Source organism: Streptomyces sp. NPDC026062 (assembly GCF_055568375.1).
Window position 1 is genome coordinate 84,598 of record NZ_JBVHOQ010000028.1, and the last position, 40,982, is coordinate 125,579.

Annotated in this window: 30 protein-coding genes; 14 read left to right on the forward strand and 16 right to left on the reverse strand. The window is 71.9% G+C overall.

Annotation, left to right across the window (positions count from 1 at the left end; all coding sequences use genetic code 11):
* Positions 1 to 147: 147 nt before the first annotated feature.
* The 4 genes from ACZ4LX_RS24550 to yczE all read right to left on the reverse strand — a co-directional run bounded on the left by ACZ4LX_RS24550 (position 148) and on the right by yczE (position 3,643).
* A complete protein-coding gene (locus tag ACZ4LX_RS24550) occupies positions 148 to 522 on the reverse strand; it encodes an RNA polymerase-binding protein RbpA (RefSeq protein ID WP_003959706.1) in 375 nt (124 codons plus the stop codon).
* Positions 523 to 796: 274 nt separating this feature from the next.
* Positions 797 to 2,173, reverse strand: coding sequence for an MFS transporter (locus ACZ4LX_RS24555; RefSeq protein ID WP_467643743.1), 1,377 nt, complete (start codon positions 2,171 to 2,173; stop codon positions 797 to 799).
* Between the two features lie 46 nt (positions 2,174 to 2,219).
* A complete protein-coding gene (locus ACZ4LX_RS24560; protein WP_467643745.1) occupies positions 2,220 to 2,984 on the reverse strand; it encodes a glycerophosphodiester phosphodiesterase in 765 nt (254 codons plus the stop codon).
* Positions 2,981 to 3,643 carry a membrane protein YczE gene (gene yczE, locus ACZ4LX_RS24565; protein ID WP_467643746.1) on the reverse strand — a complete coding sequence of 221 codons (663 nt, stop codon included), beginning with the start codon at positions 3,641 to 3,643 and terminating at the stop codon, positions 2,981 to 2,983. The genes ACZ4LX_RS24560 and yczE overlap by 4 nt, the downstream gene beginning before the upstream one ends.
* Before the next feature lie 101 nt (positions 3,644 to 3,744).
* On the opposite strand from yczE, the gene ACZ4LX_RS24570 reads away from it, so the two are divergent.
* On the forward strand, positions 3,745 to 5,247 hold the full coding sequence (locus ACZ4LX_RS24570; protein ID WP_467643748.1) for an SCO1417 family PLP biosynthesis transcription factor: 1,503 nt from the start codon (positions 3,745 to 3,747) through the stop codon (positions 5,245 to 5,247).
* A gap of 66 nt (positions 5,248 to 5,313) precedes the next feature.
* Here ACZ4LX_RS24570 and ACZ4LX_RS24575 read toward each other — a convergent pair whose 3' ends face one another.
* Both ACZ4LX_RS24575 and ACZ4LX_RS24580 read right to left on the reverse strand, forming a co-directional pair.
* The gene (locus tag ACZ4LX_RS24575) at positions 5,314 to 6,906 is read right to left on the reverse strand and encodes a P-loop NTPase family protein (RefSeq protein ID WP_467643750.1); all 1,593 of its coding nucleotides are present in this window, start codon (positions 6,904 to 6,906) and stop codon (positions 5,314 to 5,316) included.
* Positions 6,907 to 6,943: 37 nt separating this feature from the next.
* The gene (locus ACZ4LX_RS24580; protein WP_018103962.1) at positions 6,944 to 7,138 is read right to left on the reverse strand and encodes a hypothetical protein; all 195 of its coding nucleotides are present in this window, start codon (positions 7,136 to 7,138) and stop codon (positions 6,944 to 6,946) included.
* 312 nt (positions 7,139 to 7,450) lie between these two features.
* On the opposite strand from ACZ4LX_RS24580, the gene ACZ4LX_RS24585 reads away from it, so the two are divergent.
* From ACZ4LX_RS24585 to ACZ4LX_RS24610, 6 genes are all read left to right on the forward strand, one after another.
* Entirely contained in the window at positions 7,451 to 7,843 is a 393-nt protein-coding gene (locus tag ACZ4LX_RS24585; RefSeq protein ID WP_467643753.1) for an ankyrin repeat domain-containing protein, read from the forward strand.
* Between the two features lie 220 nt (positions 7,844 to 8,063).
* Positions 8,064 to 9,485 (forward strand): HEAT repeat domain-containing protein, encoded by a 1,422-nt coding sequence (locus ACZ4LX_RS24590; protein WP_467643755.1) that lies wholly within the window; start codon positions 8,064 to 8,066, stop codon positions 9,483 to 9,485.
* 216 nt (positions 9,486 to 9,701) lie between these two features.
* A complete protein-coding gene (locus ACZ4LX_RS24595; RefSeq protein WP_467643757.1) occupies positions 9,702 to 13,355 on the forward strand; it encodes a hydantoinase B/oxoprolinase family protein in 3,654 nt (1,217 codons plus the stop codon).
* A gap of 71 nt (positions 13,356 to 13,426) precedes the next feature.
* Positions 13,427 to 14,953 carry a hypothetical protein gene (locus tag ACZ4LX_RS24600; protein ID WP_467643759.1) on the forward strand — a complete coding sequence of 509 codons (1,527 nt, stop codon included), beginning with the start codon at positions 13,427 to 13,429 and terminating at the stop codon, positions 14,951 to 14,953.
* A 196-nt stretch (positions 14,954 to 15,149) separates the two neighbouring features.
* Entirely contained in the window at positions 15,150 to 16,103 is a 954-nt protein-coding gene (locus ACZ4LX_RS24605) for a hypothetical protein (RefSeq protein WP_467643760.1), read from the forward strand.
* A gap of 88 nt (positions 16,104 to 16,191) precedes the next feature.
* Positions 16,192 to 21,003 carry a hypothetical protein gene (locus tag ACZ4LX_RS24610; protein ID WP_467643763.1) on the forward strand — a complete coding sequence of 1,604 codons (4,812 nt, stop codon included), beginning with the start codon at positions 16,192 to 16,194 and terminating at the stop codon, positions 21,001 to 21,003.
* A 130-nt stretch (positions 21,004 to 21,133) separates the two neighbouring features.
* Here ACZ4LX_RS24610 and ACZ4LX_RS24615 read toward each other — a convergent pair whose 3' ends face one another.
* Positions 21,134 to 21,640 carry a hypothetical protein gene (locus ACZ4LX_RS24615; RefSeq protein WP_467643766.1) on the reverse strand — a complete coding sequence of 169 codons (507 nt, stop codon included), beginning with the start codon at positions 21,638 to 21,640 and terminating at the stop codon, positions 21,134 to 21,136.
* 402 nt (positions 21,641 to 22,042) lie between these two features.
* Here ACZ4LX_RS24615 and ACZ4LX_RS24620 point away from each other — a divergent pair, with 402 nt between their 5' ends.
* From ACZ4LX_RS24620 to ACZ4LX_RS24635, 4 genes are read left to right on the forward strand one after another with little or no spacing between them, the layout of a single operon-like run.
* Complete coding sequence (locus tag ACZ4LX_RS24620) at positions 22,043 to 24,955, forward strand: sensor histidine kinase (RefSeq protein WP_467643769.1); 2,913 nt, start codon at positions 22,043 to 22,045, stop codon at positions 24,953 to 24,955.
* Positions 24,952 to 25,395, forward strand: coding sequence for a roadblock/LC7 domain-containing protein (locus ACZ4LX_RS24625; protein WP_467643772.1), 444 nt, complete (start codon positions 24,952 to 24,954; stop codon positions 25,393 to 25,395). The genes ACZ4LX_RS24620 and ACZ4LX_RS24625 overlap by 4 nt, the downstream gene beginning before the upstream one ends.
* 9 nt (positions 25,396 to 25,404) lie before the next feature.
* Positions 25,405 to 25,827, forward strand: a complete 423-nt coding sequence (locus ACZ4LX_RS24630; protein ID WP_467643775.1) for a DUF742 domain-containing protein — start codon at positions 25,405 to 25,407, stop codon at positions 25,825 to 25,827.
* Positions 25,808 to 26,413: a GTP-binding protein gene (locus ACZ4LX_RS24635; RefSeq protein WP_467643777.1), complete on the forward strand. Its 606-nt coding sequence runs from the start codon at positions 25,808 to 25,810 to the stop codon at positions 26,411 to 26,413. The genes ACZ4LX_RS24630 and ACZ4LX_RS24635 overlap by 20 nt, the downstream gene beginning before the upstream one ends.
* 88 nt (positions 26,414 to 26,501) lie before the next feature.
* Here ACZ4LX_RS24635 and glpK read toward each other — a convergent pair whose 3' ends face one another.
* From glpK to ACZ4LX_RS24665, 6 genes are all read right to left on the reverse strand, one after another.
* Entirely contained in the window at positions 26,502 to 28,001 is a 1,500-nt protein-coding gene (glpK, locus tag ACZ4LX_RS24640) for a glycerol kinase GlpK (RefSeq protein WP_467643779.1), read from the reverse strand.
* A 37-nt stretch (positions 28,002 to 28,038) separates the two neighbouring features.
* Complete coding sequence (locus tag ACZ4LX_RS24645) at positions 28,039 to 28,800, reverse strand: MIP/aquaporin family protein (RefSeq protein ID WP_467643782.1); 762 nt, start codon at positions 28,798 to 28,800, stop codon at positions 28,039 to 28,041.
* Between the two features lie 235 nt (positions 28,801 to 29,035).
* A complete protein-coding gene (locus tag ACZ4LX_RS24650) occupies positions 29,036 to 30,226 on the reverse strand; it encodes a lipid-transfer protein (RefSeq protein WP_467643785.1) in 1,191 nt (396 codons plus the stop codon).
* Positions 30,223 to 30,699 (reverse strand): Zn-ribbon domain-containing OB-fold protein, encoded by a 477-nt coding sequence (locus ACZ4LX_RS24655; RefSeq protein WP_467643788.1) that lies wholly within the window; start codon positions 30,697 to 30,699, stop codon positions 30,223 to 30,225. Before ACZ4LX_RS24655 ends, ACZ4LX_RS24650 begins: the two co-directional genes overlap by 4 nt.
* A 48-nt stretch (positions 30,700 to 30,747) precedes the next feature.
* Positions 30,748 to 31,095 carry an Mpo1-like protein gene (locus ACZ4LX_RS24660; protein ID WP_467643791.1) on the reverse strand — a complete coding sequence of 116 codons (348 nt, stop codon included), beginning with the start codon at positions 31,093 to 31,095 and terminating at the stop codon, positions 30,748 to 30,750.
* A gap of 128 nt (positions 31,096 to 31,223) precedes the next feature.
* Positions 31,224 to 32,030 (reverse strand): M15 family metallopeptidase, encoded by an 807-nt coding sequence (locus ACZ4LX_RS24665; protein WP_467643794.1) that lies wholly within the window; start codon positions 32,028 to 32,030, stop codon positions 31,224 to 31,226.
* Between the two features lie 57 nt (positions 32,031 to 32,087).
* Between ACZ4LX_RS24665 and ACZ4LX_RS24670 the strand changes: the two genes are divergently transcribed.
* Positions 32,088 to 32,630, forward strand: coding sequence for an NUDIX domain-containing protein (locus ACZ4LX_RS24670; RefSeq protein ID WP_467643796.1), 543 nt, complete (start codon positions 32,088 to 32,090; stop codon positions 32,628 to 32,630).
* A gap of 21 nt (positions 32,631 to 32,651) precedes the next feature.
* Here ACZ4LX_RS24670 and ACZ4LX_RS24675 read toward each other — a convergent pair whose 3' ends face one another.
* A complete protein-coding gene (locus tag ACZ4LX_RS24675) occupies positions 32,652 to 35,003 on the reverse strand; it encodes a glycoside hydrolase family 31 protein (RefSeq protein WP_467643799.1) in 2,352 nt (783 codons plus the stop codon).
* Between the two features lie 239 nt (positions 35,004 to 35,242).
* Here ACZ4LX_RS24675 and ACZ4LX_RS24680 point away from each other — a divergent pair, with 239 nt between their 5' ends.
* Together ACZ4LX_RS24680 and ACZ4LX_RS24685 are read left to right on the forward strand one after the other, a co-directional pair.
* On the forward strand, positions 35,243 to 37,219 hold the full coding sequence (locus ACZ4LX_RS24680) for an acetoacetate--CoA ligase (RefSeq protein ID WP_467643803.1): 1,977 nt from the start codon (positions 35,243 to 35,245) through the stop codon (positions 37,217 to 37,219).
* A gap of 67 nt (positions 37,220 to 37,286) precedes the next feature.
* Entirely contained in the window at positions 37,287 to 38,204 is a 918-nt protein-coding gene (locus ACZ4LX_RS24685; RefSeq protein WP_467643805.1) for a hypothetical protein, read from the forward strand.
* Between the two features lie 94 nt (positions 38,205 to 38,298).
* On the opposite strand, the gene ptsP is transcribed toward ACZ4LX_RS24685, so the two are convergent.
* Both ptsP and ACZ4LX_RS24695 read right to left on the reverse strand, forming a co-directional pair.
* A complete protein-coding gene (gene ptsP, locus ACZ4LX_RS24690) occupies positions 38,299 to 39,969 on the reverse strand; it encodes a phosphoenolpyruvate--protein phosphotransferase (RefSeq protein ID WP_467643807.1) in 1,671 nt (556 codons plus the stop codon).
* A gap of 78 nt (positions 39,970 to 40,047) precedes the next feature.
* Entirely contained in the window at positions 40,048 to 40,497 is a 450-nt protein-coding gene (locus tag ACZ4LX_RS24695; protein ID WP_467643810.1) for a PTS sugar transporter subunit IIA, read from the reverse strand.
* Positions 40,498 to 40,982: the final 485 nt, after the last annotated feature.

Consider the following 40,982-nt stretch of genomic DNA (forward strand, 5'->3'; position numbering starts at 1 on the left):
CCCCCGCCTCCGCCCTGGAGAGCGGGAGCCGGGGGCCCCCCCCCCCCCCCCCCCCCCCCCCCCCCCCCCCCCCCCCCCCCCCGGGGGGGCCCCCCCCCCCCCCCCCCCCCCCCCCCCACGGCTCTGTCTCGATGCGGTGCTACCCGGTCAAGCAGACTTCCTGCTGTCCCGCGGATGCACGGCGATATTCATGGCGCCGGAGCGCAGAACCGCCAGCCTCTCGGCCAGCACCTCTTCCAGCTCCTCGCGTGTGCGCCGCTCCATGAGCATGTCCCAGTGCGTACGCGCAGGCTTGCCCTTCTTCTCCTCGGGGCCATCCCCGTCCACCAGGAGTGCCTGGGCGCCACACGCCTTGCACTCCCACTCCGGCGGAATTTCCGCCTCTACCGAGAACGGCATCTCAAATCGATGTCCGTTCTGGCATGCGTACTCCACCGCCTGGCGCGGGGCCAGATCGATGCCGCGGTCCGTCTCGTAGCTGGTAACCACGAGTCGCGTGCCGCGGAGAGCTCGCTCACTCATGAATCGTGCCTCCCGGGCTTGTCGCCCACAGGACAAATGTCGCTGTCGTCGTCATCCGGTCAACGTCCGGTCGGCGGCAAAGATTCCCGTTGCCGGTCATGCGTCGCCCGTCGTGCCGCTGCTTTTTCAGGTTTGCGAGTGTTCTCGTACCCGCCAATGCCCGGTTTGTCACATCTGGCGGAAGTTGTCACCCAACGGTTTGGGTTCTTCCACTCGCAGTAACGGTCCTCCGGGCAGGCCAAAGGCGTACACTACCGGCCTTTCACTTCAACGTCTAAATCCGTTCGGGAACAGGATTCCCGGCCGCCGCCACAGCCTGTCTGACCGGCACCCTCGCGAGCAGCACGGAACCGATCACGAAGAAGACCACCAACGAGATGATCGCATCCCGATAACTGCCGGTCAGCTGGTACGCGAGCCCGAACACCAGTGGCCCCAGCCAGCTCAGGCCGCGGTCGCTCATCTCGTACGCGGAGAAGTACTCGGCCTCCTTGCCGCGCGGCACCAGATGGGAGAAGAGGGACCGGGACAGCGCCTGGCTGCCGCCGAGGACGAGGCCGATCGCCGCGGCCAGCGCGTAGAAGAAGACCGGCGAGCCGGCGGGCAGGAAGTAGCCGGCGACGAGGATCAGCGTCCAGACGACGAGCGACCCGAGGACCGTGTGCTTCGCACCGTACGTCCGGGCCATCCGCCCCATGCCGAGCGCTCCGGCGACCGCCAGCACCTGGACCAGCAGCACCGCCGTGATCAGCGTCGTCTGGCTCAGGTCCAGTTCCTCGGAGCCGTACACGGATGCCTGCGAGATGACGGTCTGCACGCCGTCGTTGTAGACGAGGTACGCCAGCAGGAAGGCGAGGGTGAGGGGGTGGCGCCGCATGTCGCGCAGGGTCGCCCTCAGCTGCCGCCACCCGCTGCCGGCCACCGCCGTGCCGCCCGTCCCCGTGTTCCGGTCGCGCAGTCGCCGCAGGGGTATGACGGTGAAGGCGCCCCACCAGACGCCGGCCGAGGCGAGGCAGATCCGCACGGCGTCCGCCTCGGAGAGACCGAAGGAGTCGTGGCCGGTGTAGAGGATCAGATCGAGGACGAGGACCAGGGCTCCCGACGTGTAGCCGAAGGCCCAGCCCCGGGAGGAGACCGCGTCGCGTTCGTCGGGCTCCGCGATCTGCGGCAGATACGCGTTGTAGATCACCATCGACACGGAGATCGAGGCGTTCGCCACGATGAGCAGGAAGGCGCCGAGCAGATAGCGGTGGCCGTCCAGGAAGAACATCGCCGCGGTCGCGGTGGCGCCCGTGTAGGCCGCAGCCGCGAGCAGCGGCTTCTTGCGGCCTGTGCGGTCGGCCGCGGCGCCCGCCATCGGCATCAGGATCACCGCGAGCACGAGGGAGGCCGAGATCGTGTAGGCGAACAGCGATCCGGCGCGGACCGGGATGCCCAGCGGATGCACGTAGCCGTCGGCGTCGGCGGCGGCCTTGGCGACCGAGGTCAGATACGGGCCGAGGAACACCGTGACGACGCTCGTCGAGTAGACGGAGCAGGCGAAGTCGTAGAAGTACCAGCCGCGTTGCTCGCGGCGTCGTTCGCCGGGGTCTGCCGCCCCGCCGGTGGTGCCGTCCGCCGGTTCGGCGGTTTCCGCGGTCTCGGCGCTCATTGCGCACCCCTCGTCTCTCCCCGTGGAGACGTCACCGGGGCCGGCGTCAGGCCCAGGCCCCCCGCTCGCTCAGCACCGTTCGCAGCGTCTCGATGTGATCGGTCATGATGCCATCCACTCCGAGGTCCAGGAGCGCGGCCATCCGCTCCGGCTCGTTCACCGTCCAGACGTGCACCTGGAGCCCCCGCGCGTGCGCCTCGCGTACGAAGCGCCGGTCGACGACCCGGACGCCGCCCCGGCTCTCCGGCACCTGCGCGCAGACCGCGCCGGCACGCAGCGCCGCCGGAATGCCGTACGACCGGAGCCGCAGCCCCAGGACGCCCCGGACGCCGTAGGAGGTGGCGAGGCGGGGGCCAGCCAGCCGGTGCGCCCTGGCGACCCGCGCCTCGGAGAACGAGCCGACGCACACCCGGTCCCAGGAGTCCGTCCGGCGGATCAGCTCCACGAGGGGCGCGAGTGCCGGTGCGGCCTTGATGTCCACGTTCCAGCGCGCCTCGGGAAACGCCTCAAGCAGTTCCTCGAACAGCGGCAGCGGTTCGCGCCCCGCCACCCGGGCCCGGCGTATCTCGCTCCACGGCAGCTCCGCTATCCGGCCCCGGGCGTCCGTGACCCGGTCCAGAGTGGGGTCGTGGAAGGCGACCAGCCGGCCGTCCGCCGAGGCGTGCACATCGGTCTCGAAGTACCGGTACCCGGCGTCGGCGGCCCGCCGGAACGCGGCCGCGGTGTTCTCGATCCCGTCCGCCGCCCCGCCCCGGTGGGCGAACGCGAGCGGTGCGGGGTGGTCCAGATAGGGGTGGCGTACGGAAGTCACTGCGGCAGTATGGCCTGTCCGGGCGACGGAACGGTGGCCGTGGTGCCACCGCTTTCCGGCACCGTGAAGAAGCGCAGGAAGAGCTGGGCGAGCGGGCCGATGGCGAGGGCGTACAGGACCGTGCCCACGCCGAGGGAGCCGCCGAGCAGGAATCCGGTGGCCACGACCGCGATCTCGATGGCCGTACGGACGAGCCGGATCGACCGGCCCGTCCGCTGATGCAGCCCGGTCATCAGCCCGTCGCGCGGACCGGAGCCGAAGCGGGCGGCGATGTAGAGCCCCGTCGCCACGCCGTTGAGGACGACCCCCGCCACCATCACCCCGGCCCGCGCCGCGAGCCCGTGCGTCTCGGGGACGAGGGCGAGGGTGCCGTCCATCGCGAGGCCGACGGCGAAGACGTTGGAGACGGTGCCCAGGCCCGGCCGCTGCCGGAGCGGAATCCAGAGCAGCAGCACGATGGCGCCGATGATGATCGAGACGGTCCCGATGCTGATCCCCGTGCGCTCGGCGAGCCCCTGGTGCAGCACGCCCCAGGGCTCCAGCCCGAGTCCGGCGACGACCAGCAGCGCCGAACTCGCCCCGTACAGCGCCAGGCCCGCGTAGAGCTGGATCAGGCGTCGGGGGAGGTGCGACCCGCGCGGCACGGCGGTGATGGACAAGGGGTACCCCCTGGTGTGGTGGTTGTGGACTGCCGCATGTCACTCTGTGGCAGGGGATTGGCAGTCAACCATGGCCAATCAGAGGAAGGTGGACTGATTTTATGGCGCAGTGGACTTCAGCCGTCGGTGCGGCACAGCTCGCCCGGCAGCTCCACGCCCAGAAGCCCCGGCAGCCGGCGGGGCCCGGTGGCCGCAGGCCGCCCGCCTACCGGGCGCTGGCCGACGGCATCCGGCTCCTTGTGCTCGAAGGCCGTGTCCCGGTCGCCGCCCGGCTGCCTGCCGAGCGTGAGCTGGCCCTCGCTCTCTCCGTCAGCCGTACGACGGTGGCCGCGGCCTACGAGGCGATGCGGGCCGAGGGCTTCCTGGAGTCGCGGCGCGGGGCCGGCAGCTGGACGGCCGCCCCCGCGGGCAACCCGCTGCCCGCGCGCGGACTGGAACCGCTGCCGCCCGAGGCGCTCGGCTCGATGATCGACCTGGGCTGCGCGTCACTGCCCGCCCCCGAGCCGTGGCTGACCCAGGCCTTCCAGGGCGCCCTGGAGGAGCTGCCCCCGTACGCCCACACCCACGGCGACTACCCGGCCGGACTGCCCGCCCTGCGGCAGATGATCGCCGACCGGTACACCGCAGACGGCATCCCCACGATGCCCGAGCAGGTCATGGTCACCACCGGGGCGATGGGCGCCATCGACGCCATCTGCCATCTCTTCGCCGGCCGGGGCGAACGGATCGCGGTGGAGTCCCCGAGTTACGCCAACATCCTCCAGCTGATGCGGGAGGCCGGTGCCCGCCTTGTGCCGGTGGCCATGGAGGAGGGGCTCGGCGGCTGGGACATGAACCGGTGGCGTCAGGTGCTGCGGGACGCGGCGCCCCGGCTCGCGTACGTCGTCGCGGACTTCCACAACCCCACCGGCGCCCTCGCCGACGAGGACCGCCGCCGCGCGCTGGTGGACGCCGCGCGTTCGGCCGGCACGGTTCTGGTCGTCGACGAGACGATGCAGGAGCTGTGTCTGGACGACGAGGTGCGGATGCCCCGCCGTGTCTGCGCCTTCGACCCGGCCGGCAGCACCGTGCTCACTGTCGGATCGGCCAGCAAGGCCTTCTGGGCCGGCATGCGCATCGGCTGGGTACGGGCCGCACCGGAAGTGATCCGCAGCCTGGTGGCCGCCCGCGCCTACGCGGACATGGGGACCCCGGTCCTCGAACAGCTGGCTGTCAACTGGCTGATGCGCACCGGCGGCTGGGAGCGGGCCGTGCGGGTCCGCAGGGAGCAGGCGCGGGACAACAGGGACGCGCTTGTCGCGGCGGTGCGCCGGGAGCTGCCGGACTGGGAGTTCACCGTGCCGGGCGGCGGGCTGACGCTCTGGGTCCGCACCGGCGGGCTCTCCGGCTCGCGGCTCGCGGTGGCCGGGGAGCGGGTCGGGGTGCGGGTGCCGTCCGGCCCTCGGTTCGGGGTCGACGGGGCCTTCGAGGGCTATGTGCGGCTGCCGTTCACGGTCGGCGGTCCGGTGGCGGACGAGGCGGCCCTCCGGCTCGCGGCCGCCGCCCAGCTGGTCGGTTCGGGGGCGTGGGCGGGGGCCGAGGCGCCCCGCACGTTCGTGGCCTGAGCGCCTGTGATGCTGACGTGGGGCCCGTGGATCAACGGATCCGCGGGCCCCACGTCAGCACCCGGGTCAGTCGCTGAGGGCCAGGCCCTCGACGGCGACGGAAGCGGTCACGGTGTCCGCCGCCACCGGGTCGGGCACGCTCGCCTCGATCGCGGTGCGCCGCTCGGGAAGCAGATCGAGCACCGCTTTGCGCTGTGCCTCACTCGTCGCGTCGTCGTAGGGGTCGGGCGTGGCCGGCACCTGGATCCGGAGCACCTGGCCGGTGCCGAGCCGCGCGTACCCCCGGCCGGGCGGGACGTCAGGGGTGGGAGTGGTGTGCGGCTCCAGGCCGAGGACGGACTCGATCTGCCCGGGTGAGCAGCGGCCGAGCACGACCCGGGCCCTGGTGTGGGACCGGACGGTGTCGCTCAGGCCGTCCAGGCAGTCGAGCTGCTCGGTCATCACCACGGTGACGTTGGCGGCCCTGCCGTGCCGCAGGGGCACCTGGAGCAGTTCCTGCGGATCGGGTCCGCCGCCCGCCGAGGCGAGGTGGGCGAGTGCGCTCGGCCGGTCCAGCAGGATCCAGAGGGGGCGCCGGGTGTCCTCGGGGGCGGCCTGGCCGGACTGCCGGGCCCTGCTGGCGTCGATCAGCCGCCGCTCGGTCTCGTTGGCCGCCCATTCGAGGGTGGACAGTGACCCGGCCAGTCCGCACTCGACGGCCAGGACCCCTTCACGTCCGGTGAAGCACGCGTACTCGCCGGTGCCGCTGCCGTCGATGATCAGGATGTCGCCCTTCTGGAGCGCCTGCAGGGCGATGGAACGCAGCAGTGTGGTGGTGCCGCTGCCGGGCTGTCCGGCGATCAGCAGGTGCGGCTCGGTGGAGCGTGCGCCGGTCCGCCAGACGACTCCGGGCGCGTCCCGGGTCTCGTCACCGTCACTCACCGGGACGGTGCGCTGCACCGCGTCGTCGTCGGTGAACCCGAGGACGGTCTCGCCGGGGGCCGTGACGAAGTGCTGGGCGGCGAGAGAGGTGGGCAGGGGGGCGAGCACATCCATGACGAGCTGGTTGCCCTCCTCGTCCCAGCTGAACAGGTACTCCCTGCCGCGGCCGGACTTGGCGTGCAGGAGCTGTTCGATCCGGGCGCGGGAGGCGGCCTCGCTGTCGGTGAAGTAGGCGGGATATGTCACACGGAGACTGCTGACCCGGCCGTCGCCGTCGAACGTGTACCCGCTGAAGACCTTGCTCCACTCACCGCCGTGGGCGAACAGCGGACTGGGGTCGTCGGCCGTCGAGAAGTACGGCACGAGCGCCTCGTACAGAGCTTGCAGACGCCCGGTCTCCGCCTCGTCGGGGCCGGTCCTGACGGGGGTGCGTCGCCGTCCCTTCCACGCGGCGGCGCCCATCACCAGGACGAGGGCCAGCAGGGGACCGTGCGGGATGAGCGCGACCACGAGCACGCAGGCCGCGACGAGGAACAGCGTGGGACCACGTCTGTCCTTGGGCGTCGCGGCCCACTTCTGCCGTCCTGCACCGGCCAGCAGCCGCAGACCACGAGTGATCATGATCAGCGGATGGAGCACGTCGGTGGCGCTGTCGGCGGCCGTGCGCGCGAACTCGCGACTGCGAGTGATCGAAGCGCTGCCGCTGCTCAGAATGCGGGGGAGTGGTCGCCGGGCCACGTCGGTCTCCTGGAGGGGGTGGGAGCGGGAGCGGAGGTCAGAACTTGATCCCGCCCAAGAGGCCGGCGAGGCTCGCGCCGCCCGCGGTGATGCTCGGTGCGATGGCGGTGCCGGCCAGATAGAAGCCGAACAGGGCGGTGACGAGGGCGTGCGACGCCTTGAGGCCGTCCTTCCTGAAGAACAGGAAGACGATGATGCCGAGGATGACGACGCCTGACATGGAAAGGATCATGAGTGGTTCTCCTGGTTGTGGGGACAGTCACCATGAGTCCTTCCAACCTCACCGGAAGTATCTATAGGATAAAAGCTGCAATCGGGTGAAAAGTCTGGTTTTTCACTGGACTGGCGGACACGGGGGCGCGGTCAAGGAGCTTCCGGTGTCCGGCGCCCTCCCCTTCGTCACCCGACGTGACCGTTTGCCGCGGGCGGGCCGGGGCAGGGACGCGTTCGGGCAGTACCCTGTCGGTTCACTCGTACGGCCCACGCGGTGCACGCCCCGGCAGGCCGGCGCCGGCGGAAACGGCTAATGGAAGGTGGTCCCCCGATGAGCGAAACCCCCGATCCCGAGGTGGTCGAGCTGGCGACCAAGGTCTTCGACCTGGCGCGCTCAGGAGACACCGACGCGCTCGCGGCCTACGTCGACGCCGGCGTCCCGGTCAACCTCACCAACGACCGTGGCGACTCGCTGCTGATGCTCGCGGCCTACCACGGCCACGCCCCCGCGGTCGTCGCCCTGACCGGCCGCGGCGCCGACCCCGACCGCGCCAACGACCGAGGGCAGACACCCCTCGCCGGAGCCGTCTTCAAGGGCGAGGACGCGGTGATCGAGGCGCTGCTCGCCGCCGGAGCCGATCCGGCGGCCGGAACACCCTCCGCGCTGGACACGGCGCGCATGTTCGGCAAGGCCGACCTGCTGGAACTCTTCGGCACCCGCTGATGGGGCTTCGTCGTAAATGTGGTCGCGGTGGCGAAATGGCTGGGTCATCATGACGTCGCGGGCCCGATTCGGGCCACCGACGAGAGGCAGAGGAAGATGGTCTACACCAGGCAGAAGACGGCGGTCGGCCGATCATGTTGCTGCGCGGTCTAGTGCCCACCAGGCACGCGGAACTGCACAGTCCCCGGTTGCGTCGACAGCTTGATGTGAGGCTTTTCCCATGTTTGATCCGTTCATAGCGCCGAGCGGCACCCTGCTCGGCCTGTTGCAGAGGGGCCGCGGCGACGGCACGCTCCACGCACTCGCCGCACCACGCCCCGAGGCCCTGGCGGCTCTCAACCACTGCGTCCTGAGCGACCCGCGTCACGACTGGCAGGTCGAGAACCGCTCCCTCTACTACGCACGTCTGTATCTCGACCTCGACGGCGGGATCGAGGAGATCGAGCGGCACCTGTGCGATGCCGACGACCACCTCGACACGGACGACTCACGGACCGGCCTGGCTCTGGCCGTCCTCGGACACCTCGCCTCGTACGGCCGTGACGATGCCCTCGCCCTGTTGAGGCGCTATGCCGCGACCGGTGCCAACTGGGCCTGGGCCCTGGACGAGCTGGCGCTGCGTGACGACGACGCCGGGCTCCGTTCGCTCGCCGTGCCCGTGCTCGCCCGCTTCCCGGAGGATGCCGAGGGCCGCGCCCAACTGGCCGCAACCGTGCGCGACGCCTACGAGCCCCGCCCCTGGCGGCTCTGGGCCGACGATCCGCGTGAATCGGTCGGAGCCAGGGTGCGAGCCGCCTCCGAACAGGGCTCGTTCGACCGCTGGCAGCGGCAGATGCGGCCCGGCGGACCGCGCCCGGGATGGAGCGTCCAGGCGGTCTTCGACTGGGCCCAGGAAGGGCTCGACCGGGGCAGCCCCCTCCATGTTCCGGCCGCCCGCTGCCTCTCCGCGGTGGCGGGCCCCGAGGACCGGCCCGTGATCGTCGACGCCGCGCGCAGCGGTCCGGAGGGCGCCCGCTGCGCCGCGCTGCACTACCTCGCCGCCGAGGTCCGCGACCCGGCCGTGCTCGACCTGATCGAGGCCACGGCGGTCGGCGCCTCGCCCGCGGTCGCGGAAGCGGCCGTCGCCGCATTCGAGCGGATGTGCGGCGAACCTGCCGTGGAACGGGCCCGCCGCTGGGCTCGGCGGCCCGACGCGCTGGGTGCCTCGGCGGCCGGGGTGCTGGCCGGTCGTGGCGGCGCGCAGGACGCTCCGCTGGTCCTGGGCGCGCTGCGTGACGCCGTACGGGGCGAGGGGCCGGACGCGCCTCGCCTGTGGTCCCTGGTCGACGGCGCCGGCCGGCTCGGCATCGCCTGTGCCGCTCCCGTACTGCGCCATGTCTACCGCGAGACGTCCTCCTCGCATCTGCGGGGCAGGGCCGCCCGGGCCCTTGCCGCCACCGACCCCTCCTTCGCCACCGGCTTCGCCGTCGAATGCCTGTGGGACTGCGAGGAGACGACCCGGGAGGTCGCCGCACGCCACGCGGAGACCGGCGATGTCAGGGTGGCCGAGCGACTGCGGCGGCTGGCCGCCGATCCGGCCGAGGAGGCCGAGGTGCAGTCAGCCGTACGCAGCAGGATCGGGCCGGACACACCGGCGGTCTGACGAGGGCCGGACACCAAGCCGCGGGGACCGCACGCCGGGAACGCGCTTCGGACACCCCGTTCCGGGGACCGCACGGCCGGGGAACACGGGAACGCAGCGCGCCGGGGGCGCGCCGCGCCCCACCGGCTCCGCCACCCGGGGCCTGCGCCGTGCCCCGGACCGCATCCCCTTCGCGCCCTGCGCCCGTCCAGGAGGACCGCGCGCCACTATGGAGGGATGACCGGACGCTGGGAGTTCTGGATCGACCGAGGCGGCACGTTCACCGATGTGGTGGGCAAGGACCCCGAAGGGCGGCTGGTCACCCGCAAGCTCCTCTCGCACGACCCGGACCGCCACGGGGACGCCGCGGTCGCCGGTATCCGGCTGCTGCTGGGGCTCGCACCGGACGAACCTGTCCCCGCCGACCGGGTGGCGGTTGTCAAGATGGGCACCACCGTCGCCACCAACGCCCTGCTGGAGCGGCGCGGTGAACCCACCGTCCTCGTCATCACCGAAGGCTTCCGGGACGCCCTGCGCATCGCTTACCAGAACCGGCCACGGCTCTTCGACCGCCGCATCCTGCTCCCCGAGGCCGTGTACGAGCGGGTCATCGAGGTCCCCGAGCGCATCGATGCCCGGGGCCGGACCGTCAGGCCCCTGGACCGGGCGGCGGTGGCCGGGCGGCTGCGCGCCGCGCGCGCCGACGGCCTGAACAGCGCGGCCGTCGTCCTCATGCACGGCTACCGCCACCCGGACCACGAGAAGGCGGTCGCCGCCGAGGCCCGCGCGGCAGGGTTCGGCCAGATCAGCTGCTCCCACGAGGTCAGCCCCCTGATCAAACTGGTGCCGCGCGGCGACACCACCGTCGTCGACGCCTACCTCTCGCCGATCCTGCGCCGGTACGTCGACACGATCGCCGCCGAGCTCGAAGGCATCCGGCTGATGTTCATGCAGTCCAACGGCGGTCTGCGCGAGGCCGCTCACTTCCGCGGCAAGGACGCGGTGCTCTCCGGTCCGGCCGGCGGGGTCGTCGGCATGGCCCGTACCTCCGGGCAGGCCGGATACGACCGGGTGATCGGCTTCGACATGGGCGGCACGTCCACCGACGTGTCGCACTACGCGGGCGAGTTCGAACGGGAACTCGGCACCGAGGTGGCCGGGGTGAGGATGCGGGCCCCCATGATGAACATCCACACCGTCGCGGCCGGGGGCGGCTCGGTCCTGCACTTCGACGGCCGCCGCTACCGGGTCGGCCCCGACTCGGCCGGAGCGGTGCCGGGCCCGGCCTGCTACCGCAGAGGCGGTCCGCTGACCGTCACCGACGCCCAGGTGATGCTCGGACGGATCCAGCCCGCACACTTCCCCGCCGTCTTCGGGCCGGACGGCGACCTGCCCCTCGACGCCGGCATCGTGCGCGAACGCTTCGAGGAACTGGCCGACGAAGTCGCACGGGCCACCGGGACGAGGCGCACCGCCGCCGGGACCGCCGCCGGGTTCCTGGAGATCGCCGTGCTCAACATGGCGAACGCGGTCAAGAAGATCTCCGTGCAGCGCGGGCACGACATCACCCGCTACGCCCTCACCGGCTTCGGCGGCGCCGGCGGCCAGCACGTCTGCGCCGTCGCCGACGCCCTCGGCATCGACACGGTTCTCGTGCCCCCGCTGGCCGGCGTGCTGTCCGCCTACGGCATCGGGCTGGCCGACGCCACGGCCATGCGCGAACACTCCGTCGAGGCACCGCTCGACGCGTCCACCCGGGCCCGTCTGGGCGAACTCTGCGACGCGCTGGCCGCCCGTACCCGGGACGACCTGCGCGCCGACGGCGTCCCGGACCGTGCGATCCGTACCCGCGCGCGCGTACTCCTGCGGTACGAGGGAACCGACGCGAGTCTCTCCGCAGGCCTGGACACGGTGGCCGCCATGACCGAGGCGTTCACGGACGAGCACCGCGCGCGCTACGGCTTCACGATGGACCGGCCGCTCGTCGTCGAGGCGGTCTCCGTCGAGGCGACCGGGACGGCCGGGGAACATGCCGCGCCGCGGCCCCGCGGACCGGAGCGGGACGAGGCCACCGCGCCGCAACCCCACGAGACGGTGCGGATGTTCACCGGGGACCGCCGGCAGGACGCCGCCCTCCACCGCAGAGCGGACCTGCGGCCCACGGACACCGTGACCGGTCCGGCGGTCATCACCGAGGCCGACGCCACCACGGTCGTCGACCCCGGCTGGCAGGCCGTCCCCGGGGCCACCGGCCATCTGGTCCTGACCCGCGCCACCCCGCGCCCCGCCAGACAGGCCGTCGGTACACAGGTCGACCCGGTCATGCTGGAGGTCTTCAACAACCTCTTCATGTCCATCGCCGAACAGATGGGCGTGCGCCTGGAGAACACGGCCCACTCGGTCAACATCAAGGAGCGGCTCGACTTCTCCTGTGCCCTCTTCGACGCCGACGGCAGTCTGATCGCCAACGCACCGCACATCCCGGTACACCTCGGCTCCATGGGGGAGTCCATCAAGGAAGTGCTGCGCCGCAACGACGGCACGATGCGGCCCGGCGACGTCTACGCCATCAACGATCCGTACCACGGAGGTACGCATCTGCCCGACGTGACCGTCGTGACACCGGTCTTCGACGAGCCGGACGGCGCACCCGAACTGAGATTCCTGGTGGCCTCGCGGGGCCACCACGCCGAGATCGGCGGCATCACACCCGGCTCCATGCCCGCCTTCAGCCGTACCGTCGACGAGGAAGGCGTGCTCTTCGACAACTGGCTGCTGGTACGGGACGGCACCTTCCGCGAGCCCGAGACCCGCGAACTGCTCACCACCGCCCAACACCCCTCCCGCGACCCGGACACCAACCTCGCCGACCTGCGCGCACAGATCGCCGCCAACGAGAAGGGCATCGCCGAACTGCGCCGTATGACGGACCAGTTCGGCCCCGATGTCGTCGACGCCTACATGGGCCATGTGCAGGACAACGCCGAGGAGTCCGTACGCCGCATCGTCGCCGGACTGCACGACGGCCACTGCCGGTACGAGACCGACAACGGCGCCGTGATCGAGGTGAGGGTGACCGTGGACCGGGACGCCCGCGGCGCGCTCGTCGACTTCACCGGCACCTCACCGCAGCAGCCGGGCAACTTCAACGCCCCGAAGTCGGTGGTCACGGCCGCCGTGCTGTACGTGTTCCGGACCCTGGTGGCCGACGACATCCCGCTCAACAGCGGCTGCCTCACCCCCCTGGAGATCAGAATCCCGGAGGGCTCGATGCTGGCACCCATCCACCCCGCGGCCACGGTCGCCGGCAACGTCGAGACCTCGCAGGCCGTCACCGGAGCGCTGTACGCCGCCCTGGGCGTACAGGCCGAGGGGTCGGGCACCATGAACAACCTCACCTTCGGCAACGACCGGGCGCAGTACTACGAGACGGTGGCGAGCGGTTCGGGTGCGGGGGACGGCTTCGACGGCACCGACGCCGTGCAGACCCACATGACCAATTCGAGGCTCACCGATCCCGAGATCCTCGAATGGCGCTACCCGGTGCGACTGGAGAGTTTCCGGGTGCGCGAGGGAACCGGCGGGTCCGGGCACTGGCACGGCGGCTGCGGGGTGGAACGCCGGATCCGCTTCCTCGAACCCGTCACGGTCGCGCTCCTCTCCGGGCACCGCCGCGTCCCGCCGTACGGCATGGCGGGCGGCGGGACGGGCGCGCCGGGCAGCCAGCACATCGAACGCGCCGACGGCGGCCGGTCCCCGCTGAAGGGCTGTGACACCGCGGGCCTGGAGGCCGGCGACGTACTCGTCGTCCGCACCCCGGGCGGCGGAGGCTACGGAGCCCCGGACACCACGGGCGAACGGGCTTCTGGAGGCCCCCGTGACGGGGCATGACCGACTCGGGGCAACCGGCCGTATCTGCGCCGTTTCGACCGTTGTCAGTCCGAGGACCTAATCTGTGCAGCGTGACTTCGCCTGCCTACACGGAAAACGCTGCGCCCCAGCTCAGCGCGGGGCCGCGGCCCGCACCGGGCCCGGCCGCCGACGAGGGGCTCTCGCGACGGCTGCGGGCGCTCGCCTGCACGGCGCCGCTGCACGACCTCGACGTGCGCAAGGCGAACCTCGCGGGTGAGTACACCGTGTACGCGATGGCCGAGGTCGCCCTCGCCGCGATCGACCACGTCACCCTCAACATGGACTTCGACACCGGGGCCGACCACGACCAGATAGTGGCCAGACTGCTTCCGCGTGTCGCCGCGCAGGCCCCGCGCCGCCCCGTCGCCGAGCACGAACGGGTCGCCCGCTGGGTGCTGGAGAACCTGATCAACGTCGGCAGTGTGGACCGAGGCTTCCGGGCGGTCTACGGCACCTTCGGACCCGACGGCGTCTACGTCCGCCGGGACTACGACTTCAAGCTGATCGAGGAAGTCCCGGGATACGGCGGCAGCGTCTACCTACGCGCCACCGACGAAGCCGTCAACGTCCTGGTGGGCGCCCTCGACACGGACGTCACCAGCGCCCAGATCGCCGCCGAGGTGAAACTGGAGGTCCTGATCAGCCGGGGCCGCCTCGCCGACGCCCAGCTCGCCGCGGAACAGGCCCGCTACCGGACCGTCCAGTACGCGGAGACGCTCCGCAAGACGCTCGACGCGACCCGGCGCAACGTCCGCGCGGTCGACTGGCTCAACGCCGTGCCCGACATGATCGCCGAGGCGCTCGACCACGTCGCCGACCGCTACCGCCACGAGAACGCGATCCTCACCAACATCCGCAAGGCCCGCGACGAGGCGGAGGAGCCCGAGCACAAGAGGCGCGCCGCCGAGCTCGTCGACATCGTCAAGGACTGCATCCGCCGCCACACCCAGCTCCAGTCCCGCCTCCTGGAGGCCGGACCGCTGTTCCGCGCCGAGCAGGACCGCCAGGCCTTCGCGGCACCCGCCGTCCGCACCGGACTCGACCTGTACGGACAGCTCCTGGCCCCGCTGCTGCCGCTCCCCGTGGAGCAGGGCATCCGGGCCACCGACGCGTTCTTCGCCCACGGCACTGGGCTGCGCACCCCCACCTCGGTCCGGGTGGGCGACCTGGTCGACATGCTGCTCACACCCCCGCTGGAACGTGAGCACCTGGGCGCCGAGATGCCCGAGCCCGACCTGATCGCCACCCCGGACGACAGCCGGTTCAGTGAGGAACAGCTGGCATCCGCGATGGAGCTGCTCGACCTGGAACACGACGCACCGCGCCGCCTCTCCGGACTTCTGGCCGAGGCCCGGCGGAGCGACGCGGACCTGCCCTATCTGGTGGCCCTGCTCGCGGTGCACGCGGCCAGCCCGCCGGTCGGGACCGCGTACCGGCAGGGAGAGCGGCGCCTGCTGTTCTCCGTGGACGACGGCACCCCGCTCGACGACCCCGAGTTCGGCGGCGCGGACCTGATCGTGGGCACGGCCCTGCTGGATGCCGTCGGCATGGCGGCGGACCGCTCGGAGGCGACATGAGGACCTGCCCCGCCCCGGCCGCCCCCGGGAGAGCCCGCGCGGCCGCGATAGACCCCATGGCCCGCCACCCCGTACCGAGGACTCCGAGGACTTTTCGTGACGGCGTCGGCCACCTCGTGCCGAGGACTCCGAAGATTTTCCGAGACGGCCTCGGCCACCCCGTACCGAAGAATTTCCGCAGCAAGGAGCGACCGTCGTGAGCGACCACCGCGCAGAGCACGCCGACGCGTGGAGCGAGCCGGCCACCGCCCTCCCGGCTGAACGGGCGGCGCCCATGGGCGGTCACCCCGCCGACCGGCCTTCGTCCGGGCCGTCGCCCGCCCCCGTCGGGGTCACCCCGGCCGATGCTGCGGACGCCTCCCGGCTCGTCGCCTTCGGGCTCCAGCCCAAACTGCTGCCCGCCCGCGACGCCGAGTACGCCGAACTGCTCCGCCGTTACCGGGAGGAGCCGGCCTTCGCCCGGCTCGCCGACGCCGTGGCCACCGGCCTCGGTCTCGTCGTGCTGGAGGTGTCCACCCGGGCCGGCATGGCCGTCACGGCGGGCGAGGACTCGGTCTTCGCCGTCCGCATGGGCGACTACGCCCGGCGCGCCTCCTCCGACTCCGCCGACCGCTTCCTCCACGGGCTCGCCCACCTGGCCGTCGCCGCGATGGCGTTCCCCCGCCCCGAGGACCTCGCCGACGACGCGTACATCGGCCGGATCACGGTCAACGGAGTCGACGCCTTCGTCCGCCAGGCGTGCCACCGGCTGGAGGAGCGCGCGGAGGAACAGGGCGACAACACCGACCCGGCCAGTGACGGCCCCGGCCTGGAGGCGGGCTGGCGCGTCTACGCCCGGCGCAGCGCCACCGGAGCGACGAAGGACGCCCGGCGGCTGGCCGGATCCACCACCGGCATCGTCGGCAAGGCCGTGGCCTTCCTCACCGACTCCGGCTTCCTCCAGCGCACCGGGGACGACGCCGGAGGCGCCTTCCGCACCACCGCCCGCTACCAGCTCCAGGTCCGGGACATGGCAGGCGGTGCCGCCATGGCCGAACTCCTGGAACTGGGCGTGGTGCCGGTCACCGACGGATCGGCGACCCTGCTGCCACCGCCCGACCCCGATGACCTGGAGCTGGCGGCCGACGCCGGTCTGCCGTTCCACAGCTGACCCGCCCCCGCACGACCGGGGCCGGCCAAGGGCCGACCCCGCCACCGATGTCTCCTTCCCGCTGCCTGAACGACGAGAGTCCGCCGCCATGTACGAGCTGTCCCGGGTCCGCCTCTACTCCATCGGGCCCGCCGGCGCGCGCTACGCCGACACCGTGCTCGATCTGCGCGGCGTCGGCGAGCCAGTGCCCCACCCCGCACCGGCACAGGCGGAGTTCTTCGAGGACGAGCCGGTCGGCCCGCCGCGCCGGCCCGCCCCCGCCGGGGTGCTCTTTCTGGAGAACGGCGGCGGCAAGTCCGTCCTGCTGAAGCTGATCTTCTCGGTGATGCTGCCCGGCCACCGCAACACCCTCGGCGGCGCCAGCTCCGGTGTGCTGCGCAAGTTCCTGCTCGCGGAGGACTGCGGACATGTCGCGCTGGAGTGGCAGCACACGCTGACCGGCGAGTGCGTGGTCGTCGGCAAGGTCAGTGAGTGGCGCGGACGCCAGGTCTCCAACGATCCCAGGAAGTTCGCCGAGGCCTGGTACTCCTTCCGCCCCGGCCCCGGGCTCAGCCTCGACTCGCTGCCCGTCGCCGAAGCCACCTCGGTCGGCCGCCCCGCCGAAGGCGCCTCCGGCGCCCGGGGCAGGCGCCGCACCATGAAGGGTTTCCGTGACGCCCTCACCGAGGCGGGCAAGTTCTACCAGCACCTCGACGTGCACTGGGAAGAGATCCACGACCGCTGGAACGAACACCTCGGTGACCTGGGCCTGGACCCCGAACTCTTCCGCTACCAGCGCGAGATGAACGCGGACGAGGGCGAGGCGGCCGGACTCTTCGCGGTGAAGAAGGACTCCGACTTCACCGACCTGCTGCTGCGGGCCGTCACCGACACCCGTGACACCGACGGCCTTGCCGACCTCGTCAGCGGCTTCGGCAACAAGCTGGGCCGACGTGCCGAGCTCACCGCCGAACGCGACTTCACCGCAGGCTCAGTCGACCTGCTCGGCCGCATCGTGGAAGCCGCCGAGGGCCGCTCCAGGACCCGGGACATCCACGCCGGAGCCGAGCGGCGCACCCGCACCCTGGCCCGCAGGCTCTCCGTCCGCGCCGGACTGGAGCGCGGCCGGACCGCGGAGCTCGCCCAGCAGGTCACCGGAGCCGCCCACACCGTCACCGGCGCCGAGGAGACCCGGAGCCGCAGCGCCCTGATCGCCGCCGAACTCGCCTACCGGCACGCCTCCCTGGCCCTGACCGCGGCCGAGAAGAGCGCCGCCGCGCAACGCCGGGAGCTCGGCGACGCCCGTACCCTGCACTCCGCCTGGCAGGCCGCCGAGGCAGTGCTCCGCCACCGTGCCGCCGGCGACCGCTCCGCCCGCGTCGCCGTCGCCATCCGCGAGGCCGAGCGTGACGCCGCCCCGGCGCTGGCCGCCCGTGCCACAGCGGCCGGCGATCTCGTACGGGCCCTGCACTCCGCAGCCGAAGCGGGCGAGAGCGTCGCCAACGAGGAGGAGGCACGCTCCGACACCCTCCAGACCGCGGGCGAGGCCGCCCACCGGGACGCCACCACCGCCGCCACCGAGGCCCAGCGGGCCCGCAGCGAGGCCGGCCATCTGCGCCAGCGCCTGGCCGAGGTGGAGCAGGAGACCGCCGAAGCAGTCCGGGCGGGCTGGCTCGACGACACCGCGCCGGGCGCGGACCCGGCCCGCGCGGCGCTTGCCGCGAACGACGCCGAGCAGTCGGCGGTAGCCGCCTGGGACACCGCCCGCGAGGCCGCCGGCGCCGCCGCGGACCGGTCCAGGCAGGCCGCCGCCGCCGAAAGCCGCGCCGAACTCGCCGCGGCGCGGGCCGCCGACGGCGCACGCGCCGCGGAGCAGGCGTACGAGGCCGAGGTCAGGGCCGCCGAGTCCATCGCCGCCGACCACCGCCTGGCCGACCTCCTGGGCCTGCCCACCGCCGGAGGCGTTCCCCGGCCCCGGCGGGGCACCCAGGACGGTGCCGAGGACCAGCAGCCGTACGACGACGGCACCGGTACGGAGTCCGGATCCGCCGCCCCGGACGGGACCGAACCGGCCGCACACGGCGCCCACACCGCCACCGCCGCGCAGCCCAGGCCCGCCGGACAGCCCCTCACCGCAGACGAGTTCGACCGCAGCGCGGAGGAGTTGCGGGGCCTCCTCGACCAGGGCGTCGCCTCCGCCGAACGACGGCTCTTCGAGCTGCGCACCGCGGCGGCGGACGACTCCCGCATCCTGGGAGCGCTCGGTGACGGGGGGCTGCTGCCGCCTGGTCCCGACGTCCTGGCCACCGTCGAATACCTCGGCGAGCACGGCATCCCGGCGCTGCCGGGGTGGCGCTACCTCGCCCAGGCCGTCGACCCCGCCGACCACGCCGCCGTGCTCGCGGCCCGCCCCGAACTCGTGGACGGCGTCGTCATCACGGACCCGGACGCGCACGCCCGCGCCCGTGAGGTCCTCGGCGCCGCAGCGCTGCTGCCGCGCTCCGCCGTGGCCGTGGGCACCGCTGCCGCGCTGCTCGCGCCTGTACCGGACCCCGTCGCCGGATCCGCCACCGGCGCCGACGGGGTGTTCCTCGTCCCGCCGAACCCGGCGATGCACGACGAGCACGCGGCCGACGAGGAACGGCAGGCACTCAGGAGCCGTACCGCGGCGCGCGACGAGGACATCCGTACGCTTGCGGCCCGCCTCGCCGGGGACCGTTCGCTCGCCGCCCGTATCGGCTCCTGGCGTGCGGACTGCCCGCCCGGGATGCTCACCGAACTCGCGGAAGCCGCCCACACCGCCCGTACGGCAGCCGAGACGGCACAGGCCGTACTCGCCGAGGCCCGCACCGTGCGGGCCGAGGCCGACGAGGCGGCGGCCGACACCGCGCGTGTCCGCGACGAACGACAGGAGGCCGCCCAGCGCGCCCGCCGGGCCGCCGACGCACTCGCCGGACTCGCCTTCCGGCTCCGCGAAAGGGCGGGCTGGCAGGCGAAACTGCGCGAACTGGCCGACGAGGCAGCCGAGTCCGAGGCCCGCGCCACCGTCTGCCTGGAGCGCGCCCGCGCCGCCGACGAGGACCGCAGGGCCGCGCAGCGCGCAGCCGACGACGCCCGCCGCACCGCCCGTGCCCTGCGGGCCGAGCGGGCCGAGATCGCCGGCGCGCCGGAGCACCTTCCGGAACCGGAGGCGGGCGCCCCGCGCCACACCCTGCCCGCCCTGCGCGAGGCGTACCGAGCGGCGTCCCAGCTCTACGAGAAGGTCGGTGTCGGCGCCGACCTGCGCGCCGAACAGGCACGCGCGGAGAGCGACGAGAGCGCCGCGCTGGCCGAGCTCGACCGGCTCACCAACAAGGTCCGCACCCGCGCCGCCCAGCTCCTGGAGAGCACGGACGGCGCCGACGGTCCCTCCCGGCAGGCCGCCGCCGCCCGCGCGGAATCCCTGGTCCAGCTCCTGGAGACACGCGCATCGGCAGCCAGCGAGCAACTGGGCCGGTTGCGCGGCGAGGCCGAGCGACTGGCCCCGGCCGACGGCGAGAGCCTGCACACCGAGCTCCCCGACGAGCGGGTTCCCGCCGACGCCGAGCAGGCCCAGACGCTGCTGCGGACCGCGACGGCGGAGCTCTCCGCCGCGACCGCCGCGCTGGACACCGCCCGCGCCGCCCACGCCGAGCTGCTGCACGCCCACCGCACCGCCGAGGACTCGGCGGGCGGCTTCGACGAGACCGCGGCCCTGCTGCGCGACCTCCTGCGCGACCACGGCACCGAGGAGGACGCCGAGAACCCCGAGCCCTACCCCGGCAGCCTTGAGGAGGCCCGGCAGTCCGCGGCCGAGGCCCGCCGTTCACTGCGCGGCTGCGCCGCCGACCTCTCCACCGCCGAAGCGGCCGTACGGGAGGCGAGCGACGTCCTCGTACGGCATGCCAACTCCACCCGCTACGAACAGGTCCGCACCCCGGCCCGCCAGCAGATCCGCGAACTTCCGGCCGCGGCGCTGCCCGAGCACGCACAGAAGTGGGCGACGGCCTTCGCACCCCGGCTGCGGGTCCTCACCGACGAACTGGCCCAGCTGGAACGCAACCGCGAATCCATCGTCGACCGGCTGCGCGGCCTGGTGGAATCCGCGCTCACCACGCTCCGCTCCGCCCAGCGGCTCTCCCGCCTTCCCGAGGGCCTGGGGGAGTGGTCAGGTCAGGAATTCCTGCGGATCCGCTTCGAGGAACCCGACCAGGCCACCCTCACCGAACGCCTCGGCGAAGTCATCGACGAGGCGACCAAGGCGGCCCTGAAGAAGAATTCCGACCTGCGCCGGGACGGGATGTCCCTGCTGCTGCGCGGCGTACAGGCGGCGCTGGAACCGCGCGGCATCGCCGTGGAGATCCTGAAGCCGGACGCGGTGCTCCGCGCCGAGCGGGTGCCTGTCGGGCAGATGGGCGACGTCTTCTCCGGCGGCCAGCTGCTCACCGCCGCCATCGCCCTCTACTGCACGATGGCCGCCCTGCGAAGCAACGACCGGGGCCGCGACAGGCATCAGCACCGGCACGCCGGGACGCTGTTCCTCGACAATCCCATCGGCCGCGCCAACGCCACCTATCTGCTGGAACTCCAGCGCGCGGTCGCGGATGCGCTGGGCGTCCAGCTGCTCTACACCACCGGGCTCTTCGACACGACCGCGCTCGCCGAATTCCCGCTGGTGATCAGGTTGCGCAACGACGCGGACCTGAGGGCCGGGCTGAAGTACATCAGTGTCGAGGAGCATCTGCGCCCCGGACTGCCTCAGCAGGACCCGGCCGGTGAGACGGTGCACGGAGAGATCACCGCAACCCGCATGTTCAAGCGGTCCGTCCCGGCACCGGACGCGTCCACGCCCCAGGCCGAGGACACCAACCGCACGAATCCGGAGCCCGGCACGGCCCCGTAGCAGGAACTGAGGAAGAACCTGGTGCGGGCCCGTGGCAGGAACGAAAGAAGGAACGGGCGCGGGCCGTCGCGCGGAAGGGGCCGGAGAAGGAACCGGCGCGGGCTCCGTAACAGACCGAGGGTGAGCGGGGTCAGGCCCGGGAGAGGTGGCGGCCCGCGCCCCGCCGCCGTATCCGCGCCCCGTCCCGCCCGTCCGTACGCGCCGCCTGCCTCGCCGCCCGCCTTGCCGCGCGTCGCTCGCGGCGCAGCTGACGGGCCGAACTGCTGGGAACCGACACCACACCGTTGCGTTGATTCCACACCTGCCTGGTGACCCACACGTCCAGCACCGACCAGGTTGCCACCACCGTGCCGGCCACACCGCCGAGCACCATCGGAAAGGCCAGCCAGGAATCGGTCAGCTCCGCCAGGAAGGCGACCATGGCCTGGATGAGTGTCAGCGACGTGATGAGCACGGCCCGAACGGCTGCCGTGCGCACCGGATCCGGCATCCGCCTGTGTGTGGCCGGTTCCTCGACCCAGAGCGGCCGCCGAGGAACCTCCGGCCGGCCCGGCTTCCCCCCGGCCGCGGTGTCCGCCTCCTTCGCCGTCCTGGCCGGTGGCACGACCACCGCACCTCGACGCTCCTGCGTGTCCAAGGACTTTCAACTCCCCACCACTGTCCGACTTCAGGTTTGCTGCCCCGCATGCACCCTTTCTACGCGGACGGGACGCCACGTCCTGCCCAGTGCACTCCTGCGGCTCTCCTGCCCCCGTACAGACAGACGAGTACCGGAAGGTGAAGATTCCCTCGGTTCGGCACGGAACGAAGAGATTCAGCCAACCGGCAAGGGGAGGAATATGCCGCTCTGATAGGCGCCTTCTGTCGTATTCGCGAATTTCATCTCCCGGAATACCGGGACAACTCATGGTCAACTCCCAGTAAGGCGGCCGAAAATCGTCCGGATGTGCCTTCGAGTTGTCTGTGTGTCGGTAGTAGGCTCGCGCCGTTTGTTGACGGAACACCGTTCCCGCTCCGCGGGGCCGAGCTGGGGGAGGCCATGCGCTTTCGCGGAAAGTCCATCCGCAGGAAGATCGTGGCGTTGCTTCTGGTGCCGCTCGTCTCCCTCACCGCACTCTGGGGCTTCGCCACCTATCTCACCGGCCGCGAGGCAGGCCAGCTGCTGAGCGCGAGCACCATCGTGGAGAAGGTCGGCCACCCCCTGGAGGACACGGTCAGGGCCGTCCAGAACGAGCGCCGTCAGACCCTTGTGTTCCTCGCCGACCCGCGGGCCTCCGACGCCCTGCCGATCCTGCGCACGCAGCGCGCGGTCACCGACCGGGTCGTGGAGCGTGTGACCTCCAGCGCGCAGCAGAAGGACATCCGCGACGCACTGAGTCCCGACGCCGAAACCCAGCTCAGCTCGATCCTCGGAGCGGTCGAGGAGCTCGACGCCCTCCGTGACTCCGTCGACCGGCGCACCATCGACCGCGCCAAGGCGATGGACTACTACAACCGCCTCATCGACCCCTGCTACAGCTTCCTGACCGGCCTCCACACGATGGAGAACGTGTCCATGGACAAGCAGGTCCGTGCGCTGACCGGTGTCTCGCGCGCCCGCGAGATGCTCGCCAGGGAGGACGCACTGATCGCCTCAGGGCTCCTGGCAGGGCGGTTCACCGCTCCGGAGCTCCGGCAGATCTCCGATCTGGTGGCCGGCCGCAGGCTCCTGTACGAGATCAACCTTCAGGTGCTCCCCGCTTCCGAGCGGCGCCGTGTGGAGCAGTACTGGACGGGACCCGACAGCGAACCGCTGCGCACCGCCGAGGAAAGTCTCCTCACCCAGGGGCCCACCAGCAACTCCCGAGCCGTGGACAGCGCCCGCTGGCAGGAGGTGGCGCCACCGGTCCTGGACCGGCTGGCCAACGACTCGACCGAGATGAACAACCGCTTCCAGGACCGGGGCAAGCCCGCCGGCTACAGCGTCCTGATCAAGGCGGGCGCCGCCGGAGTGCTCGGATTCCTCGCCCTGCTCGTCTCCGTCTTCGTGTCCGTACGCATCGGCCGTGAGCTCATCCGTGACCTCTCCCGTCTGCGCAAGGACGCCCACGAGGTCTCAGGAGTGCGGCTGCCCAGCGTGATGCGCCGTCTCGCCGCCGGCGAACAGGTCGACGTCGAGACCGAGTCCCCGTACCTCCAGTACGAGCGGGACGAGATCGGCCAGGTCGGGCAGGCGCTCAACACCCTGCAACGGGCAGCAGTCGAGGCGGCCGTCAAGCAGGCGGCGATGCGGCGCGGGGTCTCCGAGGTGTTCGTCAACCTCGCCCGCCGCAACCAGGTGCTGCTGCACCGCCAGCTGACGCTCCTGGACACGATGGAGCGCCGCACCGAGAACACCGACGAACTCGCCGACCTGTTCCGCCTCGACCACCTCACCACCCGGATGCGGCGCCATGCCGAGGGGCTGGTGATCCTTTCCGGAGCCGCCCCCTCCCGCCAGTGGCGCAAGCCCATCCAGCTCATGGACGTGGTGCGCGCCGCGGTCGCCGAGGTCGAGGACTACGAACGGATCGAGGTCCGCAGGCTCCCGCGGATCGGCGTGGGCGGCCCCGCGGTCGCCGACCTCACCCATCTCATCGCCGAACTCCTGGAGAACGCGGCGGTGTTCTCGCCCCCGCACACCGCGGTCCAGGTGCACGGCGAACGGGTCGCCAACGGCTTCACCCTCGAAATCCACGACCGGGGCCTGGGGATGCCCCCCGACGTACTTCTGGACGCCAACCTCCGGCTCGCGGAGACTCCCGAGTTCGAACTGTCCGACACCGACCGGCTCGGCCTCTTCGTCGTCAGCCGGCTGGCCCAGCGGCAGAACGTCCGCGTGTCGCTCCAGACCTCCCCCTACGGAGGCACCACCGCCGTCGTCTTCATTCCGGCCGCGCTGCTCACCGACGCCCCGGACTCGCACGGCACCGGATTCCGTCTCGACCGCAGGTCCGAGAAGGCGATAGCCGGTGGCAGGCCGGACAGCGAGCCGCCCGGGGGAACGGGGGAGGGAACACCGGACCGCCACCTCACCGCCGCCCGCCCGCAGGACCGGCAGGGAAGCCTCTCCCCGGTCCCCAGCGGACTGGCGGACCCGGCCCTGCTGGACGGCCCGGTAGAGCTCGAAGGGCCCCTCGCGATGCGGGACTTCGACCGCGACCCGCTCCTCGAAGCCGTCGTGGATCGGGGCCCCGACCCCCTGCTCGACGGAGTCCCCGACCTGGACGACACCGAGAGCGAGCGCGGTGGCATCTTCCGCGCCCGTGAACTCCGGCGCGACGACGACCGCGAGCAGCATCAGCAGGCGGCCGACCGCGCCGAGGAACCGGACGGCGTCCGGGCACTCCGCCCGGACGGCCCGCGCCCGCTGCCCCGCCGCAGACCGCCGACCCTCGTCACCGACCGGGGCCGCCGCGTCGACGAGAACGGCCGCGCCCACCCCACGACCCCCGATCCGGAGCCCGCGCGCCCCTCGGCCCGGCGCCCGGTGACCGGCCCCGTGCGGCACGAGGACCAGCCTTCGGTGACTGGCCCCGTCGAGCACGAGGAATGGCGCCGCCCCGCCGAACCCCGGCCGTCCACCGGCCCCCGGACCTCCGCGGGGCCCGCCGAAGTCACGCCGTCCGCGCCTGCGCCCCGGTCGTCCCCGGCCGCGGTCCCGTCCCCGCCGGCCGCCCCCGACACCCTGGGCGGGCTGCCCCGCAGGGTCAGGCAGGCCAGCCTCGCCCCGCGCCTGCGTGAGGGACCGGACGCCGCCGGGCCGGACCGGGTGGAGAGCGCCGAGGACATCGAGCGGGACGCCGACGAGGTACGCGACCGCATGGCCTCGCTCCAGCGCGGCTGGCAGCGCGGACGCCTGCAGAACGCCGAGGACGTGAACGGCCCCGGTGACTCAGCACACGGAACCACTCCGGGAAGGGACGGTCCATGACCGCACCGAACGCCGCAGCACTCAACTCCGCACGCCAGGGGTCAGGTGAACTCAACTGGCTCCTCGACGAACTCGTCGAGCGCGTCGCCAGCATCCGCAAGGCGCTGGTCCTCTCCAGCGACGGACTCCCCACCGGCGCGTCCAAGGACCTGACCCGCGAGGACAGCGAGCACCTCGCGGCCGTCGCCTCGGGGTTCCACAGCCTCGCCAAGGGTGTCGGCCGCCACTTCGACGCCGGCCGGGTCCGGCAGACCGTCGTCGAGCTCGACGAGGCGTTCCTCTTCGTCACAGCGGCCGGTGACGGCAGCTGCCTCGCCGTGCTCGCCGATTCCGACTCGGACGTCGGGCAGGTGGCGTACGAGATGACGCTCATGGTCAAGCGCGTGGGAGCCCACCTGGCCAACACACCGCGGACGACCGGTCAGTCCACCGGAAGGTGAGTGGACGGGATGAACGCCGACACCTCCCGTGCCCCCCGGAACCCCGGCGATCCGCAGTCCTCGCGCTGGTACGACGCCGACGCGGGGCCGGTGGTCCGCCCGTACGCCATGACCAGGGGACGTACCAGCAGCGCGTCCCGGCACCGCCTCGACCTGATCGCGATCGTCATGCCGGAACCCGCGGCCGACGATCCCGGCGGAGACCAGATGCTCTCCCCGGAACATGTGGAGATCGTCGAACTCTGCAGTGACATGCCTCAGTCGATCGCCGAGCTCGCCGCCGGTCTGGACCTCCCTGTCGGGGTGGTCCGGGTCCTGGTCGGCGATCTTGTCGAGGACGAGCTGGTGCACGTGACCCGTCCCGTTCCGCCGGCCGAGCTGCCGGATGTGAACATTCTTCGCGAGGTGATCAATGGCCTTCGGGCGCTCTAGCCGCAGCAGGCGGCCCGTTGAGCCCGTTACCCTCAAAATCCTGGTGGCGGGCGGCTTCGGAGTGGGCAAGACGACCCTGGTGGGCGCGGTCAGCGAGATCAGGCCGCTGCGCACGGAGGAGAGACTGAGCGAGGCAGGGCGTCCGGTGGACGACCTGGACGGTGTCGAGGCGAAGAGCACGACGACGGTGGCGATGGACTTCGGGCGGATCACCTTGCGCGAGGACCTGGTGCTGTACCTGTTCGGAACGCCCGGACAGGACCGCTTCTGGTTCCTCTGGGACGAGCTCGCCCAGGGCGCGCTGGGGGCGGTCGTCCTCGCGGACACCCGCCGGCTCAAGGACTGCTTCGCGGCGGTCGACTACTTCGAGCGCCGTGAGATCCCGTTCGCCGTGGCCGTCAACTGCTTCGAGGGTGCCGACCGGTTCCCCGCCGGGACCGTGCGGGCGGCGCTGGACCTGGATCCGCAGGTGCCGGTGCTCATGTGCGACGCACGTGACCGGTCGTCCGTACGGGATGTCCTGGTGGCCGTCGTGGAGCACGCGGTGGCCCGGGTGGACCGGCTTCGCGAGCCGGTCACCACGTAGGACCCGGAGGGCGGAACGCGGCCCGTACCCCCGCCGACAGGGGTACGGGCCGCGCGTCGGTGAGCGAGGGGAAAGCGAAGTCCTGCGGCTACTCCTGCCAGCCGAGGCTCCGCTCCACCGCCTTGCGCCAGTTGCCGTACTCGCGTTCGCGGGCCTCCGGTTCCATCCGGGGCCGCCACTCCGCATCGCGCTGCCAGTGCGTCCTGAGCTCGTCGAGCCCCTGCCACACGCCGGTCGCCAGCCCCGCCGCGTACGCCGCGCCCAGGCATGTGGTCTCCGCGATCCTCGGCCGGATCACCGGAACACCCAGCACATCCGCCTGATGCTGCATCAGCAGCTGGTTGGCCGTCATACCGCCGTCCACCTTGAGCGTGCTGATCGGCACGCCCGAGTCCTGGTACATCGCGTCGACGACCTCACGCGTCTGCCAGCTGGTCGCCTCCAGGACGGCGCGCGCCAGATGTGCCTTGGTGACGTAGCCGGTCAGTCCGGTGATCACCCCCCGGGCGTCGGAGCGCCAGTAGGGGGCGAACAGTCCGGAGAACGCGGGCACGATGTACGCCCCGCCGTTGTCCTCGACGCTCGCGGCCAGCGTCTCGATCTCCGCCGCGCTGCCGATGATCCCGAGCTGGTCGCGGAACCACTGCACGAGTGCTCCGGTGATCGCGATCGACCCCTCCAGGCAGTAGACGGGCGCCTCGTCGCCGATCCGGTAGCCGACGGTGGTGATCAGCCCGTTCTTGGAGGGCACGGGGCGGTTCCCGGTGTTGAGCAGCAGGAAACTTCCGGTGCCGTACGTGTTCTTGGCCGTGCCCGGGTCGTAACAGGCCTGGCCGAAGACGGCGGCCTGCTGGTCGCCCAGGGCCGAGGCGACAGGCACCCCGGCGAGCGCGCCCACGGCCGTTCCGTACACCTCGGACGACGATCTGATCTCAGGAAGCACGGCCGCCGGGATATTCATGGCGGCCAGGATCGACGGGTCCCACCGCAGCGTTTCCAGGTCCATCAGCATGGTGCGCGACGCGTTGGTCACGTCCGTGACGTGGACTCCACCCGCGGTACCGCCGGTGAGATTCCAGATCAGCCAGGTGTCCATCGTCCCGAACGCGATCTCGCCGCGCTCGGCCCGTTCGCGCAGACCGGGCACGTGGTCCAGCAGCCAGGCCGCCTTGGGGCCGGAGAAGTAGCTGGCCAGCGGAAGGCCGGTGGTGGCGCGGAACCGGTCCTGCCCGTCGGCGCCACCGAGCTCGTCGCAGAGATCCGCGGTGCGGGTGTCCTGCCAGACGATGGCGTGGTGGACGGGGACCCCGGTGGCCCTGTCCCAGAGCACGGTCGTCTCGCGCTGGTTGGTGATGCCGAGAGCGGTGAGCCGGTCCGCCCGCAGGCCGGCCCGGTCCAGGGCTCCGGCGACGACGGCCTGCACGGTCGTCCAGATCTCGGCGGCGTCGTGCTCCACCCAGCCCGGACGGGGGAAGATCTGCCGGTGCTCGCGCTGGTCGACGGCGACGACGGCCCCGTCCTGGTCGAAGATGATGCAGCGGCTGGAAGTGGTGCCCTGGTCGATGGCGGCGACGTACCTGATCGTCATGGCTTCCTTTGTCCGTCGGGTGGATCCGGCACGGTCCTCAGAACGCGGCGTTGAACACGAGACCGCCCAGCAGCCCGCCCACGAGCGGCCCCACTACCGGTATCCAGGCGTAACTCCAGTCGGATGTCCCCTTGTTCGGTATCGGGAGCAGTGAATGCACCAGCCGGGGACCGAGATCGCGGGCCGGGTTGATGGCATAGCCGGTGGGCCCGCCCAGTGAGAGACCGATGCCCACCACGAGGAGGGACACCAGGAGTACGGAGATCCCGGAGCCGTAGATGCCGGCACCGGCCCCCGCGACCGGACCGATCGCGATCCCCTCGTTCTTGCCGAAAGCCAGGATCGGCAGTACCAGAGCGGCTGTCGCGATGATCTCGGTGACGAGGTTGGCCACCGGATTCCGGATCTCCGGGGCGGTCGCGAAGATCCCGAGCGTGGGCCCGGAGGTGTCCTCGTCGGCGTTGGCGCGGAACTGCGCGTAGTACGTCAGCCAGGCCAGCACCGCGCCGATGACGGCACCGGTCAGCTGACCCAGGATGTAGAGGGGGACCTTGTCCCATTCGCCGGTGTCGACGGCGATGCCGACGGTCACCGCCGGATTGAGGTGGCCGCCCGACAGCGGGGCGGCGGTGTAGGCCCCGGCGAGTACGCCGAAGCCCCATCCGAAGGCGATGACGACCCAGCCGGCGGCCCTGGCCTTCGAGTGGTGAAGCGTGACGGCGGCGCAGACGCCGGCGCCGAAGAGGACGAGGACGGCGGTTCCGAGGAGTTCCCCGGTGAAGATGTCTCCATTGCTCATGGCGCTCCCAGTGGTTGTCCGGCGGGTTTCGCCGGGCGCTTCCATGGCTACGGAGGCCGGGAGCAGGCAGGAGCCGTGCCCCGCCCGGCGACCGTGACGAGCGTGGGACCAGCCGGCCGCCGTGATGGGGGAGGACGGCGTCGGCTGGGAATGGAGTGTTCACCGCGCTTGATGTGGCGTCAAGAAGACTGACAGCAAACGCAGTTGGGGATGGGTGCGGGCACCGGGGTGACGCTCAGCGCACCGCCACGACGGCGGAGCCGTGACCGAACAGCCCCTGGTTCGCAGTGATCCCGGCCCGCGCCCCCGGAACCTGCCGTTCCCCGGCTGTGCCCCGCAGCTGCCAGGTCAGCTCGCAGACCTGGGCGATGGCCTGGGCCGGCACCGCTTCACCGAAGGAGGCGAGCCCGCCGCTCGGGTTCACCGGAACGCGCCCGCCGAGCGCCGTGGTCCCCGCGCGCACGAGCGCCGCCCCCTCGCCCGGGGCGCACAGCCCGATGTCCTCGTACCACTCCAGCTCCAGCGCGGTGGAGAGGTCGTAGACCTCGGCCAGGGACAGGTCTCCGGGGCCGATGCCCGCTTCCTCGTACGCGGCGCGCGCGATCGAGGCGCGGAAACTCAGGGGCGACGGTTCGACGGCCACCGCCGAATCCGTGGCGATGTCCGGCAGATCGAGCACCGCTTTCGGATAGATGGGCGTCACGGTCGACACGGCACGGATGCGGACCGGGTCGGCCGCCCCGTGGCGGCGGGCGAAGTCCATGCTGGACAGGACGAGGGCAGCGGCTCCGTCGGAGGTGGCGCAGATGTCCAGCAGCCGCAGCGGATCGGCGACCACGGCGGAGGCCGCGACCTGCTCGGCGCTCACCGGCGCCCGGTAGCGGGCGTTCGGGTTCAGCGCTCCGGCCGCCGCGTTCTTCACCTTGACCCGGGCGAAGTCCTCGGGGGTGTCCCCGTACAGGGCCATCCGGCGCCGGGCGTACAGCGCGAAGTACGCGGGATTGGTCGCGCCCAGCACCCGGAACCTGAGCCAGTCCGGATCATCGGGCCGTTCGCCGCCCGCCGGGGCGAAGAACCCTTTGGGGGCGGCGTCCGCGCCCACCACGAGCACGACGTCCGCCATGCCGGCCAGGATCTGCGCCCTGGCCGTGTTCACCGCCTGGGCGCCCGACGCGCAGGCCGCGTACACACTGGTCACCCTGGCGCCCTGCCACCCCAGCGCCTGGGCGAAGGTCGCCCCGGACACATATCCCGGATAGCCGCCGCGCACGGTGTCCGCGCCGACCACGGACTGTACGTCGCGCCACTCGATGCCCGCGTCGCCGAGCGCGTCACGGGCGGCCGCGGTGCCGTACTCCACAAAACTGCGGCCCCACTTGCCCCAGGGATGCATGCCCGCCCCGAGGACGGCCACGTCCCCGCTCATGCCGCACCGTCCCCGGAGCCGGCGGCGACCGGCCGCCAGTGCCAGGTGGTGCGCACGGCCCCGTCGTCACCGGGGCCGGGTTCCATTACCCCGGGCACGGCCTCCACCGTCATCCCGACCGAGAGATCCCCGACCCCGACGCCGGGCGCCGCCTGCCCGAGTACGACCATCCGCTCGGCCGCCAGCTCCACCGCCACCAGTGTGTACGGCTCCCAGGGCGTCTCCGGATCCGAGAGATAGGGGGCGGGCGGCCGGTAGCGGCCGTCGGTGTACGACCAGACCGTGCCGCGCCGGGACAGCGGCACCTCGACGAGTTCGCCGCCCGAGCAGCCCGGATTGCGGCAGAGCCCCTTCAGGGGCGGGAAGAAGACCGACGAGCAGAGCGGGCAGCGGGTGCCCAGCAGCCGGAAGTCCCCCTCCGTGCTTTCCTCGGTGAACCACCCGGCCACCACAGGTATGCGCTTGCGCGACAAAGCCCCTCCCGGCACTGGATCTGACGGAACGTCAGAAGTGTGCCACGGTCAGCTGTTGTCGGCGAGCCACTTGGCAGCGGTCTCCGCGAGCTCCCGGTCGCGGCCGGTCAGCATCATCCCGATCATCTGCGCGTCACCACGCAGCGACCAGGCGGGATGGCCGAAGGTGGCCGGGTTGTTCTTCTCGATCAGGAAATGGGCGGGCCAGGCGGTTCCGTACCCGATCAGCGGCAGCGCCGCCGCATACCGCTTGCGGCCGCGCGCCAGTCCGTAGGCGGTGATCGCGAGACCGGTCAGGGTGCCGGTGAGATGGACCCAGCGGGTCGCGGCGCGGGAGTGCATCGCGACGTAGTAGGGCCAGAATTCTTCGTACGAATCGAACGTCTGCTGTGACATAGGGGCACCGTAATGGCTGGACCGGCAACCGGATACGGCAGGTACGCGTCCGAGAAGGAGACAGGGCGGCCGGAACCCACGGGGGTGGTCCCGGCCGTCCGCTCACCTTCTCCGCCGGGTGTGCCCGTTCAATGGCCGGCGACGGAACTGCGGGCCACCGGGAAGTCGAAGTAGGTGTCCGGAAACAGCTCGGGCTTGAAGGTGTAGTGCCACCACTCCTCGGCCAGATTCACGAAACCGGCGTCGCTGAGCGTCCTCTTGAGGAACTGGCGGTTGGCGCGCTGCACGCCCTGGATCCGCGGATCGTCCGTGTGCGAGAGCGTGTCGAAGCAGTCGAAGCCGGTTCCCATGTCCACCGAGTTGTCCGGGAAACGTTCGCTCCGCGGCGCGTAGCACGGCACCAGCTTCTCGCCCGGACGGTACGGCCTGGTCGGCTGCGCCGGCAGCCGCACCAAGGTCAGGTCCACCGTGCTGCCCCGGCTGTGCCCGGACTTCTCGGCGATGTAACCGTCCGCGAACAGGCGGGTCTTGTCGACCTGCGGATAGAACTCGCCCTTCATCGTCTCGTCGCCCAGATCCTTCGCCCACCGCACGAAGTGGTCGACCGCCCGCTGGGGCCGGTAGCAGTCGTACACCTTCAGCGAGTAGCCCTGCGCCAGCAGCCGGACCTGGGCCCTGTGCAGCGCCTCGGCCGCCGGCCGGGTCAGGACGCACAGCGGCTGACGGTACCCGTCGACCGGTACCCCCATGAAGTCGTGGCCGGTGGGGTAGCGCATCTCCTGGATGATCGTGCGATCCACCGAGCGCAGCGCGACGAACTCCAAGGGAGCCTTCGGCTCGGGCTTCGCCTGCGCCACAGGGGCGGCGGCGGTGACGGCGAGCAGAGTGGCGGCAGCCGCCGCCAGGACACGGAATACGGAACCCATGGATGTCATGAGCACATCGTCCCCTGGCCGGGGCCTCCCGGGTGGGCGATCGGATACAGTCCGCGCGTGCCCGCGACGACGAGGAAGCCGGTCAAGCCTGTGAAGCACTCCCACTGCGGCAGCTGCGGAACCCCGTACACCGCACTCGGCTCCCCCTCGGCCTGGCCCCGCACCTGCACGGCCTGCGGAACCACCGCCTACCGCAACCCGCTGCCGGTCGCCGTCGCCCTGCTCCCCGTCACCGGCCGGGGCGGCACCGGACTCGTCGTCATCACCCGCACCATCGAACCCCGCCTCGGCGGCACCGCCCTCCCCGGCGGCTTCATCGACCACGACGAGGACTGGAAACACGCGGTCGTACGCGAACTCCGCGAGGAGACCGGCATCGAGGCCGGACGCGACGAGGTCCGGCTCGCCGACGCCCTCAGCGACCCCGAAGGCCATCTGCTCCTGTTCGGCCTGCTCCCCGCCCGCCCGGCCGCCGCACTCCCGCCGTCCGTGCCCACTGCCGAGACGTCCGGATACGCGGTGCTGCGCGCCCCCGAAGAGCTCGCCTTCCCCCTCCACACCGAGGCGGTCCGCTCCTGGTTCGCCGGCCGCTACCGCTGACCGCGCCCGCGCTTCCCGCGCTCAGAGCCCGCGCACCCGGACCGGACAGTCCACCAGCCCCTCCTCGCCGTCCCGCTCCACCACGACCCGGCCGCCCACCAGCCGCGTCACGTACCGCTCGACCACCGCCGGCTCCCATCCGTCACCCGCGTCACGGACCACCGGACCACCCCCAACGAGCCCCGCCACCGGAGCCCACACCTCCAGCTCCACCCCGCCGTCCGCACCCCGCACCGGAATCACCGCACCGGCCCGCGCCAGCACCGGCACCCGCGCAAGCGGCGCGTCGACCACCACCCGGCCGGGCCCCTCGTACACCGCACCGCTCACCGTGTCGTACCACCGCCCCGGCGGCAGCCGCACCGCCCGCTCCCGCGCCCCCGCTTCCAGCACCGGCGCCACCAGCAGCGCGTCACCCAGCAGGAACGCGTCCTCGCACGCCCGCAGCGCCCGGTCACCCGGCACCGCCCACCACAGCGGACGCACATACGGCGCCCCGGTCAGCCGGGCCAGATGCGCCAGCGTCACCCAGTACGGGCGCAGCCGCTCCCGCTCCACCAGCACCTCCCGCGCACCGTCGAGCACCGACGGGCCGAACTCCCACGGCTCCCGGCGCCCCGCGTCGATCGCCGCGTGCGTGCGGAACAGCGGAAGGTACGCCCCCAGCTGGAACCACCGCAGATACAGCTCCGGCGACGGCGAGCCGTCGAAACCGCCCACATCCGGCCCCGAATACGGCACCCCGCACAGCCCGAGACCCAGCACCAGCGCCAGCGAGGCCCGCAGCCCCGGCCAGCCGGTCGCCACATCACCGGACCAGGTGCCCCCGTACCGCTGCATCCCCGCCCAGCCGGACCGCGAGAAGAGGAACGGCCGCTCCCGGGGCCGCAGCCGGCTCAGCCCCTCGTACCCGGCACGCGCCATCGCGAGGCCGTACACGTTGTGGGCCTCGCGGTGATCGCCGCCCCGCCCCTCCAGCGCGTGCCGGGACGAACGGGGCAGCGTCGGCTCACCGAACGCCGTGAACGACACCGGCTCGTTCATGTCGTGCCAGACACCGGAGAATCCCTGCGCCAGCCGCTCCTCGTACAGTCCGCCCCACCACGTGCGCACCTGCGGATCCGTGAAGTCCGGATACACGCACTCACCCGGCCACACCTCCCCGCGCACGGTCCGCCCGAGCGCGTCCCGGACGAACGCGCCCGAAGTCCCCACCGCCGCACCGGTGTCGAAGACGGCGTCACCCGGCACCGCCGCCACGGCCGGGTCGACGATCGACACCAGCCGCACCCCGTCCTCGCGCAGCTCCTTCGCCAGCCCCGGCAGATCGGGGAAGCGCTCACGGTCCACCGTGAACACCCGGTGCGCGTCGAAATGGTCGATGTCCAGATGGAGCACCGACAGGGGCAGCCCCCGCTCCCGGTACCCCGCGGCGATCCGCCGCACCTCCTGCTCACTCCCGAACCCCCACCGGGCGTGCTGCGGACCCAGCGCCCACGAGGGCGGCAGCGCGGGCGCGCCGGTCAGAGCCGACCACCCCTGGAGCACCCGGGCCGGCGTACCCACCACCACCCAGCAGCGCAGCGGCCCCCCGTCCATCCGCACCTCGGACGTCCCCGGCCGGTCATGACCGGAGCCCGCCCCCTCCTCGCCCTCGCGCAGCGCCACCCGCCCCGCCCAGGAGTTGTCGTGGAACGCCAGATGCGTCCCGGCGTCCGAGACCACCATCTGCACCGGCATCGTCAGATACAGCGGATCGTCCCCGGGACCGAACCGGCCACCCGTATCGGTGTTCCACAGCCCGTACACACCGTCCCTGAGCCGAGGACCCGCAGCCCGCCCGCCCAGCCCGAAGAACCTCGCGTCCGCCGGAACCTCGGACCGCTGCACCCACCGCGCCGGACCACCCGCCACCGGCTCCCACCACCGCGGCGGCAGCTCCCGCCTCAGCACCACCCCGCCCGGCGTCCGCAGCTCCACCGCCCCCAGCCGGGACACCGCCACCGTCAGCCGTTCCGACACCACCTGCCAGCCGCCGTCCTTGTCCGGCTCCAGCAGCGCCCGGGGATCGGCGCCGGGCGCGGCTCCCGGCAGCGCGTACGACGGCAACGGCTCCGCGCCGTCCCACCCCCAGAAGACCGCCCCGCCCACCGCCACCCGGATACGCAGCTCCGAACGCGCGAACCTCACCACACCGCCGCCCGGCTCCGGTTCCGCGGCCACCACGGTCCCCGGGACCCGCGCCCGCTCCGGACCGCGCGCGGGCAGCGCCCGCGCGTCCGCCCGAGCCCGCCGCCACGCGGAGCGCACCGTACGCAGCCCCTGCTTCGAACCGACCAATCTCACCGAGCGCACCAGGTCACGACCGTCCATGCGGCTCACCCTGCCACCCGGTGATCCGGTATCGGGCGTTGTTCAGCTTCCGTTCACCCGTGACCGGCCGGCACAGGCGTGGCCGCACCACATACCGGGACACGCGACCATGGGCGGGCAACCCTGGTGCGAAAGACGATCACATGGCATCGTCCGTGAAGCCGCCTCACGCGCACACCCCAGCCCGTGCGCGCGACACACGCACACACCGCGTAGCCGTAGAGCCAGGGAGCCGCCCCATGACCACACCAGCCGACGAAGCCCCGCTGTGGCAGCCCGGCCCGGACCGGATCGCGGCCGCGGCCGTCACCCGCTTCCAGCGCTGGGCGGCCGCGCACCACGGAGCCCCCGCCGAGGGCGGTTACGCGAGCCTGCACCGCTGGTCCGTCGACGAGCTCGGCTCCTTCTGGCAGGCCGTCGCCGAATGGTTCGACGTCCGGTTCGCCACCCCGTACGAGACCGTCATCGGGGACCGCTCCATGCCGGGCGCCACATGGTTCCCCGGCGCCACCCTCAACTACGCCGAACACGCGCTGCGGGCCGCCGAGGACCCCCTCCGCGCCGACGCCCCCGCGCTGCTCCACGTCGACGAGACCCACACCCAGGTCCCCCTCTCCTGGTCCGCGCTGCGCCGTCAGGTCGGCTCGCTCGCGGCCGAACTCCGCGCCCTCGGCGTCACCCCGGGCGACCGCGTCAGCGGTTACCTCCCCAACATCCCGCAGGCCGTCGTCGCCTTCCTCGCCACCGCCGCGGTCGGCGCCGTCTGGACCTCCTGCGCCCCCGACTTCGGCGCCCGCAGCGTCCTCGACCGCTTCCAGCAGGTCGAACCCGTCGTCCTGTTCACCGTCGACGGCTACCGCTACGGCGGCAAGGAGCACCACCGCGCCGACACCGTCGCCGAACTGCGCCGGGAACTGCCCACCCTGCGCGCCGTCGTGCACATCCCACTCCTCGGGACCGACGCGCCCGAAGGCACCCTCGACTGGACCGCCCTCACGGAGGCGGACACGGAACCGGTCTTCGAGCAGGTCCCCTTCGACCACCCGCTGTGGGTGCTCTACTCCTCCGGCACGACCGGCCTGCCCAAGGCCATCGTCCAGTCCCAGGGCGGCATCCTGCTCGAACACTTCAAGCAGCTCGGCCTGCACTGCGACCTCGGCCCAGAGGACCGCTTCTTCTGGTACACCTCCACCGGCTGGATGATGTGGAACTTCCTCGTCTCCGGCCTCCTCACCGGTACCACCCTCGTTCTGTACGACGGAAGCCCCGGCTACCCCGACGTCAGCGCCCAGTGGCGCGTCGCCGAACAGACGGGTGCCACTCTCTTCGGCACCTCCGCCGCGTACGTGATGGCCTGCCGCAAGGCCGGCATCCACCCGGGGCGGGACTTCGACCTCTCGCGCGTCCAGTGCGTCGCCACCACCGGCTCCCCGCTCCCGCCCGACGGATTCCGCTGGCTCCACGACGAAGTGGCCGAGGACCTGTGGATCGCCTCCGTCAGCGGCGGCACCGACGTCTGCAGCTGCTTCGCCGGCGCCGTACCCACACTCCCGGTGCACATCGGCGAGCTCCAGGCCGCATCCCTCGGCACGGACCTCCAGGCCTGGGACCCCGAGGGCCGGCCGCTGACCGGAGAGGTCGGCGAACTCGTCGTCACCCAGCCCATGCCGTCCATGCCGGTCCGCTTCTGGAACGACCCCGACGGCAGCCGGTACCGCGAGAGCTACTTCGAGACCTACCCGGGCGCATGGCGGCACGGGGACTGGATCACGATCACCGACCGGGGATCGGTCGTCATCCACGGCCGCTCCGACTCCACGCTCAACCGGCAGGGTGTCCGCATGGGGTCCTCGGACATCTACGAAGCCGTCGAGCGCCTCCCCGAGATCCGCGAATCCCTCGTCATCGGCCTGGAGGAGCCCAACGGCGGCTACTGGATGCCCCTCTTCGTCCACCTCGCCGAAGGCGCCGCGCTCGACGACGACCTCCGAGACCGCATCAAACGCACCATTCGCGAGAACCTCTCACCGCGCCACGTTCCGGACGAGGTCATCGAGGTCCCCGGCATCCCGCACACCCTCACAGGCAAGCGCATCGAGGTTCCGGTCAAGCGCCTCCTCCAGGGAACAGCCCTGGCCAAGGCCGTCAACCCCGGCTCCATCGACAACCTGGAACTCCTCCACTTCTACGAGGAGCTGGCCCGCGAGCGCCGCTGACCGAGGCCACTGTCAGTGCCGATGATTACGCTGAGTGAGCAATGTTCGACAGCGCACTGGGGGAATCATGGCGCAGACCAGGAACAAGCGGGCCACAGCCCTGGGCCGTAGCGGCACCACGATGCGACGCGCTCTTCGCCGCGAAGCACCGAGCGTCATCGGTCTTCTGACCGATGAACAGGACTTCGCGGCGATGCGGCGCTACCGCACCTTCGCCTTCACGGACCACACCGTCTATCTGCAGCAGGTGGAAGGGCTGCTCAGGACTCTCGCCGCACAGGGCATGCACACGACCGTCGCCCTCTTCGATCCCGAGGAGTACGCGGAGTTCTGCGCCGAATCGGGAATCGCACCCGACACCCCGGAGGGCCGCAGCCGGTTCACCGCGGAGGTCGCCGCCTGCGGCGCCACCATCGCCTACACCGGACAGCCGATCGACACCCTGATCCCGCTCCTGGCCGCCCGGGCGGTCCGGCGGGCCACCTGGGAGTACGCCACGATGCTCCTGGCCGGGCTCGGGGACTGCGCGGACTGCGGACAGGACATCGGCCGCGCGGCCTTCGACCGCGCATCCCATCTGCTGCTGCGCACCCTTGAGGCGGCAGGACCCGGCACGCACCATCTGGTCTGCAGCACTCCCACGGAGAACGAGCAACTGCTCGCCGCCCTGCACACCGAGCGCGACGCCGGAGGCCCCGCGCACCTCGACTCGGAGGAGGGCGCCGAATTCGTGACCGTGCTCGCCGTCGGGATCGCCCTCGAAAGCCATGGGGGAGTCGTCCTGCGGACAAGCGCCCCAGGGACAGCGGACCGGGTCCACGGCTGGCGCCTGACCGGCGGCAGCCTTGTGCCGCTCACCGAGGGTGAGGTGTTCAGCGCGTACTGCACGGACGCCGACACCGGTGAACCCGTAGCCCCCGAATCAGGCGTGGAGTACTGCGCGGGCTTCGACATCGGTGCCGACACACCGGAGGCGCACCGCTGACGCAAAAGGGCTTCCCGCCGGCACCGGACACAGCGTCCGGCACCGGCGGGAAGCCCCTCATACCTCGCACGACAACGTCGTCCCGCGTGGTGCCCTATTCGCCCGACAGCACCGCCTGCGCGGCAAGGCGGGCCTCCTCGGCAGAATCGGCCGCCCGTGCGGCCGAGGCCGCACGCTCGCACTGGGCCAGCGTGTACTTCGCCAGCGTCGTGCGTACGTAGGGGATGGACGCGGCACCCATCGACAGCGACGTCACACCCAGACCGGTCAGGACACAGGCCAGCAGCGGATCGGAGGCGGCCTCACCACAGACACCACAGCTCTTGCCCTCGGCCTTGGCCGCGTCGGCCGACATCGCGACCAGATCCAGCAGCGCGGGCTGCCACGGGTCCTGGAGCCGGGACACCGCACCCACCTGACGGTCCGCGGCGAAGGTGTACTGCGCCAGGTCGTTGGTCCCCAGCGACAGGAATTCCACTTCCTGCAACACCGAACGCGCCCTCAGCGCGGCCGACGGAATCTCGACCATCGCGCCGAACTTCGCCTGGAGACCGGCGGACCGGCACGCGTCGGCGAAGGCCTTGGCATCAGCCCGGTCCGCCACCATGGGCGCCATGACCTCAAGGTAGACAGGGAGCCCCTCGGCAGCCTTGGCCAAGGCGGTCAGCTGGGTCCGCAGCACATCGGGGTGATCCAGCAGACTGCGCAGCCCGCGCACGCCCAGCGCCGGGTTCGGCTCGTCGGCCGGTGTCAGGAACTCCAGCGGCTTGTCCGCCCCGGCGTCCAGCACCCGTACCACGACACGGCCCTCGGGGAAGGCCTCAAGCACCGCACGGTAGGCGGCGATCTGCTTCTCCTCGGACGGAGCCTGCTTGCTGTCGTCCAGGAAGAGGAACTCGGTACGGAAGAGCCCCACGCCCTCCGCCCCGGCCTCGACGGCTGCCGGCACATCGCCGGGGCCACCGATGTTGGCGAGCAGCGGCACCTTGTGCCCGTCGGACGTCGCACCGGGACCGGTCGAAGCCGAGAGCGCAGCCTTGCGCGCGGCGGCGGAGCTCTCCATCTCCGCCCGCTTCTCGGCGCTCGGCTCGACGAAGATCTCGCCGGTGCTGCCGTCCACGGCGATCACGGTTCCCTCGGCCAGCTCGCCGGCGCCGGGGAGCGCCACGACGGCGGGCACACCGAGAGCCCGCGCCAGAATCGCGCTGTGACTCGTCGGCCCCCCCTCCTCGGTGACAAAACCGAGGACGAGCGTGGGGTCGAGCAGAGCCGTGTCAGCCGGAGCCAGGTCGCGCGCGATCAGTACGTACGGCTCGTCACTGTCCGGCACACCGGGCATCGGTACGCCGAGCAGACGGGCCACAATCCGGTTGCGCACGTCGTCGAGATCGGCAACGCGCCCGGCCAGGTAATCACCCGCCCCGGCCAGTAGCGCGCGGTACGAGGCGAACGCGTCGTACACACCGCGCTCGGCGGTGCTGCCGACAGCGATGCGCCGGTCCACATCCGCCATGAGCTCGGGGTCCTGGGCCATCATGGCCTGGGCATCCAGCACGTGCTGGGCCTCGCCCCCGGCCAGGTTGCCGCGCGCGACGAGGTCGGCCGCCACAGCCTCCACGGCCTGCCGGGCCCTTCCCTGCTCGCGCTCGGCCTCCTCGGCCGGAATCTGCTTGGCCGGCGGTTCGAGCACAGCCGTGCCCATGTGCCGTACCTCGCCGATCGCCACACCGTGGCTCACGCCTACGCCTCGCAGCGTTGTCTGCATGTCACCCGTCTCCGGTTGTGTGCGGCGGCCCATGCCTCCGCGGTGGATATCCAGTCGGCCTTCACTGAGCCGAACGCGTTACTGCCAACCGAACAACGCGTCGCCGACCTTCACGTCGCCGTCCTCGACAACGGCGGACAGCGAGTCGGCCGTCGCCTCCAGCGCCACGACGGGGCAGACCGGCGACTTGCCGGCCGCCTCGACCGCGACGGGGTCCCACCGCACGACGCCCTGGCCGCGGGTGACGGTGTCACCCTTGTTCACGAGCAGCTCGAAGCCCTCGCCGTTGAGCTGGACCGTGTCGATGCCGAGGTGGGTCAGTACCCCGTGTCCGTCGCTGTCCACCACCACGAAGGCGTGCGGGTGAAGGGAGACGACGATTCCGTCGACCGGCGAGACGGCCTCGGACGGCTCGCGCTCGGGGTCGATGGCGGTCCCGGGGCCAACCATCGCCCCGGAGAAGACCGGGTCGGGTACGGCAGCGAGCCCGATGGCGCGTCCGGCAAGAGGGGACGTCACAGTGGTCATGGGGGAGCCTCCCAGAGTGGAGCTTCAATGGCGCCGCCGCGGCTTGTAGGGGGACGGCGTACTGCTCAGCAGCGTAAGTCATAAGAAGTCCCGGTTCCGCCTGAGTCGTGACGGTTCGAGGACCTAGGGGTGCACCGGAAACGATTTGCCTCGACTCCCGGCAGCCTGTACTGTCGTACTTCTGCCTGGCCCCAACGCGACTTTGAGTCGGGGGTCGGCGGCGCCTATCAAGCTCAAACCCTAACCCGATATCGGGCACCCGCATGCTTGCGGGGGCCGGTCAGGGACGGCGAAAAGGCCTGATAGTGTCTGACTCGCCGGAAAGGGAAGCGCGAAAGCGAAGAACTGGAAAGCGAAAATGCGAGACCCGCTTCGACCGGGAATCGGACGCGAAAGAGTCTGATAGAGTCGGAAACGCAAGACCGAAGGGAAGCGCCCGGAGGAAAGCCCCAGAAAATGTTCTGAGGTGAGTACAAAGGAAGCGT

Bases quoted from the DNA above. Each gene is read 5' to 3' on its own strand.
- ACZ4LX_RS24550 (WP_003959706.1), bottom strand. From the start codon at position 522: ATGAGTGAGCGAGCTCTCCGCGGCACGCGACTCGTGGTTACCAGCTAC.
- ACZ4LX_RS24555 (WP_467643743.1), bottom strand. From the start codon at position 2,173: ATGAGCGCCGAGACCGCGGAAACCGCCGAACCGGCGGACGGCACCACC.
- ACZ4LX_RS24570 (WP_467643748.1), top strand. From the start codon at position 3,745: ATGGCGCAGTGGACTTCAGCCGTCGGTGCGGCACAGCTCGCCCGGCAG.
- ACZ4LX_RS24580 (WP_018103962.1), bottom strand. From the start codon at position 7,138: ATGATCCTTTCCATGTCAGGCGTCGTCATCCTCGGCATCATCGTCTTC.
- ACZ4LX_RS24585 (WP_467643753.1), top strand. From the start codon at position 7,451: ATGAGCGAAACCCCCGATCCCGAGGTGGTCGAGCTGGCGACCAAGGTC.
- ACZ4LX_RS24590 (WP_467643755.1), top strand. From the start codon at position 8,064: ATGTTTGATCCGTTCATAGCGCCGAGCGGCACCCTGCTCGGCCTGTTG.
- ACZ4LX_RS24595 (WP_467643757.1), top strand. From the start codon at position 9,702: ATGACCGGACGCTGGGAGTTCTGGATCGACCGAGGCGGCACGTTCACC.
- ACZ4LX_RS24610 (WP_467643763.1), top strand. From the start codon at position 16,192: ATGTACGAGCTGTCCCGGGTCCGCCTCTACTCCATCGGGCCCGCCGGC.
- ACZ4LX_RS24620 (WP_467643769.1), top strand. From the start codon at position 22,043: ATGCGCTTTCGCGGAAAGTCCATCCGCAGGAAGATCGTGGCGTTGCTT.
- ACZ4LX_RS24625 (WP_467643772.1), top strand. From the start codon at position 24,952: ATGACCGCACCGAACGCCGCAGCACTCAACTCCGCACGCCAGGGGTCA.
- ACZ4LX_RS24630 (WP_467643775.1), top strand. From the start codon at position 25,405: ATGAACGCCGACACCTCCCGTGCCCCCCGGAACCCCGGCGATCCGCAG.
- ACZ4LX_RS24635 (WP_467643777.1), top strand. From the start codon at position 25,808: ATGGCCTTCGGGCGCTCTAGCCGCAGCAGGCGGCCCGTTGAGCCCGTT.
- glpK (WP_467643779.1), bottom strand. From the start codon at position 28,001: ATGACGATCAGGTACGTCGCCGCCATCGACCAGGGCACCACTTCCAGC.
- ACZ4LX_RS24645 (WP_467643782.1), bottom strand. From the start codon at position 28,800: ATGAGCAATGGAGACATCTTCACCGGGGAACTCCTCGGAACCGCCGTC.
- ACZ4LX_RS24650 (WP_467643785.1), bottom strand. From the start codon at position 30,226: ATGAGCGGGGACGTGGCCGTCCTCGGGGCGGGCATGCATCCCTGGGGC.
- ACZ4LX_RS24660 (WP_467643791.1), bottom strand. From the start codon at position 31,095: ATGTCACAGCAGACGTTCGATTCGTACGAAGAATTCTGGCCCTACTAC.
- ACZ4LX_RS24665 (WP_467643794.1), bottom strand. From the start codon at position 32,030: ATGACATCCATGGGTTCCGTATTCCGTGTCCTGGCGGCGGCTGCCGCC.
- ACZ4LX_RS24675 (WP_467643799.1), bottom strand. From the start codon at position 35,003: ATGGACGGTCGTGACCTGGTGCGCTCGGTGAGATTGGTCGGTTCGAAG.
- ACZ4LX_RS24680 (WP_467643803.1), top strand. From the start codon at position 35,243: ATGACCACACCAGCCGACGAAGCCCCGCTGTGGCAGCCCGGCCCGGAC.
- ACZ4LX_RS24685 (WP_467643805.1), top strand. From the start codon at position 37,287: ATGGCGCAGACCAGGAACAAGCGGGCCACAGCCCTGGGCCGTAGCGGC.
- ptsP (WP_467643807.1), bottom strand. From the start codon at position 39,969: ATGCAGACAACGCTGCGAGGCGTAGGCGTGAGCCACGGTGTGGCGATC.
- ACZ4LX_RS24695 (WP_467643810.1), bottom strand. From the start codon at position 40,497: ATGACCACTGTGACGTCCCCTCTTGCCGGACGCGCCATCGGGCTCGCT.